Below are 54722 nucleotides of genomic sequence, written 5' to 3' on the forward strand. Positions count from 1 at the left end.
ACGGCCGTCGTCACCCAGCGCGGCAACGGGCGTCCCGGCGTCTGCGGATCGAACCGCGGCTTGCGCCACGCCAGTGCCACCACCGCGAAGGTGAAGGTCAACGCCCATGCCGCGCCGATCAGGGCGTACGTCACGGGGATGGGCAGATCAGTCGATCCGCCCAGCCCGTGCGCGAGGACCGAAGAGGTCACTGCACCGTGATCGTGGCGACCGTCTTGTCCAGGTGGTGCAGCTCGACATCGACCTTGCCCGGCACGCTCACCGTGAACTGGAACTGCTGATCCTTCGCCGGCTTGATGTCGAAGGTGTGCTCGGGACTCGAGTGCACATGCAGCTGGTCGGCGGCGTCACTGTTGACCCGCAGGATGATCGGCTCGCCGAGTTTGGCCTGCACCTGCTGGTTGAGTGGCGTGGCGGTGCCGCCGGCGATGGTCACGTCGACGTAGACGCGCGCCGGCGGGGCCTGCTGGTTGCTGAACTGCGGTGTGGCACTTGCGGTGGAACTCGGTGAGTTGCCGGTCGACTTGTCGTTGCCACCGCAGCCCGCGAGCGCCAGGGCAACAGCGCCGGCCACGGCGAAGGTCTTCACAAATGTCACGCGGAACCGTCCTCATCGGTTGAACCTGTTGTCTCCGAATCGGTTTCGTCACCGTCGGAGCCGGCGCGCCGGTCTTTCATGGCCACCCAGGCCACGACCCCGGCCACGACGAAAGCGGGAGCGAACGCCGGCAGTGCCAACAATAGCGAGTGATCGGCGAGATAGGTCACGGCTGTCCGACGGGTTCCCTGGTCTCGGTGGCGCTGAACTGTTCGCGCGAATTGATCCGTCCCGCACCCCAACTCAGCAGGGCGATCAGGATCAGCGAGCAGACCAGCACGATCAGCGACGCCGCGGGGTAGAGCCACGACGGCACGTCGAGGTTGCGTTCCCGCTGCAGGACCTTGATCTCCTCCATGAAGTCGCGGATCGTCGAGATCGCGGGCGTCTCCTCGGCACCGATACCGGGGTCGGCCGGCAGATACACCGGGACCGCGGCCATCGTCCGGCCATCCTGCACGCGCAGCACCGTCTTCCACGTGCCCCAGACCGGGATCGGCCGGGTGGACCGGTAGTGGCCCGGACCCACCTGCTGCAGGTGGTCGACGACCAGGCCGCGCTCATTGGCGAGCTTGCCCTGCCACGCCATCAGCGTCACCCACTCCGGGTCGTCGCTGACGAGGTTGGTCGGCGTGATCTGGATGTCGGCGTTCACGAGGCGCTCACCGGCCGGGCTCGGTGCATCGGTGAGGGTGATCTGTGCGCGGGCGTGCTCCGGCACGGTGACGTTGAGGCCGTTGGCCACGGCCACGCCGATGACCAGGACCGTCGCGGTCACGATGCCGATGCCGACGGGACGTGCGGGCAGGCGCTGGCCGGTGAGTACCAGAGCAAGCAACGCGCCGCACATGCCCATACCGATGGCGACGGGCGTCGACATCGTCAGCGCCTCACCCCACATGCTGCTCGGCCACGGGGTGCGGTACATGGCGTCGATCCAGAACGATTCCAGCCACATGCCGACAGTGCCCACGCCCAGGCCGGCCACCGCACCGAACAGGATCGGGCGGTTGGCGAGGGGCGTCAGCCCGATCAGTTCCACGACGACGGCCGAGCCGAGGTAGAGCGCGAACCAGCTGTACGGAGAGCCGAGAATCGGCCCGACCGCCAGGATGACGAGGCCCCGGATGAACCAGGAGAATGCGATGGCGCCGAAGGTGGCGAACCGTCCGAGCGTCAGCCGGGTTGCCACCAGCGACATGGCCGCGGCGGCGGCGATCAGCATGGGGTGCAGCACCAGCCGGAACTGTTCGACGCCGAAGTCGTATTCGACCGGGAACACCGACAGACCGATCACCAGACCGCCGAAGGCCAGGTACGGCAGCACCTTGCTGCGGGCGGGCGGGGCGTCGGCGCCCATCGCGATATCGCCCTCGCGCTCCAGGAGCAGCGTGGCGACGAGCGACAGACCGGCGCCGCCGATGAGCATCAAATGTGTTGGGCCCCAGAGCGTGACGTCCTGACCGAAGATCCGGTGCCAGATGTCGTCGAGCGGAAAGCCGATGAGCGCGTACAGCCCGCAACCGGCCATCAGCACGCCGCCGACGGGCGCGTACCAGGTCTTGGTGATCTTGATGGCAGCCGGACCGGGCTTGTCATACGGCAGGATGATCGACAGCGAGCCGGCGATGAACAGCAGGAACAGGCCGACCAGGATGAAGTAGTGCGCCGGGTTGGCGAGCGGGCCGGCGTCGCGGCCTTTGCCGATGTGCAGGCTGACGTCCCAGATGAAGCCGAACATCGCGCAGATGATCGTCGAGATGAACAGCAGCGACGGCAGCGCCACCCAGCTGGGCCGGTTCATCTTGCGGCCGGCCTTGTCCGCCAGGTTCTGCAGCCAGGTGATGCGGCGTTGCCGGTGCAGATAGCCGATCCACAACAGGCCGGCCGTGATGATGCCCGTGGCCACGGACATCCCGAGTACCTGGTCGAGGGCAGCGCCCCCGCCTTCGGTTCCGGCCGCGGCCACCACGGTGACCTGCTCGGCGAGTTGTGCTGCCATGTTCCACCCCACTATGTAGATGAACCCTGAACCTTACTCGTCGGTAATATTGCCAGAAGACCGCGTTTCAAACGGGAGTCCGTCTTCCTTCTTCGGATTTTGACATCATGTGGCAGTCGGAGGGAGGGGTTGCGTCAGATGGCTGACGACGGATCGGCCGCCGGATCAGGTGCCGCGCCGCAGCGCAGGTACTCCGGCAGGTCAGCGGAGGAGCGACGCGCCGATCGGCGGCGGCTGCTGCTGGACGCGGCCGAGGCGCTGTGGCGCGAGGGCGGACTGTCGGCACTGAGCGTCCGGGCGGTCTCGGCCCGCGCCAAACTCACCGACCGCTACTTCTACGAGCAGTTTGCCGGCCTCGGTGCGCTGATCGGCGCCGTCATCGACGACGTGCTGGAGGGGCCCTTCGCCGCGATGCTGGCCGGGGGGAGTGCGCCCGAAGAGGCCACCGTCCAAACCCGGCTGACGCTCGGTCTGGCCGGGTTCATCGAGCACGCCGAGAGCGACCCGCTGGCAGTCCGGATTTTCCTGACCGACGCCCGGCACATCGAATCGGTCTCCGAGCACATCCGGATGGCGCAACACCGGGTGGCGGCCGCGATTCTGGCGTTGCTGCAGCCCGACCGCGATGCCGATCAGGAGAGCTTCGACGCGGCGCTGTTCTGCGTCGGCGGCGTGGCGACCCTGATCAACGAACGGCTGCTCGACGAGTCGAAAGCCGTTACCGCACAAGACTTTGCCGAGCAGGCTGTCGGCTGGTGTGCCCGGGTCCTCCGGGTGCCGGAGGAGCCGGGCGCACCGAGCTGGTGATCTTCGACTAGCCGCGCGCGGCGCGGTTCACCGCCGAGACGACGGCCCGCAGCGACGCCGTGGTGATCGACGGCGCGATGCCGACGCCCCACACCGTCTTGCCGCCGATCGACGCCTCGACGTAGGCCGCGGCCTGCGCTTCCTCACCGGCCGACATGGCGTGCTCCGAGTAGTCGAGCACGTTGACGTGGAAGCCGACGGCGCCCAGTGCGTCGGTGAAGGCCGCCAGCGGACCGTTACCGGCGCCGACGATCTCGCGCTCCTCGCCGTCGATCTTCACGATGGCGGTGATGGTGTCGGTGCCGCCATCCTCTTCGGCCGCGTCGACGCGCTGCCGCATGCGCTCCAGCGGGGTGATGGGCGCCAGGTACTCCTCGTTGAAGACGTCCCACATCTCCTTCGGGGAGACCTCGCCGCCTTCACCGTCGGTGATCTTCTGGATGGCCTGGCTGAACTCCATCTGCAGCCGGCGCGGCAGCACCAGCCCGTGGTCGGCCTTCATGATGTAGGCGACGCCGCCCTTGCCGGACTGCGAGTTCACGCGGATGACGGCCTCGTACGTGCGGCCGACGTCCTTCGGGTCGATGGGCAGGTACGGCACCTGCCACAGGATGTCGTCGACGTCGGCGTCGGCGGCATCTGCGTCCACCTTCATCTGGTCCAGACCCTTGTTGATGGCGTCCTGGTGGCTACCGGAGAAGGCCGTGTAGACCAGGTCACCGCCGTAGGGGTGCCGCTCGGCGACGGGCAGCTGGTTGCAGTATTCGACGGTGCGACGGATCTCGTCGATGTTCGAGAAGTCGATCTGCGGGTCCACACCGCGGCTGAACAGGTTCAGGCCCAGCGTCACCAGGCAGACGTTGCCGGTGCGCTCGCCGTTGCCGAACAGGCAGCCCTCGATGCGGTCGGCGCCGGCCAGGTAGCCCAGCTCGGCGGCCGCGACGCCCTCGCCGCGGTCGTTGTGCGGGTGCAGGCTCACGATGATCGAGTCGCGCGGCGCCAGGTGCCGGTTCATCCACTCGATCGAGTCGGCGTAGACATTGGGCGTGGCCATCTCGACGGTCGCCGGCAGGTTGATGATCAGGGGCCATTCCGGGGTCGGCTTGATGACGTCGGCGACCGCGTTGCACACCTCGACGGCGTACTCCAGTTCGGTGCCCGTGTACGACTCGGGGGAGTACTGGAACCGCCACTGCGTGCCCGGGTACTTCTTGGCCTCTTCGATGCACAGGGCGGCGCCGTCGGTCGCGATCTTCTTGACGGCCTCGCGGTCGGCGCGGAACACCACGCGGCGCTGCAGGATGGACGTCGAGTTGTAGAAGTGCACGATCACGCGCGGGGCGCCGTCGCAGGCCTCGAAGGTGCGCTCGATCAGTTCGGGCCGGCATTGCGTCAGCACCTGGATGGTGACGTCGTCGGGGATGGCGCCCTGCTCGATGATCTCGCGGACGAAGTCGAAGTCGGTCTGGCTGGCCGACGGGAAGCCGACCTCGATCTCCTTGTAGCCCATGCGGACCAGCAGGTCGAACATCCGGCGCTTGCGCTCGGGGCTCATGGGGTCGATCAGGGCCTGGTTGCCGTCGCGCAGGTCGACCGCGCACCAGCCGGGGGCGACGGTGGCGACCTTGTCGGGCCAGGTGCGGTCGGGCAGGGAGATGTGCTCGACCTCGTCACCGAAGCTTCGGTACCGGCTGACCGGCATCGACGAGTTGCGCTGCGTGTTCCACGAGGGCTGGCCGTCGCGGCGCGGCCCGGTCGGGGTGGTGATGGTGCGTACCGACGAGAAGGAGTCGGCAGAAGAATCGGGAGAGTAAGTGGTCACGGTTTTTTGCTCCGGTCTGTCTGGATGGGACCTTGAAGGTCAGGACCGGCACATCTCAAACACCCGCGACGGGAGGCCGGTCGGATCAGACCCCGTCGCGGCGTCCGAGGAGGAGCACCCGCGCGATAAACATCACTGGTGAGTTTACTCCGGCCGACCAGATCGCCAAAACCCGGTCGCCCGGTCCCATGCCAAGTCCCTGGCCAGGAGCAATGGGCGCGGCGCACCCGGTGCCGATACAGTTCGACCGTGTTGACACGATGGTTGTTGAGCCTGGACCGCAGCTGGAAGATCGGCATCGCGGTCGCGCTCGCCGTCGTCATCGGCCTCGTGGTGTGGCAGACCGAATTCCGCGGACCGACACCGGAATGCAACCCGGTGCGCGACATGCTCGACTACAACAAGGCGCAGGCCGCGCAGATCGAGTCGAAGATCGACAAGAACGGCAACGGAGTCCCGACCATCGCCGAGGAGACGGCCTACCGGGCCTGGGCCGACGGCATGGCCGACCGGGCGCAGAAGGTCACCGGCGACAAGGTGGCGGTCCATGCGGTGCAGCTGGCCACCCTGGCCGGGCAGTTCGCCTCGGCGCTGGACGCCTACCGGATCGCCGCCCAGGGCCGGGCGCCCGGCGCCCCCGCGCCGACCGAGGCCTACCAGCTGTCGGCGATCAACGCGCAGATCACCGAACAGATGAAGGCGCTGACCGACGCCTGCCCGGCACAGCGGAAGCTCACCGACATCTTCTGATCCGGGCGGGAGTGACGAAGGTCTCGCGCGTTGCAGGTCCGGCAGGTGACCGGGCAACAAAATCGGGTTCACCCCTCCCTTATCCTTGGAGCAGCATTGATGCGAATGCTTGCTGCCAATTCAGAGAAGGAAACGCGAACAGTGGCGCTCGTCGTCCAGAAGTACGGCGGATCCTCGGTGTCGGACGCCGAGCGAATCCGTCGAGTCGCCGAGCGAATCGTCGAAACCAAGAAGGCCGGCAATGACGTCGTCGTCGTGGTCTCTGCCATGGGCGACACCACCGATGATCTGCTGGATCTGGCCCGCCAGGTCTCCCCGGCGCCACCGGCCCGTGAGATGGACATGCTGCTCACCGCGGGTGAGCGCATCTCGAACGCGCTGGTCGCCATGGCCATCGAGTCCCTCGGCGCGCAGGCCCGGTCGTTCACCGGCTCGCAGGCCGGCGTGATCACCACCGGTACACACGGCAACGCCAAGATCATCGACGTCACCCCGGGCCGTCTGCGCGACGCCCTCGACGAGGGCCTGATCGTGCTGGTCGCCGGCTTCCAGGGTGTCAGCCAGGACAGCAAGGACGTCACCACGCTGGGCCGTGGTGGTTCGGACACCACCGCCGTGGCGCTGGCCGCCGCGCTGAACGCCGACGTCTGCGAGATTTACACCGACGTGGACGGCATCTTCACCGCTGATCCGCGCATCGTCCCCAATGCCCGTCATCTGGACACCGTCTCCTTCGAGGAGATGCTGGAGATGGCGGCCTGCGGAGCCAAAGTGTTGATGCTGCGCTGCGTGGAATACGCCCGTCGCTACAACGTTCCGATTCACGTCCGGTCCTCGTACTCCAACAAGACCGGCACCATCGTCAAAGGATCGATCGAGGACATCCCCATGGAAGACGCCATCCTCACCGGAGTCGCGCACGACCGCAGCGAGGCGAAGGTCACCGTCGTCGGCGTGCCCGACGTGCCGGGCTATGCCGCCAAGGTGTTCCGCGCGGTCGCCGACGCCGACGTCAACATCGACATGGTGCTGCAGAACATCTCGAAGGTGGAGGACGGCAAGACCGACATCACCTTCACCTGTTCGCGCGAGAACGGCCCGGGCGCCGTCGAGAAGCTGACGTCGCTCAAGGACGAGATCGGTTTCTCGCAGGTCCTGTACGACGATCACATCGGCAAGGTGTCGCTGGTCGGCGCCGGTATGCGCAGCCACCCCGGCGTCACCGCCAAGTTCTGCGAGACGCTGGCCGAGGTCGGCGTCAACATCGACCTGATCTCGACCTCCGAGATTCGAATCTCGGTGCTGGTCAAGGACACCGAGCTGGACACGGCCGTCTCGGCGCTGCACGAGGCCTTCGGCTTCGCCAGTGAAGAGGCCGCCGTGGTGTACGGCGGAACGGGGCGCTAGTCATGGTGAACATCGGTGTGGTGGGTGCGACCGGTCAGGTCGGCCAGGTCATGCGCAAACTTCTCGAAGAGCGCGACTTTCCGGCGACCTCCGTGCGGTTCTTCGCCTCGGCGCGGTCCGAGGGCAAGAAGCTGACGTTCCGCGGCCAGGAGATCGAGGTCGAGAACAGCGAGACCGCCGACCCGTCGGGTCTGGACATCGCGCTGTTCTCCGCCGGCGCGACCATGTCGCGCGTGCAGGCCCCGCGCTTCGCCGCCGCCGGCGTGACGGTGATCGACAACTCGTCGGCATGGCGCAAGGATCCCGATGTGCCACTGGTGGTTTCGGAGGTCAACTTCGACCGCGACGTCCGCGGCAAGCAGCTCGCCAAGGGCATCATCGCCAACCCGAACTGCACCACGATGGCCGCCATGCCGGTGCTCAAGCCGCTGCACAACGAGGCCGGCCTGACCCGCCTCATCGTGTCGAGCTACCAGGCCGTGTCCGGTTCCGGACTCGCCGGCGTCGACGAACTGGCGTCGCAGGCCCGCGCCGTCATCGGCGGTGCCGAGCAGCTGGTACACGACGGATCGGCGCTGGAGTTCCCTGCGCCCGTGAAATACGTTGCGCCCATTGCCTTCAACGTCATCCCGCTGGCCGGCTCGCTCGTCGACGACGGCTCGGGCGAGACCGACGAGGACCAGAAGCTGCGCAACGAGAGCCGCAAGATTCTCGGTATCCCGGAGCTGGCTGTGAGTGGCACCTGCGTGCGCGTGCCGGTCTTCACCGGACACTCGCTGTCGATCAATGCCGAATTCGCGCAGCCGCTCTCGGTTGAGCGGGCCCGTGAGCTGCTGGCCGACGCGGCCGGCGTCTCGCTGGTCGACGTGCCGACGCCGCTGGCCGCCGCCGGCGCCGACGACTCGCTGGTCGGCCGCATCCGCCAGGACCCGGGCGTGCCCGACGGTCGTGGCCTCGCACTGTTCGTCTCGGGCGACAACCTGCGAAAGGGCGCGGCGCTCAACACTGTTCAGATCGCCGAGCTGCTCGCCACGCGCTGATCTTGCGGGCGGGGGCAGCGTCGGTCGCGGCGCTGGTGCTCGGGTTCGGCATGGGGGTGCCGGCGGCGCAGGCGGATCCGCCTGCGCCGGTACCGACTCCGGTGCTCAAACCGCTGGCCGTCGGGCAGGTGACACGCATCGGTCCGGTGGCCGGAACCGGCACGCCGACAGCCGATTACGGCATCGGTGCGACGGATCTCTGTGAATTCATGGAGTTCCCGAGCGGCATCCTGCAGATCTGTGGCGACAGCTTCGCGGGGCAGGGCGTCGGATTCGGCGGCTGGTATGCGCCCGTCGCACTGCATGTCGAGACCGACTCCATCAACTCACCGGACGGCCTGCGGTACCGGGGAGTCATGGGCATCGACAAGCCGCTGCTCGCCGACGCCAAAGTTCCTGGCACATCGCAACTTCCGGCTGGCGTGGTGAGCATCAACCGGGAGAACTACCTGTTGATCACCACCACGCGCGACCTGAGACCGGCGAGTTCGCGACTGGTCAAGGCCGACCCGGCGCGCGGCGCATGGCCGACCGTGCCGGGTTCGGTGCGACCGGCCGGGTATGCCGGGGGAGCGCAGAGTCAGATCACGGGCTACTACGACCCGGTGCCCACCGCGGACTCACCGCGCGGCTGGGTTTACCTTGTCGCCAACAACTTCGACCGCAGCAGCCCGGCCTACCTCTACCGGGCCACGCCGCAGGCGTTCACGGACCGATCCAGCTGGCAGGGCTGGTCCGCCTCAGCGGGCTGGGGCAAACCGCCAACTCCGTTGTGGCGCGACCTGATCGGCGAGATGAGCATGAAGCAGGTCGATGGCAAGACCGTGCTGTCGTACTTCAACAGCAGCACCGGCAACATGGAGGTCCGCGTCGCGAACACGCCGACGGAACTCGGCACCGCGCCGGTGACGACGGTCGTCGTGGCCGGCGGCTGGCCGGAGCAAGCCGACGAACTGCCTGAGCCGCAAGACAATCAGCTGGCACAGCCGTACGGCGGCTACATCTCGCCGGGCTCGACGCTCGATGAACTGCGCATCCTGGTCAGCCAGTGGAACACCACGCCGCGCGATACCGCGCCCTACCGCGTCATCCAGTTCGCGGTGAATCCGGTCAAGCCCTAGGCGCTGTTGTCAGCGCAGCACCAGGTCGACGCCGGCGCTGTCGAACACCTCGAGCAGTCCGCTCCAGGTGTGAGAATCCAACGCCTTCTTGGCTTTTGCACTGTCGGTCAGCACGAAGCGGAACGGCTCGTCGTCCGGCGTGCCGAAGCCGCCGCCGAGGCAGTCGGCCAGCGCGTCCAGATTGCTGCCGAAGTAGCCGCCGCTGCCGTTGACGGCGTGCCCCAGCTCGGTGAAAAGGTCTGCGCGGGAATGGATCCGCGCACCCCGCACGGTGAACGTCTTCACGCTCCTCCGATCTGGCAGAACGTCTCGTAGTGGTCGCCGGTGTAGTAGAACTCCGGTGGGTTGGTCGGCGGCTCGCCGCCCGTGATGACCCGTCGGGTGCCGCGCGTCTTCGCGCCCGGCGTGGGCACCGTGTACTCGTGGTAGTAGCCGCGCTGCTGGTTCGGCAGCCGGCGCTCGAAGTTGCCGAACACGATGCCGTCGCGTGAATAGGGGAACGGCCCGCCGCGGTGGATCAGGTCGACCGTGGTGGTGGTCTCGGGTGGCAGCGACGACAGCTGGCAGACGGGCAGCCCGGACTTGCTCTTGGTCGTCGGTGCCGGCGCTTGGGTGTGGGAGGCAGCCGTGGGCGACGCCGTCGGCGCCGGGCCCGTCAGTACGGCGGTCTGCTTCGCGCACGCCGGGGTGAGGGTCAGGAGGAACGCGGTGCCGCAGGCGAGAGCCGCGCCGCGCAGGGTGGTTCTGGACATCTCACCTTTTCTGCCGCGCGTGCTGATATCGGAGCGTCGGCCGGCCCCCAAAGCCCGGCCGAAGCTCCGCTACACAGGCCACGCTACCGCGCCGCGCGCCTCATAGCTGATTCTTACGCGCAACCTAGCCACCGCAGTGGTTGACGGACGGATCATCGATGGCATGAGTGACGAAACCCCTAAAGAAACGCCAGAGGCGCCGGACACCCCGACGGACTCCTTCCCGCCCGTAGCAACGGCCACCGCAGTGGCCACCCCGCCCGCCGAGCACAAGCCCAGCAAGCTGAACAAGGTGCTGGCGTGGGTGGGCATCGTCGCGGGCATCGTGTTCATCGTCGCGACGATTTTCTTCTCCGGCTTCATTCTCGGCGCGCATTCCGGCGGCGGCCACCACGGCTGGCACAAGCACCACCGCGGGCATGACACCGCGGAGTTCCGCGAGGGCCACGGACCGCGCGGCGGCGGCATGTGGCACCCGATGTTCCCCGGCGGCCCCGGCTGGCAGGGTCCCGGCGGACAGGGCCCCGGTGGTCCCGGCGGACAGGGCCCCGGTGGTCCCGGTGGCCCCGGACCGCAAGCACCCGGTCAGCCCGGACCGGCCCAGCCCGGTCGCTGACCCCACCACAGTCCCGCATCACACGACAGGCCGTGCCCGCGCAGGGTGCGGCCTGTCGTCTGCTCTAGGCCTGCCCGTCGGCCGCCAGGCGGTTCGCGACCACTGCTCGATAGCCCGTGGTCAGCAGTTCGACGATCCGTTCCTCGAGCTCGGTGGAGTCGTCGTCGGCGGCGATGGTGGAGACGTACATGGCGGCACCCGCCGCCATGATCAGGACGGCGCGCGCATCCAGTTCCGCACTGCGCCGCTCTTCGGCGGTCTGTGCTCCGACGTCGTCGGCGAACAGTTCGACCGCCGGTCCCGTGAACCGATTCCACAGCGACCGCCCCAGCTGTTTGTCTTCGACCAGGGCCTGGGTGAGGTCGGGTGCCGCAGCCTTCATATCGGGGCGGTTGAACAGGGCCCGGCTGCCGCGGACGACGAAATCTATCCAGCCGTAGACATCGGTGCCATCGAACGGCGTCAGGTCGGGTGCCACGCCCATCACCGCATCGATGACCAACGCGCCCTTCGACGGCCATCGCCGAGCCAGGCTGGCGCGCGTGACGCCGGAGCGCTGCGCGACGAGGCGCATGCTCAAATCCTGAAACCCGACCTCTGACAGGAGCTCTCGGGTTGCCGTCAGGACGCGATCGTCGATACTCGCGTCCCGTGGCCGGCCCGGGCCTGACTGACTGCTCACGGGTCCATCATCACAGCACCCGACTGTCGGCGATGCCATTGACGCCATGCCGGTAATTAGTGTACCACTGGATCACTAATTAAGGAGGTTGGCGATGGCCGCCGGGGCGAAGGTGACTGCGTTCACCGTGGTGATGCTGTTGGTCGCCGCCGCGCTGGTGGTGGTGTTCGGCCAGTTCCGGTTCGGGACGGGCGAGCGGTACCACGCCCAGTTCACCGATGCCTCACGTCTGACAGTCGGTCAGGACGTGCGGATGGCCGGGCTGCCGGTGGGCAAGGTCGACCGCGTGTCGCTGGGCGCCGACAACACCGTCGACGTGCTCTTCAGTGTTGATTCGCGCTACCGCCTCTACACGTCGACCAGGGCCGTCATCCGCTATCTGAACCTCACCGGTGACCGCTATCTCGAATTGGCCTTCGCCGCAGGAGATTTGCACGAGCTGGCTGCGGGGGCGACCATCCCGCTGAGTCACACCCAGCCCGCCGTGGATCTCGACGCGCTCTTGGGCGGCCTGCGTCCCGTGCTCAAGGGCCTCGACGGCGACAAGGTCAACGCCATCACCGCCGCCGTCATCGATCTGCTCCAGGGCCAGGGCGGTGCTGTGTCCCAACTGCTTTCGACGACAGGAAACTTCGCGCAGAATCTATCCGGCCGGGATCAGCTCATCGGCGACGTCGTCACCAACCTCAATGCGGTTCTCGGCAGCGTGGATTCGAAGAGCCGGCAGTTCGGCACCAGTATCGACACGCTCCAGCAACTGCTGACCGGTCTGGCGCAGGACCGTGACCCCATCGCCGGAGCCATCGGGCCGCTGGCCGCGTCGTCGGCGGAGCTGACCCAGATGCTGGAGCGCTCCCGGCGGCCGGTCCAGGGCGTCCTCGAGAATGTGCGTCCCTTTGCGCAGCGGGTCTACGAGCGCAAGGCGGAGGTCAACGCCGCCATCGAGCCCCTCGCCGAGAGCTATCTGCGGCTCAATTCACTTGGCGCGTATGGTGCGTTCTTCAACATCTTCTTCTGCTCCAGCAAGATCAAGCTCAGCGGGCCGGCGGGTAGCGACATCATCATTCCCATCGGCGGAGCTCCCGACCCATCGAAGGGCCGGTGCTCGGAGAATGGGTGATCGTCGTATCGGGTTGCGCGGCTGCGCGCTCCTGGCCTGTGTCGCCGCCGCATTGTCGGGGTGCCAGTTCGACGGATTGAATTCGCTGTCGTTGCCGGGGACGGCCGGTCACGGCCCGGGCTCCTTCGAGGTGACCGTCGAGCTGGACAACGTCGTTGGCCTGCCGCAGAATTCGCCGGTAAAGGTCGGGGATGTGACCGTGGGAAGCGTCTCCGGGGTCGCCGTCAGGCAGCGCGCCGACAGCACCGTGTATGCGGCCGTTCGTCTTTCGTTGGACCGCCACGTTGATCTCCCCGAAAACGTGTCGGTGATGGTCGGGCAAACCTCGCTGTTGGGCTCCCAGCACGTCGAACTGGTGCCGTCGAACCAGCCGGTGCCCGCCAAGCTGGCCGACGGCGCGCACCTCCGGCTCGGCCGGGGAGGTCACTATCCCACCACCGAAGAGGTGCTGGCCGCGCTCGGTGTCATCGTCAACAACGGCAATCTCGGTGCCCTGCAGGATATTACGAACGAGGCGTACGCAGCTGTGGCCGAACGCGCGACCACGTTCACCGGATTGGTGGCGAAGCTGGCCGAGTTGACCGGCTTCCTCGATGCGCAAACGGGCACCATCATCACGGCGATCGAAGGCGTCGACCGGACAGCGGCAGCATTGGCGCACGGCGCCGGCGCGCTGGCGCGGACGCTGGAGACGCTGCCCGCCGCACTCGATGCCCTGAACCGAAATCGCGCCAACATCGTCGCGGCGTTCGCCGCACTGCGCCGATTGGCCTCGACTGCCGAACGCGTTCTGTCGCAGTCCAAGGACGACTTCGCTGCCGATCTCAGGGACATATTTCCCATCATCAAGGCCCTCAACGACAACGCCGATGACTTCATTCACGATCTGGAAATCCTGCCCACGTTCCCGTTCTCCCAGAAGTACCTGCGCAACGCCGTTCGAGGCGACTATCTCAACGTCTTTTCGACATTCGACCTCACCCTGCGGCGGCTCGGCGAAAACATGCTCACCACCTCGGCGCTCGACCCGAACATGCCGCGGCTGTCCGAGATCGTCAATCCGCCGGATTTCCTGATCGGTGCGCTCGCCAATCTGTCCGGCCAGGCCGCCGACCCGTTCCAGATTCCGCCCGGAACTGCCACCCAGCACGGTGCGAAGCCGTGAAAGACGTTGTTGTAACACGACTTATCAAAAGGACTCCGCGCAGAATGGCACCCGATCCCTTCCAGCCGGCCAAGCTCGGTCCGATCACGTTGCGTAATCGGATCATCAAGGCCGCGACGTTCGAGGCGGCGACGCCGGATGCGCTGGTCACCGATGATCTGATCCGCTATCACCGGCTGCCCGCCGCCGGTGGGGTGGGGATGACGACGGTGGCCTATTGCGCGGTGGCCCCGGGTGGGCGTACCGATGGGTGGCAGTTGTGGATGCGCCCGGAAGCGATCCCGGGGCTGCAGAAGTTGACCGCGGCGGTGCATGCCGAGGGGGCGGCGATCAGCGCGCAGATCGGGCATGCCGGCCCGGTCGCCAATGCCCGCACCAACAAGGCCACCGCGTTGGCGCCGGTGCGGTTGTTCAACCCGCTGTCGATGCGGTTCGCCCGCAAGGCCACCCGCGCCGACATCGACGATGTGATGGCCGCGCACGCGAACGCCGCCCGCCTGGCGATCGAGGCCGGGTTCGACGCCGTCGAGGTGCACCTGGGCCACAACTACTTCGCGTCCTCGTTCCTGTCGCCGTTGATCAACAAGCGCCGCGATGAGTTCGGTGGCTCGCTGTACAACCGGGCCAAGGTGGCCCGCGGCACGGTGCAGGCCGTACGGGAGGCCGTGGGTGATCGGATCGCGGTGATCGCCAAACTCAACATGAGCGACGGCGTCCGGGGCGGTATCCCGATGGCCGAGTCGCTGCAGACCGCCACCTGGCTGCAAGAGGACGGCGCCCTGGACGCGCTCGAACTCACCGCCGGCAGCTCGCTGGTCAATCCGATGTACCTGTTCCGCGGCGATGCGCCGGTCAAAGAGTTCGCGGCGAACTTCAGGCCGCCGATCAGCTGGGGTATCCGGATGAGCGGGCACAAGTTCTTCCGGGAGTACCCGTACCAGGAGGCCTACCTGCTCGAGCAGGCCCGGCAGTTCCGGGCCGAACTGTCGATGCCGCTGATCCTGCTCGGTGGCATCACCAACCGCGAAACCATGGATCTGGCCATGGCCGAGGGTTTCGAGTTCGTTGCGATGGGCCGGGCGCTGCTCGCCGAACCCGACCTACTCAACCGCATTCGAGCCGACAAGACGGTGAAATCGGGCTGCACACACTGCAATCTGTGCATGCCCACCATCTACAGCCGCACCCACTGCGTGGTCACCGGCAAGCCGAACTGAGATAGGAGCTGTATGGGCGACTTTGATGGCCGCGTTGCGCTGATCACCGGCGGCGCAAGAGGAATGGGCCGATCGCACGCGGTGGCACTCGCCGAAGCAGGCGCGGATATCGCCATCTGCGACCGGTGCGAGAACAACGAACAGATCGCATACCCGTTGGCGACGGAAGCAGATCTGGCCACCACCGCCGAGATGGTCGAGGCGACCGGAAGGCGTTGTCTCACAGCGAAACTGTCGACGGCCGACCGCGGTGCGCTGGAGCAGTTCGTGGCCCGCGTCGAGTCGGAGCTCGGCCGCGTGGACATCGCTGTCACCAACGCCGGCGTCAGTGCGATCGCGATGCTGCCCGATGTCCCGTCGGCGCAGTGGGACGAAGTGATCGGGTCCAATCTCACCGGCACGTTCAACACCATCGCCGCGGTGGCGCCGGGGATGATCGCGCGCCGGTTCGGGCGGATCGTCACGGTGTCCTCGATGCTGGGCCGCAGCGGAAACTTCGCGCAGGCCGCGTACGCCGCCTCCAAATGGGGCGTCATCGGACTGACCAAGGTCGCCGCGCACGATCTGGCCGGGTACGGCATCACCGTCAATGCCGTGGCGCCCGGCAACGTCGAAACCCCGATGACCTTCAACGACGCGTTGTTCGGAACCATGCGACCCGATCTCGAAAAACCGACGCTCGCCGACGTGGAATCGGTGTTCGCGTCGTTGCACCTGCAGCCGGTGCCCTTCCTGAAGCCCGCGGAGATCACGCGCGCGGTCATGTTCCTGGCACACCCGGACAGCACCCACATCACCGGCACGGTCCTGCCGGTCGATGCCGGGGCCACCGCCCGGTTGACCGGCTGACAAGAGGGCCGCAACTGGCATCATCGAAGCCATGACTGCGCGCCCGATCTGGTTCACAGCCTGCGTCACCGCGGCCCTGGCCCTGGCGCCGGCCGCTGCCGCCAGGCCTTCGGATCCGGGTGTGGTGTCGTACGCCGTACTGGGCAAGGGATCCGTGGGCAATGTGGTCGGCGCACCGATGGGCTGGGAGTCCACCTTCACCGCGCCGTTCCAGGGCTTCTTCGTCGATCTCCCGGCGTGCAACAACTGGGCCGACATCGGACTGCCCGAGGTGTACGGCGACCCGGACCTGGCGTCGTTCAACGGCGCCGTGGCGCAGACGGCGGCCACCGATGACAGCCACGCGGCCAAGCAGGTGGTGGGTGTATTCGCGACCGCCGAGGCCGCGTCACGGGCGTTCCACCGGGTCGTCGACCGGACCGCCGGCTGCTCGGGCCAGACCACCGCGATGCACCTCGAGGACGGCCGGACCGAGGTGTGGAGCTTCGCGGGCGCGCAGGCCGGCCCGGCGGACGAGGCGTGGGTCAAGCAGGAAGCGGGCACCGATCGCCGCTGTTTCGCGCAGACCCGGCTGCGGGAGAACGTTCTGCTGCAGGCGAAAGTCTGCCAATCCGGCAACGCCGGCCTCGCGGTCAACGTGCTGGCCGGAGCCATGCAGAACGCGTTGGGGCAATGACCATGTCCGGGGTGAGTCAGGCATCGCACATATATTGCGCAGATTTTTGTCGGTGCCTCATGGCATCGTCGGACGAACAGGTAATGCTCGGGACGCGTCTGACTGTGTAACGCAGACTTGGTCCGGGAACACCAACCAACGGATGCGGGGCCAGGCCCCCGGTCCCGGAAGGGGATGTTCAGATGGGCACCGCTACCGCCATGTGTCGTCCGCACGCCGAATACCCCGAGTTGTCGAGCGCGTACAGCGCCGCGCTGTTGGCCGGCGGCGGGTGCCTGCGGGACGGACCGGTGGGCCGCGTCGGCCTCGAACTGGAGGCGCACTGCTTCGACCTGTCCGACCTGACGCGGCGTCCCGGCTGGGATGAGCTCACGCAGGCCGTCGAGGCCGTTCCGCAGCTACCCGGTGGCAGCACGATCACCATGGAGCCCGGCGGCGCCATCGAACTGTCGGGTCCGCCGATGGACGGCGCCGGGGCCGCCATCGCGGCGATGCAGGCCGATCAGGCCGTGCTCCGGGAGTCGTTGCGGCGCCGTGGTCTGGGCCTGCTGCAGGTCGGCGTGGACCCGCTCCGGCCACAGGCCCGGGTGAACCCCGGCGGCCGGTACCGGGCCATGGAGGCGTTCTTCGCGGCCGGCGGGACGGGTGCCGCGGGGGCCGCGATGATGACGTCGACCGCCTCGCTGCAGATCAATGTCGACGCCGGCCCGCGCGAGGGCTGGGCCGACCGCGTCCGGCTTGCCCACGCGCTCGGCCCCACCATGACCGCGGTGTCGGCGAGTTCGCCGATGCTGGGCGGCGAATTCACCGGATGGCAGAGCACGCGGCAGCGCATCTGGGGCCAGCTGGACACCGCCCGCTGCGGGCCCGTTCTCGGTGCCAGCGGTGACGATCCGGCCAACGACTGGGCGCGCTACGCCCTCAAGGCGCCGGTGATGCTCGTGCACACGCCGGAGGCTGAGCCGGTCACCGAATGGGTGCCGTTCGCCGACTGGGCGGACGGGCGCACGCTGCTCGGTGGGCGCCGGCCGACCGAGGCCGACCTCGACTACCACCTGACGACGCTGTTCCCGCCGGTCCGGCCGCGGCGCTGGCTGGAGATCCGCTACCTAGACGCCGTGTCCGACGACCTGTGGCCGGCTGTCGTGTTCACCCTGGTGACGCTGCTGGATGACGCCGGGCTGTCGCAGATCGCTTGGGAGGCAACGGAATCGGTTGCCACCGCATGGGATCAGGCGGCGCGGGTGGGCCTGGCCGACCCGCGGCTGCAGGCGGCCGCGGTGCGATGTGTGGAAGCGGCCGCCGAGGCCGCGCCGGCCGATGTGGCGGACTCGATGGACCGGCTGCTGCGGCAGGTACGGCAAGGGCGCAGCGCGGCCGATGACTTCGCGGACCGGGTCGTCGCACACGGAATCGATTCGGCCATCACCGGGTTGGCATGTGATGACCGGCTGAAAGGTGGGGTGTGAGTACGCGCGAGCTGTTGGCCCGAGGGCTGACCAGGGCCCGGGACCGGACTCTGGCGCTCGTCGAGTTCGACGACGCCGAACTGCTGCGTCAGTACGACCCGCTGATGAGTCCGTTGGTGTGGGACCTCGCGCACATCGGTCAGCAGGAAGAACTGTGGCTGCTGCGCGGCGGCGACCTGAACCGTCCCGGCCTGCTACCGCCCGACGTGGACGGTCTGTACGACGCGTTCGTGCATTCGCGCGCCAGCCGGGTGTCGTTGCCGCTGTTGCCGCCGACCGACGCGCGCGCCTTCTGCCGCACCGTCCGGTCCAAAGCCCTTGACGCCCTTGACCGGGCGCCGGACGAGGCCGCTGCCCAGTTCCCGTTCGCCCTGGTGATCAGCCACGAGAACCAGCACGACGAGACCATGCTGCAGGCCCTGAACCTGCGCAGCGGCCCGCCACTGTTGGGGTCGGGTGCCGTCCTGCCGCAGGGGCGGGACGGGGTCGCCGGCACCTCGGTGCTGGTGCCCGGCGGTCCGTTCGTACTCGGTGTCGACGCGGCCGACGAACCTTTCGCGCTCGACAACGAAGGCCCGGCGCACGTCGTCGACGTGCCGTCGTTCCGGATCGGTCGGGTGCCCGTCACCAACGCCGAATGGCGCGAGTTCATCGCCGACGGTGGCTATCGGCAGAGCCGCTGGTGGTCGGCGGCCGGCTGGGCGCATCGGCAGCAGGCGGGTCTGGTGGCGCCGCAGTTCTGGAACGCCGACGGCACCACGCGGGTCCGGTTCGGGCATGTCGAGGAGCTGCCGCCCGACGAGCCCGTGCAGCACGTCAGCTTCTACGAAGCCGAGGCCTACGCCGCCTGGGCCGGGGCCCGGCTACCCACCGAGGTGGAGTGGGAGAAGGCCTGCGCGTGGGATCCCGCGACCGGACAACGTCGCCGATTCCCTTGGGGCGCCGCCGAACCCGATGCGCACCTCGCCAATCTCGGCGGCGACGCGCTGCGTCCCGCGCCCGCGGGGGCCTACCCGGAGGGTGCTTCGGCCTACGGTGTCGAGCAGCTGCTCGGCGATGTCTGGGAGTGGACCACGTCACCGCTGCGCCCGTGGCCGGGTTTCACGCCGATGATCTACGACCGCTATTCGCAGCCGTTCTTCGAGGGCACCGGCAGCGGTGACTACCGCGTGCTGCGCGGCGGTTCCTGGGCCGTGGCCGGCGACATCCTGCGGCCCAGCTTCCGCAACTGGGACCACCCGATCCGTCGTCAGATCTTCTCCGGCGTGCGGCTGGCCTGGTCGGTTGACGAGGTGCGCGGCTGATGTGTCGTCATCTGGGCTGGCTCGGCAACCCCGTCTCGGTATCGTCACTGATCCTGGAACCGGCGAACGGGCTTCTGGTGCAGTCCTATTCACCCCGACGGCAGAAGCACGGGTTGCTCAATGCCGACGGCTGGGGTGTCGGCTTCTTCGACGGCGCGACACCGCGGCGCTGGCGCAGCGCCGCGCCGTTGTGGGGCGATGCGTCGCTGGCATCGGTGGCGCCGGCGCTGCGCAGTGCGTGTGTGGTGGCCGCCGTCCGCTCGGCCACCGTCGGAATGCCCATCGAGCCGTCGGCGTCGGCGCCGTTCACCGACGGCGAGTGGCTGTTGTCGCACAACGGCATCGTCGACCGAGCGGTGCTGCCGGTGTCGCGAACCGCGGAATCGACGGTCGACAGCGCGATCCTGGCCGCGCACATCTTCGCCGAGGGACTGGACAGCCTGGGCGACACCGTGCGCCGGGTCGGGGAGTCCGATCCGGCGGCGCGGCTGAACATCCTGGCGGCCAATGGTTCCCGGATGCTGGCCACCGTGTGGGGCGACACGTTGTCGATACTGCGCCGGCCCGACGGGGTCGTGCTGGCCAGCGAGCCCTACGACGACCACCCCGACTGGCAGGACATCCCAGACCGTCACCTCGTCGAGGTGACGGCCGCCGGCGTAGCGATGACGCCGTTGACCTGAAGAAGAGGACCCACGATGACACCGAGCAAGACGGCACCGCTGCTGACCAACCATCTCGCCGCCGACTGGGCGCCCCGTGCGTTGCGGCGTGATGTCCGGGACGGCCTGTCGCAGTCGCCGAAATCGTTGCCGCCCAAGTGGTTCTACGATGCCGTCGGCAGTGACCTGTTCGATCAGATCACCCGCCTGCCCGAGTACTACCCGACACGCACCGAGGCGCACATCCTGCATGAGGCGGCGGCCGCCATTGTGGCGGCCTCCGGCGCGGACACCCTCGTCGAGCTCGGCAGCGGCACGTCGGAGAAGACGCGCATCCTGCTCGACGCGTTCCGGGACGCCGCGGCGCTGCGCCGGTTCGTGGCGTTCGACGTCGACGAGAACGTACTCAGCGCCGCGCTCACGCAGCTGTCCGACGAGTACGAGGGTGTCGAGATCAGCGGCGTGCGAGGTGATTTCGAGCAGCATCTGGGCGAACTGCCGGTGGTGGGCCGTCGGCTCATCGTGTTCCTCGGGTCGACGATCGGCAACCTGACGGCCGGCCCGCGGGCGGAGTTCCTCGAGAGCCTGGCCGCGGCGATGCGGCCGGGTGACACGCTGCTGCTCGGCACCGACCTGGTGAAGGACACCGCCCGGTTGGTGGCCGCCTACGACGACAGCGCCGGGGTCACCGCGCGGTTCAACCGCAACGTCCTGGCGGTGGTGAACCGGGAGCTGGATGCGGATTTCGATCTCGACCGCTTCGAACATGTGGCACGATGGAACACCGAGCACGAGCGTATCGAGATGTGGCTGAGGTCTGTTGCCGCGCAACAGGTTCAGATACGCGAGCTGGATCTGTCGGTGGAGTTCGAGGCGGGTGAGGAGATGTTGACCGAGGTGTCGTGCAAGTTCCGCCCCGAGGGCGTCGCGGCCGAGTTGGCGGCCGCCGGACTCCGGCAGACCGACTGGTGGACCGACCCCGCCGGGGATTTCGGGCTGTCGCTGGCGGTCAAGCCGGACCTGCGGACGTGACCGGGGCCGATTCCGCCGTCGCGCGCCTGTGGCGCGCAGCCCGGCCCACACCGGCGGGCCTGCATCTCGACAACGCCGCTTGCTCGCGGCAGAGCTTCGCCGTCATCGACGCCGCGGCCCAGCATGCCCGGCTGGAAGCTCAGGTCGGCGGCTATGTCGCCGCAGAATCCGCGGAACCCGTGTTGGAGGGCGGACGGGCGGCCGTGGCCGCGCTGACGGGGATGGCCGCCGGCGACGTGGTGTTCACCACGGGTTCCAACAACGCGCTCAACCTCCTGCTCAGCAGTTGGGACGGCGACAAGACCATCGCCTGCCTGCCAGGCGAATACGGCCCCAATCTGGTGGTGATGGAAGCCAACGGATTCACCGTCCGGGAGCTGCCGGTCGACGGCCAGGGGCGGCTCGACGTCGAAGTGGCGGTCGCGCTGATGCAGGGTGACCCGCCCGCGCTGGCCCATCTGACGGCACTCGGCAGTCACCGCGGGGTGGCCCAGCCGCTGTCGGAGTTCGTCGCGGCGTGCCATGCGATCGGGGTGCCGGTGGCGGTGGACGCCGCACAGGCGCTGGGCCATCTGGACTGCGCGGTGGCTCCCGACGTCATCTACGCGTCGTCGCGCAAATGGCTGGCCGGGCCGCGCGGCGTCGGCGTGCTGGCGATCAGTTCATCTGTGTCGCACCGGCTTCGGCCGCGCATCCCGCTGCCGGAATGGGGGACACCGCTACCGGTGCTGAAACGGCTCGACCTCGGTGAGGCCAATGTGGCTGCCCGCGTGGCCTTTTCGAAGGCCCTCGAAGAGCATCTGGTGGCCGGGCCCGAGCTGGTCCGGGCCCGACTGGCCGAGGTGGGCCGTCTGACCCGCACCGCGCTGGCCGGACTGCCCGGGTGGCGCGTGGTCGAGGACGTCGGCGAGCCGACGGCCATCACCACGCTGGAGCCGACGCGCGGCGCCGACCCGAACTCGGTGCGCACCAAGCTGATTACCGAGCACCATGTCGTCACGACCGTGGCCGGTATCGAGCGGGCGCCCTTCGAGATGAAGATCCCGGTGCTGCGGGTCTCGCCGCATGTCGACGTCACCGGCGACGAACTGGAGTCCTTCGCCGGTGCGCTGACTGCCGCGTCGACCTGACCGTCAGGCCTTGTGTGCCGTGAGCAGGAACGCCGGCATCTTCAGCCGGCCCTTCTCGTCGAGCGCGTGCGGCGGCATCTCGAGCGGCGGCTGCCCCGGCACCGATGGCGGCGCGACCATACCGGCGTGGATGAAGGCCGGCCGGATTTCGTCGATGGCCCAGTACTTGCCGACGGCTTCACGCAGCTCGTCCTCGGTGACCTCGTTGGGCTTCATCTCGGCCTCGGCCGGGAACGCGCCCTTGGCGAACACCAGGATGAAGTACTTGGCGCCCGGCGCGGCAGCGCGGAACACCGCCTGCTGGTAGGCGTCGCGGGCCTCGACCGGAATCGAGTGGAACAACGTCGAGTCCATGATGGTGTCGAATCGTCCGTCGAATCCGGTGAACGAGGTGATGTCGTCTTCGACGAATGTCGCGTTGGTCAGATTCCGTTCCGCGGCAGCCTGTTTCGCGGCGGCAACCGCGGTGGGGGAGAGTTCGATGCCCACGACGTTGTGGCCCGCGGCGGCCAGCGCGAGGGCCAGCTCTGCGTGGCCACAGCCCGCGTCGAGGACGTCACCGGTGACCTGACCGGCGTCGATCAGCGCGGCCAGTTCAGGCTGCGGCTCGCCGATGTTCCACGGCGGCGGACCGTCGAAACCGCCCTCCTGCCGGTAGACGCTGTCCCAATCCATCACTTCGTTCGACGAGTCGGTCATGCGTCCAACCTACGCGGGCGGCCGCCGGGTGGCGATGGCAATTTGCGGCGAGTACAGGCCGCTGCGCAGTTCGATGTCGACGCCCGCTGCGTCGGCCAATGCCCGCAGTGCGGACGGACTGTAGGCCCGCAGCGAGCTGATGACGCCGTCGTGCACGAACGGCACGAACGGGGCCAGCGGCAGCATGGCCGCCAGCCGCATCAGGTGCAATGGCGACGGTGGCCGGGGCAGGTCGATGATGAGCAGCTTGTCCGCCACCCGGGTGCCCTCGGCGAGCACCTGGACAGCGGCAGACGGCGGAAGATGGTGGAACGACAACGCGAAAACGGCCAGGGCATAAGCACTGTCGGCCGCGTCGATGGCCGTCGCGTCCATGCCGCGCACCGTCACCCGCGGATCGGAACCCAGGTCACCGGCGGTGATGGCCGCGACCGAGTCCGGCTCGAGGTCGGTGACCGTGAGGGTTGCCGTGGGGTGCATCTCCAGCACCTTCTTCGACAGACCCCCATGGCCGGCCCCCAGCTCGAGGATGCGCGGATCGGGAACCTCGGCGACTTCGTCCATGACGATGTAGGCGAAGCGTTCGTGGAGACCGAACCAGTTGCCGGTGAGCTCCAGCGCGCGCACCACGCTGCGCTTGATCGCGGGGTCGATGTCGTCGCGGTCGAGGTATTCGGGCTGATCGGTCTGCAGCGCGCGATCGAGGCATGACGCCTGCGGGCCGCCGCGCGGCATGCGATCGATGTCGGCGCTCATCCGAGGGCCTCGGTCAACGTGGCGGGTACCTCGATGTCGGCCACCGCGAGGTTCTCCTCGAGATGCGCGACCGACGACGTGCCGGGGATGAGCAGCATGTTGGGTGCCGCGGCCAGGGTCCAGGCCAACGCGACCTGCGCGGGCGTCCGGCCGAGTTCGCTTGCCGTCTTGCGGATTTCGGGGTGGCCGAGCACCGGGTTCTCCGGATTGAACGCCGATCCCAGCGGGAAGAACGGGACGAACGCGATGCCGCGTGCGGTGCAGGCGTCCAGCACCGGCTGCGAGGATCGATCGAGGAGGTTGTAGGCGTTCTGCACGCACGCGATGTCGGTGCGCTGCAGCGCGATCTCGAGATGCTCGAGGGAGATGCTGCTGAGGCCGATGCCGTCGATCAGGCCCTCGTCGCGGGCGGCGATCATGGCCGTGAGCTGGCGGTCGAACAGGTCCCGGTCGACATCGCCGGGCGCACTCGGATCGCCGTCGGCGCCCATCACCCGCAGGTTCACCGCCGCGAGCCTGTCGGTGCCGAGGGTTTCCAGGTTCTGCTCGATCGCGGCCCGCAGTTCATCGGGCTGCTGTGCCGGCAGCCAGCCGCCGGTCTCGTCGCGGCGGGCACCGACCTTGCTGACCAGCGCGAGGCCCTGCGGATAGGGATGCAGGGCCTCGCGGATCAGCTGGTTGGCCACGTCCGGGCCGTAGAACTGCGCGGTGTCGATGTGGTTGACGCCGAGTTCCACCGCGCGTCGCAACACGGCGAGCGCCTGGTCGTGGTCACGCGGTGGGCCGAAAACGCCGGGCCCGGGCAGCTGCATGGCCCCGAATCCGATCCGGTGGACCTGGTACCGACCGAGCGCGTACGTCGTCATGCAGCCAGGCTAACGCTAGTCGGACTCGCCGAGAATCTGGTAGATCTCGCGGCGGGCGTTGTTCACGATGTCCAGGATGCGTTGCTGCTGTTCGGCATTCGCCGAGTGCACCGATTGTGCGACGGCGCCGAACAACTGCCCGAGCGCGTTGCGCAGGTTCAAGGCGGCCGGGTCGGCGCCTTCGGCGATCTCTTCCCACGGGGCGGTCTCGATGGCGTCGGCGGCGGTGCGGCCGTCCTCGGTCAGCTCGAAAGTCTTTTTGCTGCCATGACTTTCGGCGGGCTTGATCAGACCCTCGTCCTCCAGCAGTTGCAGGGTCGGGTAGATCGAGCCCGGGCTGGGCTTCCACAGACCGTCGCTGCGCGCGGCGATCTCCTGCGTCATCTCGTAGCCGTGCATCGGCCGCTCGGTGAGCAGCTTGAGGATCGCGGCCCGGACATCGCCGCGCCGGCTGCGACCACTGGCACGTCCGCGGCCACCGTGACGGCGCCCGCGGGGGCCGCCCGGTCCGAACGGGCCGGCGCCGAAGCCGGGGCCGAAGCCAGGTCCGAAACCGAAACCAGGGCCAAAGCCCGGCCCGAAGCCGAAGCCGCCTTCGCCGCGGTGATCCCGCACGTGGTCGCGGAACTGTTCGCGCATCTCGCGACGGGCAGCGCGGCGTTCGTCATGCCGAGCGCGCCGGTCGGCGGGGCCGATGAACGGTGCGCGGTCGCCGGGGGTGAAGCCGAAGCCACCTCCGTGGGAGGGGCGATTGAAGGGGCCGCCGTCGAACGGGCGGCCGGGTGGGGTGAATGGGGTTTCCATAGATGTGTTCTCTCTTTCGGCGGGAGGCGCTCGATGCGCCTCCGATGCATTAACGATATATCGGAAACTATCGGTGCGCAACAGTCTGCTGAGAGTTGGCTGCGTCACGCGCCGACCGGAGCCTCCGCGTTTAGGGTGTGGCGATGGCGGGCGACTTCGGATTTCATGCCCTCGCGTTGGTGGCCGTCATCGGCCTCGTGGGGCCCTTGCTGGCGGCGGTGCCGAAGCTTCGGGTGCCCTTGATCGTCGGCGAACTCGCTGCCGGAATCGTCGTGGGGCGCACCGGTTTCGGCATCGTCGACGCGGACAACCCGACGTTCGTGCTGCTGGCGGACATCGGCTTTGCACTGGTGATGTTCATCGTCGGGACCCATGTGCCGGTGCGCGACAGATCATTACGGGGCGACCTGCCCAGAGCGCTCTTGCGGGCGGTCGTGGTGGGCGCGTTCGCCGCGGTGTTGGGCGTGGTCGTCGCGCAACTGTTCGGCACGGGCCACGCCCCGTTGTACGCAGTCCTCATGGCGTCGTCCTCGGCGGCGCTCGCGCTGCCGGTCATCCAGTCGCTGGGGTTGACGGGACCGCCGGTGCTGTCGGTCACCGCCCAGATCGCGATTGCCGACGCCGCGTCGATCGTGCTGTTGCCGTTGGTCATCAATCCGGCGGGCGCCCCGCGTGCGGCGGTCGGAGTCCTGGCGATCGCCGCGTGCACGGTCCTCCTCTACTTCTTTCTGCGGTATGAGGCCAAGCGCGGGTGGCTCAAGCGGATGCACAAGTACTCGCACAGTCGGCACCTGGCGCTCGAGCTGCGGATCAGCCTGATCGTGCTGTTCGGGTTGGCGGCGCTGGCGAAGTCGACGCACGTGTCGATCATGCTCGCGGGTTTCGCGCTGGGCCTTTGCCTTTCGGCGATCGGCGAGCCACGTCGACTGGCGCGCCAGCTGTTCGGCATCACCGAGGGGTTCTTCGCGCCGTTGTTCTTCGTCTGGCTCGGCGCCTCGTTGCAGGTACGGGAACTGGGTGAGCATCCGGTCTTGATCGGGTTGGGTGTGGCACTGGGCGTGGGAGCGGTGCTCGCGCACCTCAGCGGCCGGCTCCTCGGCCAGCCGCTGTCGCTCGGGGTGCTGGCGGCTGCGCAATTGGGCGTGCCGGTGGCCGCCGCCACGCTGGGGACGCAACAGCAGCTGCTGAGTCCGGGTGAGCCGTCGGCGCTGATTCTCGGCGCGCTGCTGACCGTCGTAGCGACGTCCGTGGCCGGCGGGATCGCCCGGCGTCGGCAAACTGCGACGGCGTGAATTCCGCAGCCGCTTCCGGCTCGACGCACCGTCTCACCATGTGGACGCGCGGCCGGTGGAGTGCGCTCCGCGTGCGCCGTCCGCGGCTACGACTGACGCGCGCGCAAGTTATGCGTAGCGTAATTTGCTGAAACTGCAATTTTTCGACGCTTTCCATTTGCAGTGTGTTTTGTAAGCCACTCAATCCGTGGTGTGACGTGGGTCTCGTCATGCGATGAACAGCCCGAGTCGCGATTTGGGCGGTTCACCCCGACCAATTTGCTGTTTCGGTAGCGCAGCTAACTTGCTCGTCAGGGCAGCAATCTAACGGAATTGACAATTTCCTGACGGGTCGATTTTGGTTAGCTGGGAAATGTGTAGGTTCGTTAAAAATGCCTATCTACTAGGGGTAAATTTCTGCGCCACACGGGTGTCGCGATAACTGGGAGGACTCAAATGCAGCTCACAATGAAGCCGTATGTCACTGCGGGCATTGCCCTCGCAGGAGCGAGCGTGATTGCTGTGGCGCCGGTGGTGCCGCAGACCGAAACTCACTTGCCTGCGGTTTCGCACGTGCAGGTTTCCGATGTGCATCTGACGGCATTGGTCAACCCGATCGTGGCGCTGGGCAACATCTACAACGCGCTCGCCGAGACCGTCGGGCAAACCAGCTACATGGTGGAGACCAGCGTGAACCCGCTGGTGCGCCAGGTGGTGCTCGATGCGAACTACGGCGTGCAGCAGGGCATGCAGTTGATCGGCAACATCACCGGCGCGACGTTCACCCTCGGTGGCGCGTTGCCGGGAACCCTCGCCAACGTGCTGGGGAACCTCGGCACGCTCAACGTCAACGGCGCCATCGACTCGCTGGTGGGCGGGCTGCTTCCCGGCGGTCTGCAGTTGATCACGGGCATCAACGGGCCGGTGCAGAACATCCTGCAGCAACCGTTGGCCGTGGCGGAGGCCATGGTGCCCGCGGTGCTGGATTCGGTCACCGCTCTGGTCGCCGGCCTGGCCATCTCGACCGTCGGCATCGGCTGCGGCTCGTGCCTCGGAACCACGCCGGTGGTGCAGCAGGTGGTCAAGAGCGTGACGGGCATTCTGCAGTCGGTGCTGACCCTCAATCCGGGCACCATCTACAACGGCGTGCTCAACAATGTGGTGAGCCTCGTGCAGAACATTCAGAAGAATGTCACCGATTTTGAGACCGGCACCGTCCCGTACATCGTCAACCGGATCATCACGGCGCTGAACGTCAACCCGAACGCACCGGGCGGCGTCACCGTCCCCGTTGCCGCAACGACAACTGCCGCCCTGGCGGCGGCGCCGGCAGCCGAGACCTCGAAGACGGCCACGGAGTCCTCCGCCGCGGGAGCGGCTGACACGGCGACGACGACGAAGAAGGCGGCGGCGGCAACTTCGACCGAGACCGCCCCGGCGACCGACGCGGCGAAGGACGCCGACGTCAAGGCCGCGGATACCAAGGCTGCCGATACCAAGGCCGCTGACACCAAGGCCGCTGACACCAAGGCCGCCGACGCGAAGGACGCCGACGCCAAGGGTGCGACCAAGGATGCCGACACCAAGGCGACGGACACCAAGGGTGCCACCACGGATGCCGACACCGTGACGACGCCCAAGGACACCGCGCCCAAGACCAAGAAGGCGCAGAACCCCGTGTCCAAGGTCGCGAAGTCGATCGCAGGCGCCATCAAGGGTGCCACCAAGGCACCGAAGGCCCCGAAGGCGCCCAAGGCGTCCAAGGGCGATTCCGGTAGCAAGTAACTCACTACGCGACTGTGGCCCCACCGCCGAAAGGCGATGGGGCCACAGTGCATTCAGCGTCTACTGCCGGCCGCGGAAGGCGGCGGCCACGATTGCCGCGGCGATCAGAACCAGCGTCGCGGCTGTCGCCGCAGTGGCGCCGATCCCCGAATCGAAGGCGACGCGCGCCGACTCCATCAGGTGGTTGCCGAGCTCGGTCGGCAGGGTCCGAGCCACCGAGATGGCGCCGCCGATGCTCTCGCCGGCGTCGGCCGACTGGGCGGGCGACAGGGCGCCCGGCAGTTCGACGTTCGCGCGGTAGAACGCGGTGAACATGGTGCCCAGTCCGGCAGTGCCGATCACCGCGCCCAGCTCGTAGGCGGTCTCTGACACCGCGGACGCCGCGCCGGCCTTCTCCGACGGCACCGACGCCACGATGGTGTCGTTCGAGATCGTCTGCGACACACCGACACCCAGCTCCAGCACGGTGAACGACGCGATGACGCCGACCATCGTCAGGTCGTGACGGAACAGCACGATGAGCAGGAAGCCGGCGGCCACCAGCAGCAGACCGGTGACCATCAGCGTCTGCGGCGCGAACCGCTTGGTCAGCCGCACCACGGCGATGCCCGCGATGGTCGAGGCCGCCGCTCCCGGCAACATGACCAGCGCGGCGGTCAGCGGGGCCAGTCCGAGTACCAGCTGCAGGTGCTGCGACACGAAGAACAGGAACCCGATGAGGCCCACCATCGACAGGAAGTTGGCCAGGATCGACGCCGTGAACGGGCCGTTCCGGAACAACCGCATGTCGAGAATCGGTGTGGCACTGCTGTTCTGCCGACGCACGAACCAGACGCCCGCAGCGACGCCCAGGGCGACGGCCGCCAGCGTCACCGCCGAGATGCCGTCGTGTGCGGAGGTCTTGATCGCCCACACGATCGGCAGCATGGCCACCAGTGACAGCAGCACGCTCAGCGCGTCGACCGGGCCCGGGTTCGGGTCCCGCGATTCCGGCACCAGCTTGGGCGCCAACACGAGCAGCGGCAGCAGGATCGGCACGGCGATCATGAAGACCGCGCCCCAGTGGAAGTGCTGCAGCAGCAGGCCGCCGACGATCGGGCCGAGGGCCGAGCCGGCCGCGAAGCACGACGCCCAGATGGCGATCGCGAGGCGGCGCGATGTGGCCTCGGTGAAGATGTTGCGGATCAGCGACAGCGTCGACGGCATCAGCATGGCGCCGAACACGGCGAGTGCGGCACGCGCGGCGACCAGGAAGCCGGCGCTGGGCGCGAACGCCGCGGCAGCCGAGATGACGGCGAACCCGACGGCGCCGATGAGCAACAGCCGGCGCCGGCCGAACCGGTCACCGAGGCTGCCCATGGTCACCAAAAGCGTTGCCAGCACGAGCGAATAGATGTCGACGAGCCACAACTGGGTGGCGGCCGACGGGCGGAAGTCCTCGGCGATGCGGGGCAGCGCGAAGGCCAGCACCGTGTTGTCGATGGAGACGAGCAGCACGGGCAGCATCAGCACTGCCAGCGCCCACCAATGACGTTGTGGGGTCCGGTTCGTCACCTCTTTGGTGACGAGACTGGTGGACATGAGAGCTCCTTAACTGTTCATGCGGCGGCTGTCCAAGCCGAAGTCAGCATGAAATACGTTGCGGTGAAACAAATTCAGGTGGATCAGGACTGATCCGGGGTGATGGTGCCGGCCGTCAGGCTGGCCATGATGGCGTCGACGATCTCGACCCGCGGCGCGATGTTCCGGCGCAGTGCCTCATATCCGGCGTCGAGCAGGGCCCAGAAAACCAGGCGCGGCCACTCCGGTGGGCTGGTCTGCGGTCGTGCCGAAACCCGCGCCAGCACTTCGGCTATCGCCTCGTCGCCGGTATCGAGGATCGCGGACAACTCCGGATCGGCCACGATGGTCGGCTCGTTGTAGACGAAGGGCACGATGGGTCCGAGGTCCAGCTGGGATTCGACCACCCGGCGCAGCGCGGCGAGTGGGGGACCACAGGCCGGCTCGGCCTTGTCGATGGCGGTGTTGCACATCTCGTGCACGTACAGCGCGACGGCGCGGATCAGCTCGGAGCGCTCGGGGAAGTACCGGTGCAGAGTGCTGCGGCCGACGTTCGCGGCGGTGGCGATGTCGGTCAAGGACGCCGCGGGGTTGGTCGCCAGGACGGCGGTGGCGGCATCGAGAATCGCCTTCCGGGTGCGCGACCGCACGCCAGTGTCGAACGATTTCAACTCAGCCATGCGTCAAAAATAGCACGATTGGCCGAAAATGGGACATTGATGTCCCAATGTGGGGCTGGTGAGAGTGATCACGTCGCAGGTGGGGGCTCACCGACCCCAGAAACGAAGAAGGCCCCGACCAGATTTCCCTGGTCAGGGCCTTGCTCACTTGTCGGGGTGGCGGGATTCGAACCCACGACCTCTTCGTCCCGAACGAAGCGCGCTACCAAGCTGCGCCACACCCCGCGTGAAGCTTCGACAGCCTATCGCACGGGTGCCCTCAGAAGCCAAACGGCCCTCGCCAGGTGAGATAGCCGCTGGTGGGCGGGGTCAGCGGCGAAGATCACGTCCATTCGAGGGATGGATTTTTGCGCAACGTGCGTTAAAACGGGTAACTCTGATGAACGGCAACCGAACGCCAGAAAGCGAGGAACGAACATGACCGGCTTGGGAGCTTTGCTCTACTGCGGATTCTTCGGTCTCGCGGCGCTGTGGCTGTTCGCGACTTCTGACTACCGGGCGGCCTGGCTGGGCCGTCAGGATCACGCCCAGCGGCCGGAGCGCTCGAACTCCGTCAGTGCCGCCACGGCGTCGGCGGACTCGAGCCCGCGACTGTTGACCCACGCGTCGTCGAAGTAGGTGTCGGCGTAGCGGTCGCCGCTGTCGGCCAGGAGCGTCACCACCGAACCGCTACGGCCCTGCGCCACCATCTCGGCCAGGAGTCCGAACGCGCCCCAGATGTTCGTCCCCGTTGACGGACCCACCCGTCGTCCCAGCACCTTGCTCACGTGCCGCGCGGCGGCCACCGACGCCGCGTCCGGCACGCACACCATGGCGTCCACGACGCCCGGCAGGAACGACGGCTCCACCCGCGGCCGGCCGATGCCCTCGATACGCGACGACGCCCCGGTGAACACTTCTCGGTCGCCCGTGGCCCACGACGGATAGAACGCCGAGTTCTCCGGGTCCACCACGCACAGCCGCGTGGCATGGCGCCGGTAGCGCAGGAACCGCCCGATCGTGGCGCTCGTACCGCCGGTGCCCGCCCCGACCACGATCCACTCCGGGATCGGGTGGGCCTCTTCACGCAGCTGCGAGAAGATCGACTCCGCGATGTTGTTGTTGCCCCGCCAGTCGGTGGCGCGCTCGGCGTTGGTGAACTGGTCGAGGTAGTGGCCGCCCGTCTCGCGCGCCAGACGCTCCGCCTCGTCGTACACCTGTGACGACTGTTCGACGAAATGGCAACGGCCACCCTGGTTTTCGATCAGCTCGATCTTGGCCGCGCTCGTCGACGACGGCATCACCGCGATGAACTCCAGCCCCAGCAGCGCCGCGAAATACGCCTCGGACACCGCGGTGGATCCGGACGACGCCTCGATGACCGTCGTGCGCGGGCCGATCCAGCCGTTGCACAACCCGTACAGGAACAGCGACCGGGCCAGCCGGTGCTTGAGGCTGCCGGTGATGTGCGTGCTCTCGTCCTTGAGATACAGCTGGACGTCGACGCTCGCGCTCCACGCGGCGGGCAGCGGATAACGCAGGAGATGGGTGTCGGCGCTGCGCCGGGCGTCGGCCTCGATGAGGCGGACGGCGTTGTCGACCCAGCCGCGGTCGACGCCGCGCGCCGCCACCGGCGCGGTCACCGCGCCGAGACGGCCGGCTGCGTCATGTCGGCGCCGATACCGGCGTGCCCGCCGCCTGTCGGGGCGGCCACCAGGGTCAGCAGCGTCACCTCGGGCCGGCAGCAGAAGCGCACCGGCGTGTACGGCGAGGTGCCCATGCCGGCCGACACGTGCAGCTGCGTGTGGGCGCCCCAGCGGGACGGGCCCTTTACCCGGGAGGTGTCGATGTCGCAGTTGGTCACGAGCGCGCCGTAGAACGGCACGCACAGCTGCCCGCCGTGCGTGTGGCCGGCCAGCACCAGCTGGTAGCCGTCCTCGGCGAAGCGGTCCAGCACGCGGGTGTACGGCGCATGGGTGACGCCCAGCGACAGGTTGGCGGCCGGGTTGGGCCGGCCGGCGATGGTGTCGTAGCGGTCGCGGTTCAGGTGCGGATCGTCGACGCCGGCGACGGCGATGAGCTGCCCGTTGACCTCGATCTCACGGCGGGTGTGCGTCATGTCCAGCCAGCCGCGCTCGGTGAACGCCGCGCGCAGGTCCTGCCACGGCAGCGGCCGTCCGGTGATCCGCTTGTGCTTGCTGAACAGGTAGTTGGCGGGGTTCTTCGGCTTCGGCGCGAAGTAGTCGTTGCTGCCGAACACGAACACCCCGGGCACCGCCAGCAGATCGCCCATCGCCTGCACCACGGCCGGCACCGACTTCGGGTGCGAGAGGTTGTCACCGGTGTTGACCACCAGATCGGGCTCCCAGCGGGCCAGCTCGCGCAGCCACGCCTGCTTGCGGCGCTGCGCCGGCATCATGTGCAGATCACTCAGATGCAGCACCCGCAGCGGCGACGATCCGGGCGTCAGCACCGGCATGGTGACCTCGCGGACCACGAACGCGTTGCGCTCGATGAGCGAGGCGTAGGCGAGGCCCGCGGCCAGGGTTCCGGCGACGGTGACGGCTGCGTTGCGGGCGATGGCAGACATGCAGGCAGCCTACTTGCTCAGCGCGGTGATTGGCCCGTTGTCGCTGGTCATCGTTAGAAAGCCCACAGGGTTGGCTTAGGTCGTTCTGAGGTTTCGGCCGGGCCTATGGGGGCGGGGGACCGAGGACCGGCACGGTGATGGGCGGCAGGCCCGGAATCTCCACGACCGTCGACCCGATCTGCACCGGTGGCAGGCCGTCGATGCCCGGAATCCCCACTGGCGGTGGCGGCGGAGGCGGCGGCGCGATGCCGTTGCTGACCTGGATCGTGATGATCGAGCCGGGGATGGTCTGACCCGACGGCGAGGTGCCGACGACCTGACCCGATGGCGCGGTGCTGTTGACCCACGACGGCTGCGCGGACAACTGGAAGCCGGCTTCCTTGATGCGGTTCTGCGCCAGGTCGAGGTCCATGCCCGCGACGCTCGGCACCTTGGAGCCCGGCCCACCGTCGACGTAGCGCGGGTCGGTCGGCGGCATCACCACGTTGGGCGGCGTGAACTGCTTCATCGCGGTGAACCACGTGCGGGCCGGCTCGTGGCCGCCGTAGAGGTCACCGCGGCCGCACTGGCGCAGCGGGTAGGAACACAGGTCCGACGGCGTGGTGGAGTCGTCGTAGATGTAGTTGGCGGCGGCGTAGGCACTGGTGAAGCCGAGGAACGCCGACGACCGGTGGGCCTCGGTGGTGCCCGTCTTTCCGGACATCGGGAACGTCCAGCCGACCGACTGCGCGGCGCCCGCGCCGGTACCGCTGACGGCGTCCTTGTTCATCGCGTTGGCCAGCGTGTTGGCAAGGCCCTCGGGCACCGCCTGCTCACAGGTCTGGGTGGTCACCGAGACCTCGTTGCCGTGCCGGTCGAACACCTTGTCCACCGGGTTGGGCGGGCACCAGGTGCCGCCCGACGCCAGCGTGGCCGCGACGTTCGACAGTTCGAGGGCGTTGACCTCGAACGGCCCAAGGGTGAACGAGCCGATGTTCTGCCGCTTGATGAAGTCGGCCAGGCTCTCGTTGCTGTTCGGGTCGTACGGGCGGGCGGTGCCCGGCGCCGCGTAGGACCGCAGCCCCAGCTTGACCGCCATGTCGACGGTCCGCGGGACACCGATCTGCGAGATCAGCTTGGCGAAGCCGGTGTTGGGCGACGACGCCAGCGCGTCGGTGATGTTCATGCTGCCCCGGTAGCGGCCGTCGTTCTCGACGCACCACTTGTCCTTGGGGCAGCCCTTGGCGCCACCGCTGCCGAGGCCCTTGGCCTCGAACCGGCCGGGCACGTCGAGCTGCGCGTTGATGCCCATGCCCATGTCCATGGCGGCCGCCGTGGTGAACAACTTGAAGATGGAGCCGGCGCCGTCACCCACCAACGAAAATGGTTGTGGCTGCATGGTTTCCCCGGCCGCGGTGTTCAGGCCGTAGGTCCGGTTGCTCGCCATCGCCACCACCTGGTGGTTGTCCTTGCCGGGACGGATGACGCTCATGACGCTGGCGATGCCGTCGATGGACGGGGACGCGATGCCGTCGATCGACGACTTGACCGAGTTCTGGATGTCCGGGTCGATGGTCGTGCGGATCAAGTAGCCGCCCTTGGCCACCTGGTCCTTGCTGATGCCGGCCTTCGACAGGTAGTCGAGCACGTAGTCGCAGAAGAAGGCGCGGTCACCGGCGGCGATGCAGCCGCGGGGCAGCTGGTTGGGCTGCGGCAGGATGCCGAGCGGCTCGGCCTTGGCGGCGCGCAGGGCCTCGGCTTCCTGGGGCACGTTCTGGATCATGGTGTCCAGCACCAGGTTTCGACGTGCCAGGGCGCCGTCGGGGTTGACGTACGGATCCAGTCCGCTGGTCGACTGCACCATGCCGGCGAGCAGCGCCGCCTGCTGCCAGTTCAGCTGGTTGGCGTTGATGCCGAAGTACGTCTGCGCGGCGTCCTGGATGCCGAACGCGCCGTTACCGAAGGACACCAGGTTCAGGTAGCGCGTCAGGATCTCGGACTTCGTGAACGTCTTGTCCAGGGTCAGCGCCATGCGGATCTCGCGCAGCTTGCGCGCCGGGGTGGTCTCGATGGCGGCCCGTCGCTCGGCGTCGCTCTGCGCGACCACGAGCAGCTGGTAGTTCTTCACGTACTGCTGCTCGATGGTGGAACCACCGCGCGTATCGGCCGAACCCGACATGTAGCCGGACAGGCCCGTCAGGGTGCCCTTCCAGTCAACCCCGTTGTGCTCGGCAAACCGTTTGTCCTCGATCGAGACGATGGCCAGCTTCATCGTGTTGGCGATCTGATCGCTCGGTACCTCGAAGCGGCGCTGCGAATACAGCCACGCGATGGGGTTGCCCTTGGCGTCGACCATGGTGGACACGGCGGGCGCATCACCTTCGACCAACTGGGCCGAACCGTTGGCCACGACGTCGGATGCCCGGTTGGACATCAGGCCGACACCCCCGATGAGCGGGAACATCATCGCGGCGAGCACGACGCTGGCGAGCAGAACGCACCACGTCATCTTGATGACGGTGACCGCGGTCGGCGGACGGTTCTGCGGTCGCTCGGACATGGGGTACAGCCTAGCGACCGTGGTGGCCAGCAGCTGAGTGCTGGTCGATTACCACGTCCTCAGGGCATCTAGGGGGCTGCGACACGGGCAAAAATTGACGTTTGGACACACGTCCCAAAAAAGCGGCCCCAGAACCATTGCGCAATAGGCCCCTGACCACCTAACTTGAACACACAATGCGATCTAGGTAACACTACTAGCCGCAATGTGGCGTAGATCGCATCAGTGATCTACTCGGGAGGACACGGCCGTCGGGAGACGGTGTGACGAAGGGATCGCTGGTGACAGGTACACAGCCAGTAGTTCGCGCGACAATCGCTCCCAAGGCCGGAAACGGCGCGATGCAGGGTGTGGTCCAACCTGAAGCCGAAGCCAGGATCGCCTGGGTTTCGCAGGCCCGATGCCGGCAGGCCGACCCCGACGAGCTGTTCGTCCGGGGCGCCGCGCAGCGCAAGGCCGCAGTCATCTGCCGGCATTGCCCGGTGATCGTCGAGTGCGGCGCCGACGCCCTCGACAACCGCGTCGAGTTCGGCGTGTGGGGCGGCATGACCGAGCGTCAGCGCCGCGCCCTTCTCAAGCAGCACCCCGAGGTGGTGTCCTGGGCCGAGTTCTTCGCGACCCAGCGCAAGCACCGCAACGCGGTCTGATTTCCTTCTGACACAACAGAAGTCCGCAGTTCTCTGCGGACTTCCGTTGTCCGGGCCGGGCTTACGCCTTGACGATGTCGCCCGTGATCTGATCAGCGATGGCCCGCAGCGCCTCGAGGTCTGACACCTCGAACGGCAATGACGGCACGCCCACCAGCGCCACATGCGGGTTGGCCCCGGTGAACCGCGACAGCAGCCGCACCTCACGCTTGGAGATGACGGTGCGGTTCGCGTGGATCCGCAGCGTCGCCGCGGCCAGCGCATCGGTGTCCTGACCGGACTGCTCCAGCTTGCCGGCGGCCTCGTCGGCCGCATCGGCGGTCAGGTCACACAGCATCGGGTGGGTGCGGTTGAGGATCAGGCCGGCCAGTGGCATCTGCTCCTGCGACAACCGGTCGACGAAGAACGACGCCTCACGCAGCGCGTCGGGCTCGGCAGCTGAAACGACGACGAACCGGGTACCCGGGCGCTTGAGCAGTTCGTAGGTGCGGTCGGCCTTCTCCCGGAACCCGCCGAACGTCGCGTCGAGCGACTGCACGAAACCGGCCGCGTCTGAGAGCATCTGCGAACCCAGCACCGTGGACAGCGCCTTCATCGCCAGGCCCATGGCCCCGGTGACCAGCCGGCCGATGCCGCGGCCCGGCCCGAGCAGCAGCCGCCACAGACGGCTGTCCATGAAGTTGCCCAGTCGCTTCGGCGCGTCCAGGAAGTCCAGCGCGTTGCGCGACGGCGGGGTGTCGACGACGACCAGATCCCACTTGTCCTCGGCCAGCAGCTGGCCGAGCTTCTCCATCGCCATGTACTCCTGCGTGCCCGAGAGCGACGTCGCGACGGTTTGGTAGAACTGGTTCTCCAAAATCGCGTCGGCCCGGTCCTCGCCGGAGTACTGCAGCACCATCTCGTCGAAGGTGCGGCGCATGTCCAGCATCATCGCGTAGAGCTCACCCGGCACCTCGGGAGCCAGCGGCACCCGCTGCGGGGTGTTGCCGAGATCCTTGATGCCGAGGGCCTGTGCCAGGCGCTTGGCCGGGTCGATGGTCAGCACCACGACGGTGCGGCCGTACTCGGCGGCCCGCAGCGCCATCGCGGCGGCGGTGGTGGTCTTGCCGACGCCGCCCGCGCCGCAGCACACCACGACGCGGTTCGCTTTGTCCGACAGGATCGCGTGCATGTCCAACTTCAAGGGCTTGCCGCTCATTTGGTGCCAACCCCTTGCTGCTCGAGTGCTTCGGCGAGTTCGTACAGGCTGCCCAGGTCGACCCCGTCGGGCAGAGCGGGCAGTTCGAGGCGGGGCACTTCGAGGGCGTCGAGCGCCTCGGCGCTCTCGGCGCGCGCCATCATGCGCGTCGCGTGCTGGATGGTCTCGGTGAGCAGTCCGGCGAAGTCGCTGTCGGACAACGAGATTCCGGCGTCCGCCAGGCCGGCGCGCACCGCGTCGGCGTCGACGACGCCCTCGGCGGCCTTCGCCAGATCCTCCTGCGACAGATACGCCGGGATGTTGCGGTTGACGATGACGCTGCCGATCGGCAGCTCCAGCTCCCGTAGTTCCTCGATGGCCTCCAGCGTCTCCTGCACGGGCAGCGCCTCCAGCAGCGTGACCAGGTGGATGGCGGTGAGCTCCGAGTGCAGCAGCTTCACGACGCCGTCGGCCTGGGAATGCACGGGCCCGCCCTTGGCGAGATCCGAGACGGCCTTGGTGACGTCGAGGAAGCGCGAGATGCGACCCGTCGGCGGGGCGTCGACCACGACGGCGTCGTAGGGGCGCTGTCCCTTCAGTTCCTTGGCGGTTTTGCCGTTGCGGACCACGACCTCTTTGATCTTGCCGGTGAGCAGGACGTCACGCAGGCCGGGCGCGATCGTGGTGGCGAACTCGACCGCGCCGATGCGCTTCATGGCGCGGCCGGCGATACCGAGGTTGTAGAACATGTCCAGGTATTCCAGGAACGCGGCCTCGGTGTCGATGGCCAGCGCGTTGACCAGCCCACCGCCCTCGGCGGTGGCGATCTTCTGTTCCCCGTACGGCAGTGGTGGCACGTCGAAAAGCTGGGCGATGCCCTGCCGCCCCTCGACCTCGACCAGCAGGACGCTGCGGCCGCCTGCGGCCAGCGCCAGCGCCAGCGCGGCAGCGACGGTGGTTTTGCCGGTACCGCCCTTGCCGGTGACGAAATGGAGGCGCGCCTGGTCCAGGCGCGCGGGCCAACCGGTGTGGGTTTGGCACGTCGATTCGGAGGTCACCCCAGCATGTTAACCATGCGGTACCCCTCGGCCGATAAGCTCGGCGGCATGAGCGAACCGACCCGGTGGGAGTACGCCACCGTCCCGTTGCTGATCCACGCCACCAAGCAGATCCTGGACCAGTGGGGCCAGGACGGGTGGGAGCTGGTGTCGGTGCTGGCCAACCCGAGCGGTGAGCAGCACGTCGCATACCTGAAGCGGCCGAAGTGACCGTCTCCGACCGGTTGGCCGAGCTCGGCATCGAGCTGCCGGAAGTCGTTGCGCCCCTTGCCGCTTACGTCCCCGCCGTCCGTACCGGGAACCTCGTCTACACCTCGGGCCAGCTGCCCATGCAGGGCGGCCAGTTGCCGGCCGAGGGCAAGGTCGGCGGCGAGGTCAGTGCCGAGGACGGCAAGGCCCTGGCCCGGATCTGCGGCCTCAACGCGTTGGCTGCCGTGCACGCGCTGGTGGGTATCGACTCGGTGGTGCGGATCGTCAAGGTCGTCGGTTTCGTCGCCTCGGCACCGGGCTTCAACGGCCAGCCCGCGGTGATCAACGGCGCGTCCGAACTGATGGGCGAGGTGTTCGGCCCGGCCGGTGCGCACGCCCGCTCTGCCGTCGGGGTCTCGGAGTTGCCGTTGAATGCGCCGGTCGAGGTGGAGTTGATCGTCGAGGTCGTATGACGCATCCCGCGTATGGCGTGCTGTGGCCGGTCACGGAGGCCGCCTCGGTACTGCTGTGCGACAACCCGGGGATCATGACGCTCGACGGCACCAACACCTGGGTGCTGCGCGGGCGCGGTAGTGACGAGATGGTCGTCGTCGACCCGGGACCTGACGACGATGCGCACCTCGAGCGCATCGCAGCACTCGGCAAGATTCCGCTGGTGCTGATCAGTCACAAGCACGACGACCACACCGGCGGCATCGACAAGCTCGTCGGCATGACGGGTGCGGTGGTGCGCTCGGTCGGCAGCGGGTTCCTGCGAGGACTCGGCGGGCCGCTCACCGATGGCGAGGTGATCGACGCCGCGGGCCTGCGGATCAAGGTCATGGCGACACCGGGGCACACCGCGGATTCGCTGTCGTTCGTCGTCGACGATGCCGTGCTGACCGCGGACACCGTGCTGGGTCGCGGCACCACCGTCATCGACAACGAGGACGGCAGCTTGCGCGACTACCTGGAATCGCTGCGGCGGCTGCAGGGCCTCGGGCAGCGGACCGTCCTGCCCGGCCATGGTCCCGATCTGGCCGACCTGTCGCAGGTGACGGCCATGTACCTCGCGCACCGCGAGGAACGGCTGGACCAGGTGCGCGGCGCCCTGAAAGTGCTCGGTGAAGAGGCCTCGGCGCGGCAGGTCGTCGAACACGTCTATACCGACGTCGACCAGAAGCTGTGGGACGCCGCCGAGAAATCGGTGCAGGCCCAGCTGGATTACCTGCGGACTGCTTGAACCAAACAAAGATGCCCCCGATGCGTGTCGGGGGCATCTTCGTCAGTACTACCGCGCTCGGCGGGCCAGCCGCTCGGAGTCGGAGATCAGCACGCTCTTGCCCTCCAGGCGGATCCAGCCGCGGTGCGCGAAGTCGGCGAGTGCCTTGTTCACGGTTTCGCGGGAGGCGCCGACCAGCTGGGCGATCTCTTCCTGCGTCAGGTCGTGGGTGACGCGCAGGGCGCCGCCCTCCTGGGTGCCGAAGCGCTGGGCCAGCTGCAGCAGCTGCTTGGCCACGCGACCGGGCACGTCGGTGAAGATCAGGTCGGCCAGGTTGTTGTTGGTGCGGCGCAACCGGCGGGCGAGCACGCGCAGCAGCTGCTCGGCGATCTCCGGGCGGTCCGCGATCCACGCCCGCAGCGCTTCACGGTCCATCGAGACCGCGCGCACCTCGGTGATGGTGATGGCGCTCGACGTCCGGGGACCCGGGTCGAAGATCGACAGCTCACCGAACATGTCCGACGGACCCATGATCGTCAGCAGGTTCTCCCGGCCGTCCGGCGACCGGCGGCCGATCTTCACCTTGCCGGAGATGATGATGTAGAGGCGGTCGCCGGGCTCGCCTTCGGCGAACACGGTGTGTCCGCGAGGAAAGTCGACAGGCTGCAGCTGTTTGGTCAGTGCGGATACCGCGGTGGGCTCGACACCCTGGAAGATTCCGGCCCTCGCCAGGATCTCGTCCACGTTGCTCCCTAAGGCTGGTGAGTGATAAAAAACGCGCGCAAGCTAGCCAGTGAACTGGTTAACAAAGTCAGTCTAGTGGTAAGCCGTTTCGCAACCAGCCACGCTACACACGATTCGCCTGGCGAGTCTCGCGAAATTGCGGATTGCTCGCATAGTGGGCATACGCGCGGCTGGGTAACTCGGGCTCACCGAAGGCGCCGAGCGGGTTGTCGCGCGTCGGCGACGGGGCCGCGAGGGCGCGCGGCTCCTCGAATCGGGGTGCCGATCGGTGCGGCAACGTACAGGCGGATGCGGATTGCTCCGACCAGGCGTTCTTGACCTTCTCGACGAAGGCTTTGACGTCTGCCGCGGTGTACGTCTCCTTGGACGTATCCAGCATCGCTTCGAGGCGGCTCAACCCGAAGGTTGCCAACATGAGCAACCCGGGAATGCACACCACGAGCAACCAGGACACACGCAGAAGTAAACACGCCGAATGTCTCAGGGTGATCACGAAACGACGCCGGTCAAAGTATCCTTACCGACTTCTCTCAGTACGCTTACCGGCGTGCCTGCGCGACGATCCACCGCAAAATACGACCGCGAAACCCACCTGGGTCTGGTGCGTCGCGCCCGGAGAATGAATCGTGAACTGGCGCAAGCGTTCCCGCACGTCTACTGCGAGCTGGATTTCACCAATCCGCTGGAGCTGGCGGTGGCCACGATCCTGTCGGCGCAGTGCACGGATAAGAGGGTGAACCTCACCACGCCGGCGCTGTTCGCCAAATACCCGACGGCGCTGGACTATGCGCAGGCCAACCGGACCGAACTCGAGGAGCTGATCCGGCCCACCGGCTTCTACCGCAACAAGGCGACGTCGATCATGGGGCTGGGCCAGGAACTGGTCACCCGTTTCGACGGCGAGGTGCCCGACACCCTGGACGAGCTGGTCACGCTGCCGGGTGTGGGACGCAAGACCGCGAACGTCATCCTGGGCAACGCTTTCGACATCCCGGGCATCACGGTCGACACGCACTTCGGCCGGCTGGTGCGACGTTGGCGCTGGACGGCCGAAGAGGACCCGGTCAAGGTGGAACACGCCGTCGGCGAGCTGATCCCGCGCAAGGAATGGACCCTGCTGTCGCACCGCGTCATCTTTCACGGGCGCCGGGTTTGCCATTCCCGGACCCCGGCCTGCGGCGTGTGTGTGCTGGCCCGCGACTGCCCGTCGTACGGACTCGGGCCGACGGACCTGGCCGCCGCCGCGGCGCTGGTGAAGGGACCCGAGACCGAACACCTGCTGGCCCTGGCCGGGATCACCGAGTGAGTCGGTCTGCCCGTTGGACCGTGGTGGTGCTGGCCGTGTTCGTCGTTCTCGGTGTGGCGCTGTGGCGGCAACTCGGTGACGACCGGACCGCGTCCGGGCCGGCGGGCCAGCAGACTGTCGCGCGCGCACATCGCGACGCCGACACCCCGGCGGCGCTGGCCGGACCCCGGGCCAAGGCGGCCCTGCCGCCCTGTCCGGCACCGCAGGGCGGGCCCGGACCGCAAGCGCTGCAGGGCATCACGGTCGACTGCGCGGCCGACGGGACGCCCGTCGACGTCGCCAAGGCCGTCGCCGGCCGCGCCGTGGTGCTGAACTTGTGGGCCTACTGGTGCGGCCCGTGCGCCGACGAACTGCCCGCACTGGCCGAGTACCAGCGCCGGGTGGGCCCGAAGGTGACGGTGCTGACGGTGCATCAGGACGAGAACGAGACCGCCGGGCTGCTGCGGCTGGCCGACCTGGGCGTCAAGCTGCCGATGCTGCAGGACGGCCGGCGGCTGATCGCGGCCGCGCTGCGCGTCCCCAATGTCATGCCTGCGACCGTGCTGCTGCGCCCTGACGGTAGCGTTGCGCAGGTCCTGCCCCGGCCGTTCACCAGTGCCGACGAGATCGCCAGTGCAGTGAACGCACAGTTAGGAGTGTCGGGGTGAACGTGCTGAACCCACAGGCCGCCCCGGCCTGGCTGCGGCCCCTCGTCGACAACGCCGCGGACCTCCCGCAGGCCTACCGGCGCCGGGTGCCGAAGAGCGTGCTGGCGGCCATCACCGCCGCCGGCGCCACCGCGACATTGACCGGCACCAAGCGCGACGCCGCCGTCCTGGTGTTGTTCTCGGGCGCGCCCGACGCCCCCGCCGGTGCCCTGCCGCCCGACGCCGACCTGCTGGTCACCGTCCGCGCATCGACGCTGCGCCACCACGCCGGGCAGGCGGCGTTCCCCGGCGGCGCGTCCGATCCAGGGGACGACGGTCCCATCGGCACCGCGCTGCGCGAGGCGAACGAGGAAACCGGCATTGATCCCTCCCGGTTGCACATCCTGGCCACGCTGGACCGAATGTTCATCCCGCCCTCGGGTTTTCACGTGGTCCCCGTGCTCGCGTACTCGCCCGACCCGGGCCACGTCCTCGCCGTCGACCCGGCCGAGACCGCGATCGTCGCGCGGGTTCCGGTGCGCGCCTTCGTCAATCCCGAGAACCGGTTGATGGTGTATCGCAAAGAGAACACGCGGCAGTTCGCCGGCCCGGCATTTCTGCTCAACCAGATGCTGGTGTGGGGCTTCACCGCTCAGGTGATCTCCGCGATGCTCGACGTCGCAGGCTGGGCCAAGCCGTGGAACACCGACGTCGTCGAGGAACTGGACGCGGCAATGGCGCTGCTGGGCGAGTCCAGCGGTTACCGTGTGGATCAACCATGACACCTTCACAATGGCTGGATCTGGCCGTTCTGTCCGTCGCCTTCGTCGCCGCCGTCTCGGGCTGGCGGTCCGGGGCGCTGGGCTCCCTGCTGTCTTTTCTCGGTGTGGTGCTCGGCGCGGTGGCCGGTGTGCTGCTGGCGCCGCATGTGGTGGCGCACGTCGACGGCGCCCGCAGCAAGCTCTTCATCGCCCTGTTCCTGATCCTGGGCCTGGTCGTGGTCGGCGAGATCGCCGGTGTGGTGCTGGGCCGCGCCGTCCGCGGCGCCATGCGCAACGAGGTGGTGCGCGGATTCGACTCGGTCGTCGGCATGGCCCTGCAACTGGTCGCGGTCCTGGTTGCCGCCTGGCTGCTGGCCACCCCGCTGACGTCGTCCGACCAACCGAACCTGGCTGCCGCGGTGAACGGCTCGCGCGTGCTGTCCGAGGTCAACGACCTCGCACCGGCCTGGCTCAAGCGCGTGCCCACGCGGCTGTCGGCGCTGCTGAACACCTCGGGACTGCCGTCGGTGCTGCAGCCGTTCGGCCGCACGCCGATCGTCAGCGTCTCGGCACCCGATCCGGGGCTCGTCGCCGATCCGGCGGTGGCCGCGGCCAAGGGCAGCGTCGTGAAGATCCGCGGCGTCGCCCAGAGCTGCCAGAAGGTGCTCGAGGGCACCGGCTTCGTGGTGGCGCCCGGCCGGGTGATGTCCAACGCCCACGTGGTGGCCGGCTCCAACAGCGTCACCGTCCAGGTCGACGACAAGAGCTACGACGCCAAGGTCGTGTCGTACGACCCCGAGGCCGACATCTCGATTCTCGACGCGCCCGACCTGCCCGCGGCACCCCTGAAGTTCGACATGCAGGAGGCCGCGACCGGGACCGGCGCGGTGGTGATGGGCTATCCGGGCGGCGGTGAGTTCGCCGCGACGCCGGCGCGCATCCGCGAGGTCATCAAGCTCAACGGTCCGGACATCTACCACTCCACGACCGTCACTCGCGAGGTCTACACCATCAGAGGCAATGTCCGCCAAGGCAATTCGGGCGGACCGCTGATCGACGGCAGTGGGAAGGTGCTCGGTGTCGTGTTCGGCGCCGCCGTCGACGACGCCGACACGGGCTTCGTCCTCACCGCCGACGAGGTGGCCAAGCAGATGGCCAAGGTCGACAACTCCGAAGCGGTGCCGACCGGGAAGTGCATCTCAGCCGGGTAGCTGGTGCAGGAACGTCGACAGCTCCGAGGTGACGGTCGACGGCTGTTCCTCGTGCGCGAAATGTCCTGCGCCGGGGATGGATACGAAGCGGGTCTGCGGGGCGTAACGCTGCGTCCGGCGGACCGGGTCGTCGAGCACGTACGGATCGGCGGTGCCGTGCAGGTGCAGGACCGGGACCGCGGTGCGCTGTTTCATCGCGCGCATGAAGCGCCGGCCCTCACCGCGGAGCTGACTGCGCGCCGCCCACCGCTGGTATTCGAGCGCCGAATGCGCGGCCGACGGAATCTGGATCGCGGTGCGCAGGTGCGCGGCGGTCTGGGCGAAGTCGGCCGTCGCCGGCCAGGCGGCGCCGGCGCGGCTGCGCACCAGCTGCTCGACGGCCGCACCACCCCGCCGGGTCAGGACATGCTCGGGCCACCACGGCACCTGGTTGCGCAGCATCGCCGGCAGCAGGGCCGCGCGCTGGCCCTTGTCGGTCAGCGTCGACGACCGCAGCGCCACGGGATGCGGTGAACTGACCAGCGCGATGCCCCGCACCACCCGCGGATGCAGCATTGCCGTCGCCCAGCAGACGAGGCCGCCGTCGGCGTGTCCCACCAGTACGGCCGAGTGGTGTCCCAGCGCGCGCACCAGGCCCGCGGTGTCGCCGGCCAGCGTCCAGCCGTCGTATCCGGTCGGTGGTTTGTCGCTGCCGCCGTAGCCGCGCAGGTCGACCGCGACGACGCGGGCGCCCCGCAGGTCGCGCAACTGATGCCGCCACGAGTACCAGAACGAGGCGAACCCGTGCAGCAGGATCACCAGCGGGCGCTCGGCATTCGAGGAGCCGTCCGCGTTCCGGTCCTCGGGCTCGGAGCCCTCGGCCTCGACGACGTGGAAGCGGATCCCGTTCGCGTGCACCTGGAGGTGTCGCCACGGACCGTCGATCCGGACGACCGACGGATCAGGTGGCGGCACTACCAGCCTGAGGTGTCGCTAGAAGCCGTGCGAATGGAGGCTTGGCTCGACGGCTTGTCGTGGCCCGGTGTCAGCGCCACCTTGGCCTCCTTGACCGTGGCGATGGTGTCCCGCGGGCCGCGGATCTTGCGGACCTTGAGGAAGCCCAGGAAGGCGAGCGCACCCGTCGTCAGCACCATCAGCGCGAAGACGATGAGGTACGACGCCCAGCTCGGCAGCCACAGCTCCAGCAGCGAGCCGAGGAAGAAGAAGAAAAAGAACGTCGAGTAGAAGAGCACGACGAGGGCGGCGATGAACAGGACGCTGCCGGTCAGGCCCTTCTTGACGTCGGCGGTGATCTCGGCGCGCGCCAGCTCGACCTCGGCGCGCACCAGCGTCGACATCTGCGCGGTGGCTTCCTTGACCAGATCGCCGATCGACGGATCGGCCTTGGGTGCATGCGGATCCACCAGCGGGATCGAGGTCACCGTGGCTGGAACGGGGCCATTCTTGCGATCGCCATTGCTCACGAACACGTCCTCCCGGCGTCGGTGTAGTCCTGGCATATGTTGCCACGTGGGGCGCCGCTTAACGATCCGGCCCAGCGATACACTGCCCCGATGCGTTTGGCACCCGGGTTTGCTTCGATGTGTGGGATGGCCATTGCTCTGCTCGGCACATCGGTCGGGGTGCCGGCCCACGCGGATGCACCGGTGCCGCTGGGCGGTGGCTCGGGCATCGTCGTGGACGGCGACACGTTCTGCACCCTGACCACGATCGGTCACGACAATCGCGGCAAGCTGGTCGGCTTCACGTCGGCGCACTGCGGCGGTCCCGGTCACGAGGTGGCGGCCGAGGGCGCAGAGAACCGGGGCACCCTGGGCGTCATGGTGGCCGGTAGCCAGCCGCTGGACTACGCCGTCATCGAGTTCGACCCGGCCAAGGTGCAGCCGCTGAACAACGTCAACGGCTTCCAGATCGACGGCATCGGCCCGGACCCGGCCTTCGGTCAGGTGGCGTGCAAGCTGGGCCGCACCACGGGCTACACGTGCGGTGTCACGTGGGGCCCCGGACAGGACCCGGGCACCATCGTGGACCAGGTGTGTGGCCAGCCCGGCGACTCGGGCGCGCCCGTCACCGTCAACAACAAACTGGTCGGCATGATCCACGGCGCCTTCAGTGACGACCTGCCGACGTGCGTCGTCAAGTACGTGCCGCTGCACACCCCGGCCGTGACGGTGTCGATCAACGCGGTGATCGCCGACCTCGACGCCAAGAGCCGGCCCGGCGCGGGCTACGTGCCCATCGCCTGAGCCGGCCTGGCCCTGCTGGCTGCCCTACTTACTGGCGCGGATGGCCTCGAAGACGCTGGGGTCGACGAGGGTGGAGGTGTCCCCGAGATCGCGGCCCTCGGCGACGTCGCGCAGCAGGCGGCGCATGATCTTGCCGCTGCGCGTCTTGGGCAGCTCGGGCACGATGTGGATCTCGCGCGGCTTGGCGATGGGGGAGATCTCGGTCGCGACCTGGGCCCGCAGTTCTTCGACGATGTTCTCCGAGCCGCCGTGCGCGGAGGCCTTGAGGATGACGAACGCGCAGATGGCCTGCCCGGTGGTGGCGTCGGTGGCGCCGACGACGGCGGCCTCGGCCACACCGGAGTGCCCGACGAGTGCGGACTCGACCTCGGCGGTGGAGATGCGGTGCCCGGAGATGTTCATGACGTCGTCGATACGGCCCAGGACCCAGATGTTGCCGTCGGCGTCGTAGCGGGCGCCGTCACCGGCGAAGTACCAGCCCTGCTCGGCGAAGCGGGACCAGTAGGTGTCCTTGAAGCGTTCGTCGTCGCCCCAGATGCCGCGCAGCATCGACGGCCACGGCTTGTCGAGCACGAGGTAGCCGGTGACGTGTTCTTCCTCGTCGGCGCCGGGGACCAGTTCGTTGCCGTCGTCGTCGACGATCTTGGCGCTGATGCCCGGCAGTGGGGTCATGGCCGAGCCGGGCTTGGCGGCGGTGACGCCGGGCAGCGGGGAGATCATGATGGCGCCGGTCTCGGTCTGCCACCAGGTGTCCACGATGGGCGTGGTGCCCGCGCCGATGTGTTCGCGGTACCAGCGCCAGGCCTCGGGGTTGATGGGCTCGCCGACCGAGCCGAGCACCCGCAGGCTCGACAGGTCGTGCGCCGCGGGGATCTGGTGGCCCAGCTTCATGAACGTGCGGATCAGCGTCGGCGCCGTGTAATAGATGGTGACACCGTACTTTTCGATGATGTCGAAGTGCCGGTGCTCGTTCGGTGAGGTCGGGGTGCCTTCGTAGACGACCTGCGTGACGCCGTTGGACAGCGGCCCGTAGACGATGTAGGTGTGCCCGGTGACCCAGCCGATGTCGGCGGTGCACCAGTAGACGTCGTCGGCCTTGATGTCGAAGACGTTGTGGTGGCTGTAGGACGCCTGCGTCAGGTAACCGCCACTCGTGTGCACGATGCCCTTGGGCTTGCCGGTGGTGCCGGAGGTGTACAGCAGGAACAGCGGCTGCTCGGCGTCGAACGCCTCGGGGGTGTGGTCGGTGGACTGTGAGTCGACGATCTCGTGCCACCAGACGTCGCGGCCCTCGGTCCAGTCGACGTCGATGCCGGTGCGCTTGACCACCAGGACGTGCTCGACGCTCGGCTGGCCGGTGACGGCTTCGTCGACCGCGGACTTGAGCGAGGCCGCCTGGCCGCGGCGATACTGCCCGTCGGTGGTGATGACGAGCTTGGCCTGGGCGTCCTCGACGCGGGCGGCCAGCGCGGTGGCCGAGAAGCCGGCGAACACGACCGAGTGCATGACACCCAGGCGCGCGCAGGCCAGCATCGCCACGATGGCCTCGGGCACCATCGGCATGTAGATGGCGACGCGGTCGCCGGCGGTCAGGCCCAGCGCGGTCAGGGCGTTGGCGGCCTTACTCACCTCGTCCTTGAGCTGGGCGTAGGTGATGTCGCGGGCGTCACCGACGGGCTCGCCTTCCCAGTGGATCGCGACGCGGTCGCCATTGCCGGCCTCGACGTGGCGGTCGACGCAGTTGTAGGCGACGTTGAGCTTGCCGTCGCCGAACCACTTGGCGAAGGGTGCGTTGGACCAGTCGAGCACCTCGGTGAACGGGGTCGCCCACGACAACCGCTCGCCCTGGCGGCGCCAGAAATCCAGGCGGTCGGCGTCGGCCTCTTGATACAGCGCGGCGGTGGCATTGGCCTGCGCGGCGAACTCGGCAGGCGGCGGGTAAGCCTGTGGCACAGCGGTGTCTTGTGTCATGGTTGTGAGCGTAGTCACTGGCACGTTGCAATGACGTTGGAGGTGGCTCGCCACCGTGACGTTGGAGGTGACCACCTGGTGGCACTACCGTGTGCGGACGTGGCTGCACCTGACCCGCTGGCTCCCCTGGCCGAACTGCCCGGCGTGGCCGAGGCCGGAGACGAGGCGCGTGAAGCGCTCGGCCGGGCCCACCGGCACAAGGTGAACCTGCGCGGTTGGCCGGCCACCGCGGCCGAGGCGTCGATGCGGGCCGCTCGGGCGTCGTCGGTACTTGACGGCGGATCCCTGAGCTTCAGTAAGGACGGCGAGGCCCCGGCGAAAGGTGAGCGCGCCGACGCGGTGCTCGCCGGCGCGCTGCGGGTGGCCGAAGCGCTCGAAGGCGGCGCGACCGCGCTCGTCGGCGTCTGGCAGCGCGCGCCGCTGCAGGCGATCGCCCGGCTGCACTCGCTGGCGGCCGCGGATCTGACGGACCCGGACCGGCTCGGCCGGCCCCGCACCGACGATCCGGACGTGGGCCGCCGGCTCGAGCTGCTCGGCGAGATCGTGAGCGGTGGGAGCCGGGTACCGGCGACCGTCCTCGCGGGCGTCGCTCATGGCGAACTACTGAGCCTGGCTCCATTCGGGGTCGCCGACGGTGTGGTGGCGCGCGCGGTGTCCCGATTGATCACCATGTCCAGTGGACTCGACCCGCACGGCCTCGGCGTTCCGGAGATGTACTGGATGCGCCAGGTCGGCGAATACCGTGCCGCGGCACGGGGCTTCGCGTCGGGCACGGCCGACGGGCTGACGGCGTGGTTGATCTGCAGCAGTCGCGCACTGCACGCCGGGGCCCGGGAGGCGCTGTCGATCGCGCAGGCCTCGGCCAAGTAGCGGGCTGTCCGCGATCTTCTCCAGCAAAGACGGAAACATAAAAGCGGGCGACGCTCCGTCGTCAGAGGACATCTGACTCGGCTCGCCGCCCGCTAGCACGGAACCCCGGTTACCAAGCGTGCTTGTCGGGTTGTGTGGGTGGCCTCGGCGTCCCTGCAATGCGCTGCGACTACAACCCCACCCAAGGGGTCCTCTTAGCCGTTCGCTTTTCGCAATTACGCAGGCCCACAACGCTTTTACCATTGTCGCGGTATGTGCTCCGCGTGGGTGCCGGTATTCCGTGCTGGGATGCCCTCTTCGGGAGGCCGAACCTTCTCTTCCGGTTCGGTCTTGGCCTCGGGGGGCTTCCGTGCTTCCTTTGTACTACGTGACCGCAGTCACATCAAGGGTCAATCACCGGCGATTTGTGATTGTTACGGAGCCGGTCTCAGCAACTCGCCAGTAGCTTTCAGAAGTTCAGTCGACGGAGCAGCGAGTACGTCACGGCGCCGGCCGCGAGGGCACTGGCGCCGACGGCCAGGGTGGTGGCCACGGCGGCGCCCGACGGTGCCGGCAGCCGGTCCCGCAGCGAGACCGGGCGGGTGAAGGTCAGTACCGGCCAGCCGCGGGCGACGGCCTCCTTGCGCAGGGCGCGGTCCGGGTTGACGACCGCCGGGTGGCCGACGGCCTCGAGCATCGGCAGATCGGTGATGGAGTCCGAGTAGGCGTAGCAGTGCTCGAGCGCATAGCCCTCGCGGGCCGCGAGTTCCTCGATCGCCTGGACCTTGCCTTCGGCGAAGCAGTAGAAGTCGACGTCGCCGGTGTACTTGCCGTCCGCGACCACCATGCGCGTGGCCATCGAATGGTTGGCACCGAGTTCGCGGGCGATGGGCGCGACGATCTCCTCGCCGGATGCCGAGACCACCACGACGTCGCGGCCGCACAGCTTGTGGTCGGCGATCAGGTTCGCGGCCTCGGCGAAGACCAGCGGGTCGACGATGTCATGCAGCGTCTCGGCGACGATCGACTTGACCTGTTCGACGTCCCAGCCGGTGCACATGTTGGTCAGGTAGGACCGCATGCGGTCCATCTGATCGTGGTCGGCGCCGGACATCAGGAACAGAAACTGTGCATAGGTGGACTTGAGGACGGCTTGCCGGTTCAGCAGTCCCTGGTTGAAAAAAGGTTTGCTAAAAGCGAGGGTGCTGGACTTGGCAATCACCGTTTTGTCGAGATCGAAGAAGGCCGCGGTGCGCACCGGAGCGCTCGACTCGGCCTCCTGACGCGGCGCGGCCGCGGCCCCGGCGGCCGGATCGGATGCGGTCACGGCTCCCAGCATATGCTCCGGAACGCCGGTGCCGGGTGGGCGGCGGTGTCGCCGTGTCGGTCGCCCGCGGGGTGGCCATCGCGGCGATTGACGTGCTGACACGCGCCTTTCACAGACAATCAACAGTTGCGCACAGCCCTGTTGACGTGTGTATAGTGGGCATTACCCGGCCAGCGCCGGGTGTGCATCAGCCCGACCCCCCGGGGCTGATCCACGACGACCTCCGCCTCCTCCCCCCCTGGCGGGGGTCGTCCCTTTTTCGGGGTCAGTCGAATTCCTCGAGGCATGGCCTCTCCGGCGTCTTTCAACCGGCGCCCGATTGCTGTTTTCCCCGCGTGGCGCAGGTGCTGCGACCCAGGTCCATCGAGTGTCGTGGTGCATCCACGGAAAAGTTGCGGAACGACATTCTCACGACTCCGTCAATAAAGTTGTCCACAGTTTGCGATTCATCCACATTCTGCGTGCGGGCTCTGGTGCCGCGGCCCGCCCCGGATCACGGTGGATCCATGACTACGAACGGGGCACTGGCCCTGATCGCCGACCCCGGACTGCGCGAGGAAATCGAGCGCATCGCCGCGGCGGCGGGCATCCGGGTGGTGTACGCGGCGGAGCCCTCGGGCCGCAAGGCGTGGGCCGGTGCGGCGGCGGTCCTGCTGGACGTCGCGGCGGCGCGGCGCTGTCGCGAGCTCGGGATGCCGCGGCGGCCCGCCGTGGTGTTGATCGCCACCGACGCGCCGGACACCTGCGAGTTCGAGGCCGCGATGGTGATCGGTGCGCAGGAGGTCATCACCCTCCCCGGCCAGGAATCGGGGCTCGTCGGCGTCCTGTCGGATGCCGCGGCCGGTGAATCCGAGGGGCGCCGCGGCGCCGTGGTCGCGGTGATCGGCGGGCGCGGCGGCGGCGGTGCGTCGGTCTTCGCGATCGCGTTGGCGCAGGTCGCGGCTGAACCGGACCGCGAGTGCCTACTTGTCGATGTCGACGCCTGGGGTGGCGGCCTCGATCTCGCCCTGGGTGCCGAGGGCGATGCCGGCCTGCGCTGGCCGGACCTGACGGCAGCAGGGGGACGGCTCAGTTATCCGGCCCTGCGCGACGCGCTACCGCGCCGGCGCGGGGTGGTGGTGCTGTCGGCCGGCCGCACCGGTGCCGAGTTGAGGCCGACGGCGCTCGCCGCGGTGATGGACGCCGGGAGCCGCGCCGGCGCGACCGTCATCTGCGACGTGCCGCGGCAGTCGTCGGCGGCGGCGGAGACCGTACTGGCCGCAGCCGATCTCGTGGTCGTGGTGACGCCGGCAGAGGTGCGCGCCTGCGCGGCGACCCGGGTCGTGGCCGACTGGGTGACGGCCGTCAACCCGAATGTCGGCCTCGTGGTCCGGGGTCCCGCGCCCGGTGGGCTGCGCGCCGCCGAGATGTCCACGATCCTCGGACTGCCGCTGCTGGCGGCCATGCGTGCGGAGAGCAACCTCGACGGCGCGCTGGAGCGGGGCGGTCTCGGCCGGAGTCTGCGGAGCCGGTCACCGCTGGCCGTCGCCGCCCGTCGTGTCCTCACGGTGCTGCGCCAACAGCCGGGGGAGGCGGCGTGACGTCGTCGTTGGTGGACCGCGTCCGGGAACGCCTGGCCGCGCAGACCAGTGGTGCCCTGCATCCGAACGCGGTGGCGGCGGCGATCCGCGCCGAGTCCGGCGGCGTGGTCGCCGACAGCGACGTGCTGGCCGGTATGCGGCTGCTGCAGACCGAACTGACCGGTGCCGGAATTCTGGAACCGCTGCTGCGGGCACCGGGTACCACCGACGTGCTGGTCAGCGCACCCGACGAGGTGTGGGTCGACGACGGAAACGGGTTGCGCCGCAGCGCGATCCGATTCCCGGACGAGAATGCCGTACAGCGCCTGGCGCAGCGGCTCGCGCTGGCGGCCGGGCGGCGGCTCGATGATTCGCAGCCCTGGGTCGACGGCCACCTCGGCGGTATCGGCGGTGGCTTGACCGTGCGGTTGCATGCCGTGCTGCCGCCGATCGCCGCCGCGGGCACCTGCCTCTCGCTGCGGGTCCTGCGGCCCGCGACGCAGGACCTGGCCGGCCTCGTCGGCTCCGGGGCCATCGCGCCGCCCGCCGTCCCGCTCATCGCCGACATCGTCGCGGCGCGGCTGGCCGTTTTGGTTTCCGGGGGGACCGGCGCCGGCAAGACCACCATGTTGTCCGCGCTGCTCGGAGCTGTCGACCCCGCGGAGCGGATCGTCTGCGTCGAGGACGCCGCCGAGCTGGCACCGCAACATCCGCACCTGGTCCGGCTGGTCGCGCGCGGTGCCAATGTCGAGGGCGTCGGCGAGGTGACGGTGCGTGACCTGGTCCGGCAGGCACTGCGGATGCGCCCCGATCGCATCGTGGTCGGCGAGGTCCGCGGTGCGGAGGTCGTGGATCTGCTCGCGGCGCTCAACACCGGCCACGAGGGCGGGGCCGGGACGGTGCATGCGAACAGCCCCGCCGAGGTGCCCGCCCGCATGGAAGCGCTCGCCGCGGTCGGCGGGTTGGACCGCGCCGCACTGCATTCGCAACTGGCGGCCGCGTGCCAGGTGGTGCTGCACACCGCGCGGACCCGCGATGGGCACCGGCACCTGAGTGAGATCGCGGTGCTGCGCCGGGCCACGGACGGGACCGTCACGGTCGTGACCGCCTGGCACGTCGACCGGGGCGCCGGTCCGGGCATGCCCGCGCTGAGCGAACTGCTGGCTGCGCGGGGCCGGTCGTGAGTCCCGCGCTGCTGTTGGCGCTGGCCGTGCTGGTCGCGCCCGGCCCGTGTGGGCCAACGCGGTTGGGACATCGAAAACGCTTGGCGGAATCGGGTTCTCGCGGTCGACCGCGGTTGCTCTGGTCGGTGGCGGCCGTGCTCGCCGTCGTGGCGCTCGTCGTCCTGCCGCTGCCGGTGCTGCTGGCCGGGGCGGCGGTGGTCGGGACCGTCGGGCTCCGGTGGCGGCGCTCGCGGCAGGCGGCGCAGCGTGCCGAGGAAGCACAGACCCTGCAGGGTGCACTCGGCATTCTGGTCGGCGAATTGCGGGCCGGGGCGCATCCGGTCGCGGCGTTCGATGCCGCGGCCCATGAAGTGGACGGGCCCGTCGCGGTGGCGTTGGGGGAGGTCGCGGCGCGGGCGAGGCTGGGGGCCGACGTCTCGGCCGGTCTGCGCGCCGTCGCGGCATCGTCGGCGCTGCCGGCCCATTGGCAGCGCCTCGCCGTGTACTGGCAGTTGGCGCTCGACCACGGCCTGGCCATCGCCCCGCTGATGCGCGCCGCTGAGCGTGACGTCGTTGCACGGGAACGCTTTACGTCGCGGATCCGGGCGGGCATGGCAGGTGCGCGAACGACGGCAGCCGTGCTGTCGGGGCTGCCCGCACTCGGAATTGTGTTGGGGCAGTTGATCGGTGCGCACCCCGTGCGTTTCCTGGTGGGCGAGGGCGCGGCCGTGCTGGCGGTCGGTGTGGTGCTGTGCTGCCTCGGGTTGCTGTGGTCGGACCGGATCATCACACGGGCGCAGCGATGAGCGCGGTGCCGGTTCTCCTGCTCGCCGTGGCGATTCTGCTGATCCCCGGCCCAGCGGTGTACCGAATCCGGCCCCGTCCGCCGGACCGGTTCTCGCCGACCGCGGCGCCG

The 54722-nt window shown here is 68.4% G+C and carries 57 protein-coding genes and 1 tRNA gene (2 of these 58 running past the window's edge); 32 read left to right on the plus strand and 26 right to left on the minus strand.

Translation table 11 applies throughout. The annotated features are described in order from the left end of the window. The 4 genes in view from ACJH6H_RS00755 to ACJH6H_RS00770 are tightly spaced (each overlapping or abutting the next) and all read right to left on the minus strand, a layout consistent with a single transcriptional unit that may run on beyond the window. Positions 1-191, minus strand: partial view of a hypothetical protein gene (locus ACJH6H_RS00755; RefSeq protein ID WP_406774044.1) — the beginning only. The gene continues 1090 nt to the left of window position 1, outside the view; only the first 191 of its 1281 coding nucleotides appear in the window; its start codon is at positions 189-191; its stop codon lies beyond the left edge, outside the window. Beyond that, the gene (locus tag ACJH6H_RS00760) at positions 188-598 is read right to left on the minus strand and encodes a hypothetical protein (RefSeq protein WP_212807368.1); all 411 of its coding nucleotides are present in this window, start codon (positions 596-598) and stop codon (positions 188-190) included. The genes ACJH6H_RS00755 and ACJH6H_RS00760 overlap by 4 nt, the downstream gene beginning before the upstream one ends. After that, the gene (locus tag ACJH6H_RS00765) at positions 595-768 is read right to left on the minus strand and encodes a hypothetical protein (protein WP_212807367.1); all 174 of its coding nucleotides are present in this window, start codon (positions 766-768) and stop codon (positions 595-597) included. Before ACJH6H_RS00765 ends, ACJH6H_RS00760 begins: the two co-directional genes overlap by 4 nt. After that, positions 765-2600, minus strand: a complete 1836-nt coding sequence (locus tag ACJH6H_RS00770; protein WP_406774045.1) for a hypothetical protein — start codon at positions 2598-2600, stop codon at positions 765-767. The genes ACJH6H_RS00765 and ACJH6H_RS00770 overlap by 4 nt, the downstream gene beginning before the upstream one ends. Before the next feature lie 138 nt (positions 2601-2738). Here ACJH6H_RS00770 and ACJH6H_RS00775 point away from each other — a divergent pair, with 138 nt between their 5' ends. Next, a complete protein-coding gene (locus tag ACJH6H_RS00775; RefSeq protein ID WP_406774046.1) occupies positions 2739-3407 on the plus strand; it encodes a TetR/AcrR family transcriptional regulator in 669 nt (222 codons plus the stop codon). A gap of 7 nt (positions 3408-3414) precedes the next feature. Here the strand turns inward: ACJH6H_RS00775 and leuA are convergent, their stop codons facing one another. After that, entirely contained in the window at positions 3415-5229 is a 1815-nt protein-coding gene (leuA, locus tag ACJH6H_RS00780; protein ID WP_406774047.1) for a 2-isopropylmalate synthase, read from the minus strand. A gap of 249 nt (positions 5230-5478) precedes the next feature. On the opposite strand from leuA, the gene ACJH6H_RS00785 reads away from it, so the two are divergent. The 4 genes from ACJH6H_RS00785 (at position 5479) to ACJH6H_RS00800 (ending at position 9547) form a co-directional block, all read left to right on the plus strand. Next, positions 5479-5979, plus strand: a complete 501-nt coding sequence (locus ACJH6H_RS00785) for a hypothetical protein (protein ID WP_406774048.1) — start codon at positions 5479-5481, stop codon at positions 5977-5979. Between the two features lie 141 nt (positions 5980-6120). After that, complete coding sequence (locus tag ACJH6H_RS00790; RefSeq protein ID WP_061001435.1) at positions 6121-7386, plus strand: aspartate kinase; 1266 nt, start codon at positions 6121-6123, stop codon at positions 7384-7386. 2 nt (positions 7387-7388) lie between these two features. After that, a complete protein-coding gene (locus ACJH6H_RS00795) occupies positions 7389-8426 on the plus strand; it encodes an aspartate-semialdehyde dehydrogenase (protein ID WP_406774049.1) in 1038 nt (345 codons plus the stop codon). 50 nt (positions 8427-8476) lie between these two features. After that, on the plus strand, positions 8477-9547 hold the full coding sequence (locus ACJH6H_RS00800; protein ID WP_406774128.1) for a DUF4185 domain-containing protein: 1071 nt from the start codon (positions 8477-8479) through the stop codon (positions 9545-9547). Between the two features lie 9 nt (positions 9548-9556). On the opposite strand, the gene ACJH6H_RS00805 is transcribed toward ACJH6H_RS00800, so the two are convergent. Next, positions 9557-9832 (minus strand): barstar family protein, encoded by a 276-nt coding sequence (locus ACJH6H_RS00805; protein ID WP_406774050.1) that lies wholly within the window; start codon positions 9830-9832, stop codon positions 9557-9559. Continuing rightward, the gene (locus tag ACJH6H_RS00810; protein ID WP_406774051.1) at positions 9829-10299 is read right to left on the minus strand and encodes a ribonuclease domain-containing protein; all 471 of its coding nucleotides are present in this window, start codon (positions 10297-10299) and stop codon (positions 9829-9831) included. Before ACJH6H_RS00810 ends, ACJH6H_RS00805 begins: the two co-directional genes overlap by 4 nt. 163 nt (positions 10300-10462) lie before the next feature. Between ACJH6H_RS00810 and ACJH6H_RS00815 the strand changes: the two genes are divergently transcribed. Then, positions 10463-10915: a hypothetical protein gene (locus ACJH6H_RS00815; protein ID WP_406774052.1), complete on the plus strand. Its 453-nt coding sequence runs from the start codon at positions 10463-10465 to the stop codon at positions 10913-10915. A gap of 64 nt (positions 10916-10979) precedes the next feature. Here the strand turns inward: ACJH6H_RS00815 and ACJH6H_RS00820 are convergent, their stop codons facing one another. After that, positions 10980-11597, minus strand: a complete 618-nt coding sequence (locus ACJH6H_RS00820; protein ID WP_406774053.1) for a TetR/AcrR family transcriptional regulator — start codon at positions 11595-11597, stop codon at positions 10980-10982. A gap of 94 nt (positions 11598-11691) precedes the next feature. On the opposite strand from ACJH6H_RS00820, the gene ACJH6H_RS00825 reads away from it, so the two are divergent. The 10 genes from ACJH6H_RS00825 (at position 11692) to egtE (ending at position 22221) form a co-directional block, all read left to right on the plus strand. Then, a complete protein-coding gene (locus ACJH6H_RS00825) occupies positions 11692-12717 on the plus strand; it encodes an MCE family protein (RefSeq protein ID WP_212807359.1) in 1026 nt (341 codons plus the stop codon). Then, a complete protein-coding gene (locus ACJH6H_RS00830; protein WP_212807358.1) occupies positions 12710-13882 on the plus strand; it encodes an MCE family protein in 1173 nt (390 codons plus the stop codon). Before ACJH6H_RS00825 ends, ACJH6H_RS00830 begins: the two co-directional genes overlap by 8 nt. 44 nt (positions 13883-13926) lie before the next feature. Then, positions 13927-15099 (plus strand): NADH:flavin oxidoreductase, encoded by a 1173-nt coding sequence (locus tag ACJH6H_RS00835; RefSeq protein ID WP_346415103.1) that lies wholly within the window; start codon positions 13927-13929, stop codon positions 15097-15099. A 12-nt stretch (positions 15100-15111) separates the two neighbouring features. After that, positions 15112-15948: a mycofactocin-coupled SDR family oxidoreductase gene (locus ACJH6H_RS00840; RefSeq protein ID WP_346415102.1), complete on the plus strand. Its 837-nt coding sequence runs from the start codon at positions 15112-15114 to the stop codon at positions 15946-15948. Between the two features lie 31 nt (positions 15949-15979). Further along, complete coding sequence (locus ACJH6H_RS00845; protein WP_346415101.1) at positions 15980-16624, plus strand: sensor domain-containing protein; 645 nt, start codon at positions 15980-15982, stop codon at positions 16622-16624. A 182-nt stretch (positions 16625-16806) separates the two neighbouring features. Further along, positions 16807-18093, plus strand: a complete 1287-nt coding sequence (gene egtA, locus ACJH6H_RS00850; protein ID WP_406774054.1) for an ergothioneine biosynthesis glutamate--cysteine ligase EgtA — start codon at positions 16807-16809, stop codon at positions 18091-18093. After that, positions 18090-19397, plus strand: coding sequence for an ergothioneine biosynthesis protein EgtB (gene egtB / locus ACJH6H_RS00855; protein ID WP_406774055.1), 1308 nt, complete (start codon positions 18090-18092; stop codon positions 19395-19397). Before egtA ends, egtB begins: the two co-directional genes overlap by 4 nt. Then, on the plus strand, positions 19397-20080 hold the full coding sequence (egtC, locus tag ACJH6H_RS00860) for an ergothioneine biosynthesis protein EgtC (RefSeq protein WP_212807352.1): 684 nt from the start codon (positions 19397-19399) through the stop codon (positions 20078-20080). The genes egtB and egtC overlap by 1 nt, the downstream gene beginning before the upstream one ends. A 15-nt stretch (positions 20081-20095) precedes the next feature. Next, complete coding sequence (egtD, locus tag ACJH6H_RS00865) at positions 20096-21091, plus strand: L-histidine N(alpha)-methyltransferase (protein WP_212807351.1); 996 nt, start codon at positions 20096-20098, stop codon at positions 21089-21091. Then, a complete protein-coding gene (gene egtE / locus ACJH6H_RS00870; protein ID WP_406774056.1) occupies positions 21088-22221 on the plus strand; it encodes an ergothioneine biosynthesis PLP-dependent enzyme EgtE in 1134 nt (377 codons plus the stop codon). The genes egtD and egtE overlap by 4 nt, the downstream gene beginning before the upstream one ends. Positions 22222-22224: 3 nt before the next feature. On the opposite strand, the gene ACJH6H_RS00875 is transcribed toward egtE, so the two are convergent. The 4 genes from ACJH6H_RS00875 to ACJH6H_RS00890 are packed head-to-tail and all read right to left on the minus strand — an operon-like array spanning position 22225 to position 25346. After that, the gene (locus ACJH6H_RS00875; RefSeq protein ID WP_406774057.1) at positions 22225-22920 is read right to left on the minus strand and encodes a class I SAM-dependent methyltransferase; all 696 of its coding nucleotides are present in this window, start codon (positions 22918-22920) and stop codon (positions 22225-22227) included. Positions 22921-22929: 9 nt separating this feature from the next. Next, positions 22930-23676, minus strand: coding sequence for a methyltransferase domain-containing protein (locus ACJH6H_RS00880; protein ID WP_406774058.1), 747 nt, complete (start codon positions 23674-23676; stop codon positions 22930-22932). Then, positions 23673-24542: an oxidoreductase gene (locus ACJH6H_RS00885; protein ID WP_406774059.1), complete on the minus strand. Its 870-nt coding sequence runs from the start codon at positions 24540-24542 to the stop codon at positions 23673-23675. The genes ACJH6H_RS00880 and ACJH6H_RS00885 overlap by 4 nt, the downstream gene beginning before the upstream one ends. Positions 24543-24557: 15 nt before the next feature. Further along, a complete protein-coding gene (locus ACJH6H_RS00890) occupies positions 24558-25346 on the minus strand; it encodes a PadR family transcriptional regulator (protein ID WP_212807347.1) in 789 nt (262 codons plus the stop codon). A gap of 143 nt (positions 25347-25489) precedes the next feature. Between ACJH6H_RS00890 and ACJH6H_RS00895 the strand changes: the two genes are divergently transcribed. Next, positions 25490-26638 carry a cation:proton antiporter gene (locus tag ACJH6H_RS00895; protein WP_406774060.1) on the plus strand — a complete coding sequence of 383 codons (1149 nt, stop codon included), beginning with the start codon at positions 25490-25492 and terminating at the stop codon, positions 26636-26638. A 492-nt stretch (positions 26639-27130) separates the two neighbouring features. Beyond that, on the plus strand, positions 27131-28402 hold the full coding sequence (locus ACJH6H_RS00900) for a hypothetical protein (RefSeq protein WP_346415096.1): 1272 nt from the start codon (positions 27131-27133) through the stop codon (positions 28400-28402). A gap of 60 nt (positions 28403-28462) precedes the next feature. Here the strand turns inward: ACJH6H_RS00900 and lfrA are convergent, their stop codons facing one another. From lfrA to ponA2, 6 genes are all read right to left on the minus strand, one after another. Beyond that, a complete protein-coding gene (gene lfrA / locus ACJH6H_RS00905) occupies positions 28463-29983 on the minus strand; it encodes an efflux MFS transporter LfrA (protein ID WP_346415095.1) in 1521 nt (506 codons plus the stop codon). A gap of 83 nt (positions 29984-30066) precedes the next feature. Next, a complete protein-coding gene (locus ACJH6H_RS00910; RefSeq protein ID WP_406774061.1) occupies positions 30067-30642 on the minus strand; it encodes a TetR/AcrR family transcriptional regulator in 576 nt (191 codons plus the stop codon). A 151-nt stretch (positions 30643-30793) separates the two neighbouring features. Then, a tRNA-Pro gene (locus ACJH6H_RS00915) sits at positions 30794-30867 on the minus strand. Between the two features lie 296 nt (positions 30868-31163). Further along, the gene (locus ACJH6H_RS00920; protein ID WP_318985372.1) at positions 31164-32264 is read right to left on the minus strand and encodes a PLP-dependent cysteine synthase family protein; all 1101 of its coding nucleotides are present in this window, start codon (positions 32262-32264) and stop codon (positions 31164-31166) included. Continuing rightward, a complete protein-coding gene (locus tag ACJH6H_RS00925; protein WP_212807341.1) occupies positions 32261-33211 on the minus strand; it encodes a metallophosphoesterase in 951 nt (316 codons plus the stop codon). The genes ACJH6H_RS00920 and ACJH6H_RS00925 overlap by 4 nt, the downstream gene beginning before the upstream one ends. A gap of 103 nt (positions 33212-33314) precedes the next feature. Then, a complete protein-coding gene (gene ponA2 / locus ACJH6H_RS00930) occupies positions 33315-35750 on the minus strand; it encodes a transglycosylase domain-containing protein (RefSeq protein ID WP_212807340.1) in 2436 nt (811 codons plus the stop codon). A 341-nt stretch (positions 35751-36091) separates the two neighbouring features. Here ponA2 and ACJH6H_RS00935 point away from each other — a divergent pair, with 341 nt between their 5' ends. Then, complete coding sequence (locus tag ACJH6H_RS00935) at positions 36092-36397, plus strand: WhiB family transcriptional regulator (RefSeq protein ID WP_020100988.1); 306 nt, start codon at positions 36092-36094, stop codon at positions 36395-36397. Between the two features lie 61 nt (positions 36398-36458). On the opposite strand, the gene ACJH6H_RS00940 is transcribed toward ACJH6H_RS00935, so the two are convergent. Then, a complete protein-coding gene (locus ACJH6H_RS00940) occupies positions 36459-37595 on the minus strand; it encodes an ArsA family ATPase (RefSeq protein ID WP_406774062.1) in 1137 nt (378 codons plus the stop codon). Further along, positions 37592-38632 carry an ArsA-related P-loop ATPase gene (locus ACJH6H_RS00945; protein WP_406774063.1) on the minus strand — a complete coding sequence of 347 codons (1041 nt, stop codon included), beginning with the start codon at positions 38630-38632 and terminating at the stop codon, positions 37592-37594. Before ACJH6H_RS00945 ends, ACJH6H_RS00940 begins: the two co-directional genes overlap by 4 nt. Before the next feature lie 48 nt (positions 38633-38680). On the opposite strand from ACJH6H_RS00945, the gene ACJH6H_RS00950 reads away from it, so the two are divergent. The 3 genes from ACJH6H_RS00950 to ACJH6H_RS00960 are packed head-to-tail and all read left to right on the plus strand — an operon-like array spanning position 38681 to position 40064. Beyond that, positions 38681-38842 (plus strand): DUF4177 domain-containing protein, encoded by a 162-nt coding sequence (locus ACJH6H_RS00950; RefSeq protein WP_090562576.1) that lies wholly within the window; start codon positions 38681-38683, stop codon positions 38840-38842. After that, the gene (locus ACJH6H_RS00955) at positions 38839-39294 is read left to right on the plus strand and encodes a RidA family protein (protein WP_061007129.1); all 456 of its coding nucleotides are present in this window, start codon (positions 38839-38841) and stop codon (positions 39292-39294) included. Before ACJH6H_RS00950 ends, ACJH6H_RS00955 begins: the two co-directional genes overlap by 4 nt. Then, positions 39291-40064 (plus strand): MBL fold metallo-hydrolase, encoded by a 774-nt coding sequence (locus ACJH6H_RS00960; protein ID WP_346415092.1) that lies wholly within the window; start codon positions 39291-39293, stop codon positions 40062-40064. Before ACJH6H_RS00955 ends, ACJH6H_RS00960 begins: the two co-directional genes overlap by 4 nt. A gap of 48 nt (positions 40065-40112) precedes the next feature. On the opposite strand, the gene crp is transcribed toward ACJH6H_RS00960, so the two are convergent. Next, a complete protein-coding gene (gene crp / locus ACJH6H_RS00965) occupies positions 40113-40787 on the minus strand; it encodes a cAMP-activated global transcriptional regulator CRP (protein WP_020100982.1) in 675 nt (224 codons plus the stop codon). A gap of 103 nt (positions 40788-40890) precedes the next feature. Continuing rightward, a complete protein-coding gene (locus ACJH6H_RS00970; protein ID WP_406774064.1) occupies positions 40891-41202 on the minus strand; it encodes a hypothetical protein in 312 nt (103 codons plus the stop codon). Between the two features lie 204 nt (positions 41203-41406). On the opposite strand from ACJH6H_RS00970, the gene nth reads away from it, so the two are divergent. Genes nth through marP form a run of 4 tightly spaced genes read left to right on the plus strand, consistent with a single transcriptional unit; the run spans position 41407 to position 44691 of the window. Beyond that, positions 41407-42093, plus strand: a complete 687-nt coding sequence (gene nth, locus ACJH6H_RS00975; protein WP_406774129.1) for an endonuclease III — start codon at positions 41407-41409, stop codon at positions 42091-42093. After that, on the plus strand, positions 42090-42740 hold the full coding sequence (locus tag ACJH6H_RS00980) for a TlpA disulfide reductase family protein (RefSeq protein ID WP_135355511.1): 651 nt from the start codon (positions 42090-42092) through the stop codon (positions 42738-42740). The genes nth and ACJH6H_RS00980 overlap by 4 nt, the downstream gene beginning before the upstream one ends. Further along, positions 42737-43501 carry a CoA pyrophosphatase gene (locus ACJH6H_RS00985; protein ID WP_135355512.1) on the plus strand — a complete coding sequence of 255 codons (765 nt, stop codon included), beginning with the start codon at positions 42737-42739 and terminating at the stop codon, positions 43499-43501. The genes ACJH6H_RS00980 and ACJH6H_RS00985 overlap by 4 nt, the downstream gene beginning before the upstream one ends. After that, on the plus strand, positions 43498-44691 hold the full coding sequence (gene marP / locus ACJH6H_RS00990; RefSeq protein ID WP_406774065.1) for an acid resistance serine protease MarP: 1194 nt from the start codon (positions 43498-43500) through the stop codon (positions 44689-44691). The genes ACJH6H_RS00985 and marP overlap by 4 nt, the downstream gene beginning before the upstream one ends. Here the strand turns inward: marP and ACJH6H_RS00995 are convergent. After that, positions 44680-45645 carry an alpha/beta fold hydrolase gene (locus ACJH6H_RS00995; RefSeq protein ID WP_212807331.1) on the minus strand — a complete coding sequence of 322 codons (966 nt, stop codon included), beginning with the start codon at positions 45643-45645 and terminating at the stop codon, positions 44680-44682. The genes marP and ACJH6H_RS00995 overlap by 12 nt on opposite strands. After that, positions 45645-46154: a phage holin family protein gene (locus ACJH6H_RS01000; protein WP_212807330.1), complete on the minus strand. Its 510-nt coding sequence runs from the start codon at positions 46152-46154 to the stop codon at positions 45645-45647. Before ACJH6H_RS01000 ends, ACJH6H_RS00995 begins: the two co-directional genes overlap by 1 nt. 126 nt (positions 46155-46280) lie before the next feature. Between ACJH6H_RS01000 and ACJH6H_RS01005 the strand changes: the two genes are divergently transcribed. Continuing rightward, complete coding sequence (locus ACJH6H_RS01005) at positions 46281-46937, plus strand: S1 family peptidase (protein ID WP_318985379.1); 657 nt, start codon at positions 46281-46283, stop codon at positions 46935-46937. Positions 46938-46961: 24 nt separating this feature from the next. On the opposite strand, the gene acs is transcribed toward ACJH6H_RS01005, so the two are convergent. Next, the gene (acs, locus tag ACJH6H_RS01010; RefSeq protein ID WP_406774066.1) at positions 46962-48908 is read right to left on the minus strand and encodes an acetate--CoA ligase; all 1947 of its coding nucleotides are present in this window, start codon (positions 48906-48908) and stop codon (positions 46962-46964) included. Positions 48909-49007: 99 nt separating this feature from the next. Between acs and ACJH6H_RS01015 the strand changes: the two genes are divergently transcribed. Continuing rightward, positions 49008-49778, plus strand: a complete 771-nt coding sequence (locus tag ACJH6H_RS01015) for an oxidoreductase (RefSeq protein WP_212807327.1) — start codon at positions 49008-49010, stop codon at positions 49776-49778. Positions 49779-50226: 448 nt separating this feature from the next. On the opposite strand, the gene ACJH6H_RS01020 is transcribed toward ACJH6H_RS01015, so the two are convergent. Further along, positions 50227-51084 (minus strand): HAD-IB family hydrolase, encoded by an 858-nt coding sequence (locus ACJH6H_RS01020; protein WP_406774067.1) that lies wholly within the window; start codon positions 51082-51084, stop codon positions 50227-50229. A gap of 506 nt (positions 51085-51590) precedes the next feature. On the opposite strand from ACJH6H_RS01020, the gene ssd reads away from it, so the two are divergent. The 4 genes in view from ssd to ACJH6H_RS01040 are tightly spaced (each overlapping or abutting the next) and all read left to right on the plus strand, a layout consistent with a single transcriptional unit that may run on beyond the window. Continuing rightward, the gene (gene ssd / locus ACJH6H_RS01025) at positions 51591-52664 is read left to right on the plus strand and encodes a septum site-determining protein Ssd (protein ID WP_406774068.1); all 1074 of its coding nucleotides are present in this window, start codon (positions 51591-51593) and stop codon (positions 52662-52664) included. Further along, a complete protein-coding gene (locus ACJH6H_RS01030) occupies positions 52661-53827 on the plus strand; it encodes a TadA family conjugal transfer-associated ATPase (RefSeq protein WP_406774069.1) in 1167 nt (388 codons plus the stop codon). The genes ssd and ACJH6H_RS01030 overlap by 4 nt, the downstream gene beginning before the upstream one ends. Further along, the gene (locus ACJH6H_RS01035; RefSeq protein WP_406774070.1) at positions 53824-54612 is read left to right on the plus strand and encodes a type II secretion system F family protein; all 789 of its coding nucleotides are present in this window, start codon (positions 53824-53826) and stop codon (positions 54610-54612) included. The genes ACJH6H_RS01030 and ACJH6H_RS01035 overlap by 4 nt, the downstream gene beginning before the upstream one ends. Next, positions 54609-54722, plus strand: the 5' portion of a protein-coding gene (locus ACJH6H_RS01040) for a type II secretion system F family protein (protein ID WP_346415086.1). The gene runs 456 nt beyond the window's last position; only the first 114 of its 570 coding nucleotides appear in the window; its start codon is at positions 54609-54611; its stop codon lies off the right edge, out of view. Before ACJH6H_RS01035 ends, ACJH6H_RS01040 begins: the two co-directional genes overlap by 4 nt.

It is taken from the genome of Mycobacterium sp. SMC-21 (genome assembly GCF_045310825.1).
Classification (GTDB): Bacteria; Actinomycetota; Actinomycetes; order Mycobacteriales; family Mycobacteriaceae; genus Mycobacterium.

Excerpts from the sequence above, each read along its gene's own strand:
- ACJH6H_RS00795 (WP_406774049.1), top strand. The coding sequence starts at position 7,389 with ATGGTGAACATCGGTGTGGTGGGTGCGACCGGTCAGGTCGGCCAGGTC.
- ACJH6H_RS00825 (WP_212807359.1), top strand. The coding sequence starts at position 11,692 with ATGGCCGCCGGGGCGAAGGTGACTGCGTTCACCGTGGTGATGCTGTTG.
- ACJH6H_RS00845 (WP_346415101.1), top strand. The coding sequence starts at position 15,980 with ATGACTGCGCGCCCGATCTGGTTCACAGCCTGCGTCACCGCGGCCCTG.
- ACJH6H_RS00910 (WP_406774061.1), bottom strand. The coding sequence starts at position 30,642 with ATGGCTGAGTTGAAATCGTTCGACACTGGCGTGCGGTCGCGCACCCGG.
- egtA (WP_406774054.1), top strand. The coding sequence starts at position 16,807 with ATGGGCACCGCTACCGCCATGTGTCGTCCGCACGCCGAATACCCCGAG.
- ACJH6H_RS00940 (WP_406774062.1), bottom strand. The coding sequence starts at position 37,595 with ATGAGCGGCAAGCCCTTGAAGTTGGACATGCACGCGATCCTGTCGGAC.
- ACJH6H_RS00800 (WP_406774128.1), top strand. The coding sequence starts at position 8,477 with ATGGGGGTGCCGGCGGCGCAGGCGGATCCGCCTGCGCCGGTACCGACT.
- ssd (WP_406774068.1), top strand. The coding sequence starts at position 51,591 with ATGACTACGAACGGGGCACTGGCCCTGATCGCCGACCCCGGACTGCGC.
- ACJH6H_RS00925 (WP_212807341.1), bottom strand. The coding sequence starts at position 33,211 with ATGTCTGCCATCGCCCGCAACGCAGCCGTCACCGTCGCCGGAACCCTG.
- acs (WP_406774066.1), bottom strand. The coding sequence starts at position 48,908 with ATGACACAAGACACCGCTGTGCCACAGGCTTACCCGCCGCCTGCCGAG.
- ACJH6H_RS00810 (WP_406774051.1), bottom strand. The coding sequence starts at position 10,299 with ATGTCCAGAACCACCCTGCGCGGCGCGGCTCTCGCCTGCGGCACCGCG.
- ACJH6H_RS00830 (WP_212807358.1), top strand. The coding sequence starts at position 12,710 with ATGGGTGATCGTCGTATCGGGTTGCGCGGCTGCGCGCTCCTGGCCTGT.
- ACJH6H_RS00885 (WP_406774059.1), bottom strand. The coding sequence starts at position 24,542 with ATGACGACGTACGCGCTCGGTCGGTACCAGGTCCACCGGATCGGATTC.
- lfrA (WP_346415095.1), bottom strand. The coding sequence starts at position 29,983 with ATGTCCACCAGTCTCGTCACCAAAGAGGTGACGAACCGGACCCCACAA.
- ACJH6H_RS00835 (WP_346415103.1), top strand. The coding sequence starts at position 13,927 with ATGGCACCCGATCCCTTCCAGCCGGCCAAGCTCGGTCCGATCACGTTG.
- egtD (WP_212807351.1), top strand. The coding sequence starts at position 20,096 with ATGACACCGAGCAAGACGGCACCGCTGCTGACCAACCATCTCGCCGCC.
- ACJH6H_RS00770 (WP_406774045.1), bottom strand. The coding sequence starts at position 2,600 with ATGGCAGCACAACTCGCCGAGCAGGTCACCGTGGTGGCCGCGGCCGGA.
- ACJH6H_RS00880 (WP_406774058.1), bottom strand. The coding sequence starts at position 23,676 with ATGAGCGCCGACATCGATCGCATGCCGCGCGGCGGCCCGCAGGCGTCA.
- nth (WP_406774129.1), top strand. The coding sequence starts at position 41,407 with ATGAATCGTGAACTGGCGCAAGCGTTCCCGCACGTCTACTGCGAGCTG.
- ACJH6H_RS00775 (WP_406774046.1), top strand. The coding sequence starts at position 2,739 with ATGGCTGACGACGGATCGGCCGCCGGATCAGGTGCCGCGCCGCAGCGC.
- ACJH6H_RS00950 (WP_090562576.1), top strand. The coding sequence starts at position 38,681 with ATGAGCGAACCGACCCGGTGGGAGTACGCCACCGTCCCGTTGCTGATC.
- ACJH6H_RS00815 (WP_406774052.1), top strand. The coding sequence starts at position 10,463 with ATGAGTGACGAAACCCCTAAAGAAACGCCAGAGGCGCCGGACACCCCG.
- ACJH6H_RS00840 (WP_346415102.1), top strand. The coding sequence starts at position 15,112 with ATGGGCGACTTTGATGGCCGCGTTGCGCTGATCACCGGCGGCGCAAGA.
- egtC (WP_212807352.1), top strand. The coding sequence starts at position 19,397 with ATGTGTCGTCATCTGGGCTGGCTCGGCAACCCCGTCTCGGTATCGTCA.
- marP (WP_406774065.1), top strand. The coding sequence starts at position 43,498 with ATGACACCTTCACAATGGCTGGATCTGGCCGTTCTGTCCGTCGCCTTC.
- ACJH6H_RS00935 (WP_020100988.1), top strand. The coding sequence starts at position 36,092 with ATGCAGGGTGTGGTCCAACCTGAAGCCGAAGCCAGGATCGCCTGGGTT.
- ACJH6H_RS01005 (WP_318985379.1), top strand. The coding sequence starts at position 46,281 with ATGGCCATTGCTCTGCTCGGCACATCGGTCGGGGTGCCGGCCCACGCG.
- ACJH6H_RS00970 (WP_406774064.1), bottom strand. The coding sequence starts at position 41,202 with ATGTTGGCAACCTTCGGGTTGAGCCGCCTCGAAGCGATGCTGGATACG.
- ACJH6H_RS00960 (WP_346415092.1), top strand. The coding sequence starts at position 39,291 with ATGACGCATCCCGCGTATGGCGTGCTGTGGCCGGTCACGGAGGCCGCC.
- ACJH6H_RS00895 (WP_406774060.1), top strand. The coding sequence starts at position 25,490 with ATGGCGGGCGACTTCGGATTTCATGCCCTCGCGTTGGTGGCCGTCATC.
- ACJH6H_RS00875 (WP_406774057.1), bottom strand. The coding sequence starts at position 22,920 with ATGACCGACTCGTCGAACGAAGTGATGGATTGGGACAGCGTCTACCGG.
- ACJH6H_RS00890 (WP_212807347.1), bottom strand. The coding sequence starts at position 25,346 with ATGGAAACCCCATTCACCCCACCCGGCCGCCCGTTCGACGGCGGCCCC.
- ponA2 (WP_212807340.1), bottom strand. The coding sequence starts at position 35,750 with ATGTCCGAGCGACCGCAGAACCGTCCGCCGACCGCGGTCACCGTCATC.